General features: G+C 31.3%; 49 protein-coding genes and 1 other RNA gene (1 of these 50 running past the window's edge). 21 read left to right on the top strand and 29 right to left on the bottom strand.

The genetic code is table 11. From position 1 onward, the window contains the following. Window positions 1-155: 155 nt before the first annotated feature. Complete coding sequence (locus tag LPB87_RS08970; RefSeq protein ID WP_230727680.1) at window positions 156-1,724, bottom strand: RagB/SusD family nutrient uptake outer membrane protein; 1,569 nt, start codon at window positions 1,722-1,724, stop codon at window positions 156-158. A 10-nt stretch (window positions 1,725-1,734) separates the two neighbouring features. Then, on the bottom strand, window positions 1,735-4,767 hold the full coding sequence (locus tag LPB87_RS08975) for a SusC/RagA family TonB-linked outer membrane protein (RefSeq protein ID WP_129539093.1): 3,033 nt from the start codon (window positions 4,765-4,767) through the stop codon (window positions 1,735-1,737). A gap of 497 nt (window positions 4,768-5,264) precedes the next feature. Here LPB87_RS08975 and LPB87_RS08980 point away from each other — a divergent pair, with 497 nt between their 5' ends. The 3 genes from LPB87_RS08980 (at window position 5,265) to LPB87_RS08990 (ending at window position 8,386) form a co-directional block, all read left to right on the top strand. Next, window positions 5,265-6,077 carry a histidine kinase gene (locus LPB87_RS08980; RefSeq protein ID WP_230727681.1) on the top strand — a complete coding sequence of 271 codons (813 nt, stop codon included), beginning with the start codon at window positions 5,265-5,267 and terminating at the stop codon, window positions 6,075-6,077. Beyond that, complete coding sequence (locus LPB87_RS08985) at window positions 6,067-6,768, top strand: LytTR family DNA-binding domain-containing protein (protein WP_129539095.1); 702 nt, start codon at window positions 6,067-6,069, stop codon at window positions 6,766-6,768. The genes LPB87_RS08980 and LPB87_RS08985 overlap by 11 nt, the downstream gene beginning before the upstream one ends. Window positions 6,769-6,946: 178 nt before the next feature. After that, complete coding sequence (locus LPB87_RS08990; RefSeq protein WP_129539096.1) at window positions 6,947-8,386, top strand: MFS transporter; 1,440 nt, start codon at window positions 6,947-6,949, stop codon at window positions 8,384-8,386. 125 nt (window positions 8,387-8,511) lie between these two features. Here LPB87_RS08990 and LPB87_RS08995 read toward each other — a convergent pair whose 3' ends face one another. The 4 genes from LPB87_RS08995 to ffs form a co-directional block, all read right to left on the bottom strand. Beyond that, complete coding sequence (locus LPB87_RS08995) at window positions 8,512-9,027, bottom strand: DUF6624 domain-containing protein (protein WP_230727682.1); 516 nt, start codon at window positions 9,025-9,027, stop codon at window positions 8,512-8,514. Between the two features lie 354 nt (window positions 9,028-9,381). Then, window positions 9,382-10,038, bottom strand: coding sequence for a fructose-6-phosphate aldolase (fsa, locus tag LPB87_RS09000; RefSeq protein WP_035620438.1), 657 nt, complete (start codon window positions 10,036-10,038; stop codon window positions 9,382-9,384). A 159-nt stretch (window positions 10,039-10,197) separates the two neighbouring features. Further along, window positions 10,198-11,001, bottom strand: a complete 804-nt coding sequence (locus tag LPB87_RS09005) for an SDR family oxidoreductase (protein WP_230727683.1) — start codon at window positions 10,999-11,001, stop codon at window positions 10,198-10,200. Window positions 11,002-11,189: 188 nt separating this feature from the next. Continuing rightward, window positions 11,190-11,287: signal recognition particle sRNA small type (gene ffs / locus LPB87_RS09010), an RNA gene on the bottom strand. Window positions 11,288-11,375: 88 nt separating this feature from the next. On the opposite strand from ffs, the gene LPB87_RS09015 reads away from it, so the two are divergent. Continuing rightward, a complete protein-coding gene (locus LPB87_RS09015) occupies window positions 11,376-12,431 on the top strand; it encodes a glutaminyl-peptide cyclotransferase (RefSeq protein ID WP_230727684.1) in 1,056 nt (351 codons plus the stop codon). Between the two features lie 13 nt (window positions 12,432-12,444). Further along, complete coding sequence (gene hutI, locus LPB87_RS09020; protein ID WP_230727685.1) at window positions 12,445-13,683, top strand: imidazolonepropionase; 1,239 nt, start codon at window positions 12,445-12,447, stop codon at window positions 13,681-13,683. Window positions 13,684-14,299: 616 nt separating this feature from the next. On the opposite strand, the gene LPB87_RS09025 is transcribed toward hutI, so the two are convergent. Next, window positions 14,300-15,178 (bottom strand): hypothetical protein, encoded by an 879-nt coding sequence (locus tag LPB87_RS09025; RefSeq protein WP_230727686.1) that lies wholly within the window; start codon window positions 15,176-15,178, stop codon window positions 14,300-14,302. A gap of 96 nt (window positions 15,179-15,274) precedes the next feature. Here LPB87_RS09025 and LPB87_RS09030 point away from each other — a divergent pair, with 96 nt between their 5' ends. Together LPB87_RS09030 and LPB87_RS09035 are read left to right on the top strand one after the other, a co-directional pair. Then, window positions 15,275-16,312: a formimidoylglutamase gene (locus LPB87_RS09030; RefSeq protein WP_230727687.1), complete on the top strand. Its 1,038-nt coding sequence runs from the start codon at window positions 15,275-15,277 to the stop codon at window positions 16,310-16,312. Window positions 16,313-16,423: 111 nt separating this feature from the next. After that, entirely contained in the window at window positions 16,424-17,677 is a 1,254-nt protein-coding gene (locus LPB87_RS09035) for a DEAD/DEAH box helicase (RefSeq protein ID WP_230727688.1), read from the top strand. On the opposite strand, the gene LPB87_RS09040 is transcribed toward LPB87_RS09035, so the two are convergent. The 3 genes from LPB87_RS09040 to aroC all read right to left on the bottom strand — a co-directional run bounded on the left by LPB87_RS09040 (window position 17,674) and on the right by aroC (window position 22,435). Further along, a complete protein-coding gene (locus LPB87_RS09040) occupies window positions 17,674-19,878 on the bottom strand; it encodes a response regulator (RefSeq protein WP_230727689.1) in 2,205 nt (734 codons plus the stop codon). The two genes, LPB87_RS09035 and LPB87_RS09040, sit on opposite strands and share 4 nt — an antisense overlap. A 148-nt stretch (window positions 19,879-20,026) precedes the next feature. Then, complete coding sequence (locus tag LPB87_RS09045) at window positions 20,027-21,322, bottom strand: dicarboxylate/amino acid:cation symporter (protein ID WP_129539104.1); 1,296 nt, start codon at window positions 21,320-21,322, stop codon at window positions 20,027-20,029. A gap of 54 nt (window positions 21,323-21,376) precedes the next feature. Continuing rightward, window positions 21,377-22,435, bottom strand: coding sequence for a chorismate synthase (aroC, locus tag LPB87_RS09050; RefSeq protein ID WP_129539105.1), 1,059 nt, complete (start codon window positions 22,433-22,435; stop codon window positions 21,377-21,379). Between the two features lie 189 nt (window positions 22,436-22,624). On the opposite strand from aroC, the gene LPB87_RS09055 reads away from it, so the two are divergent. Beyond that, window positions 22,625-23,449 carry a UDP-2,3-diacylglucosamine diphosphatase gene (locus tag LPB87_RS09055; RefSeq protein WP_129539106.1) on the top strand — a complete coding sequence of 275 codons (825 nt, stop codon included), beginning with the start codon at window positions 22,625-22,627 and terminating at the stop codon, window positions 23,447-23,449. Between the two features lie 127 nt (window positions 23,450-23,576). Further along, window positions 23,577-24,062, top strand: a complete 486-nt coding sequence (locus LPB87_RS09060) for a hypothetical protein (RefSeq protein ID WP_129539107.1) — start codon at window positions 23,577-23,579, stop codon at window positions 24,060-24,062. 51 nt (window positions 24,063-24,113) lie between these two features. On the opposite strand, the gene LPB87_RS09065 is transcribed toward LPB87_RS09060, so the two are convergent. From LPB87_RS09065 to LPB87_RS09095, 7 genes are all read right to left on the bottom strand, one after another. Further along, complete coding sequence (locus tag LPB87_RS09065; protein WP_129539108.1) at window positions 24,114-24,539, bottom strand: protease complex subunit PrcB family protein; 426 nt, start codon at window positions 24,537-24,539, stop codon at window positions 24,114-24,116. Between the two features lie 22 nt (window positions 24,540-24,561). Continuing rightward, complete coding sequence (gene bshA / locus LPB87_RS09070) at window positions 24,562-25,704, bottom strand: N-acetyl-alpha-D-glucosaminyl L-malate synthase BshA (protein ID WP_129539109.1); 1,143 nt, start codon at window positions 25,702-25,704, stop codon at window positions 24,562-24,564. A 390-nt stretch (window positions 25,705-26,094) separates the two neighbouring features. Next, window positions 26,095-26,577 (bottom strand): ABC transporter ATPase, encoded by a 483-nt coding sequence (locus tag LPB87_RS09075; protein ID WP_230727690.1) that lies wholly within the window; start codon window positions 26,575-26,577, stop codon window positions 26,095-26,097. 262 nt (window positions 26,578-26,839) lie between these two features. Next, window positions 26,840-27,631, bottom strand: coding sequence for a (Fe-S)-binding protein (locus tag LPB87_RS09080; protein ID WP_230727691.1), 792 nt, complete (start codon window positions 27,629-27,631; stop codon window positions 26,840-26,842). 128 nt (window positions 27,632-27,759) lie between these two features. Beyond that, the gene (locus LPB87_RS09085; protein WP_129539112.1) at window positions 27,760-29,097 is read right to left on the bottom strand and encodes a (Fe-S)-binding protein; all 1,338 of its coding nucleotides are present in this window, start codon (window positions 29,095-29,097) and stop codon (window positions 27,760-27,762) included. A gap of 9 nt (window positions 29,098-29,106) precedes the next feature. Beyond that, a complete protein-coding gene (locus LPB87_RS09090; protein WP_129539113.1) occupies window positions 29,107-30,066 on the bottom strand; it encodes an MlaD family protein in 960 nt (319 codons plus the stop codon). Between the two features lie 50 nt (window positions 30,067-30,116). Beyond that, window positions 30,117-31,271 carry an N-acetylmuramoyl-L-alanine amidase gene (locus tag LPB87_RS09095; RefSeq protein ID WP_230727692.1) on the bottom strand — a complete coding sequence of 385 codons (1,155 nt, stop codon included), beginning with the start codon at window positions 31,269-31,271 and terminating at the stop codon, window positions 30,117-30,119. A gap of 83 nt (window positions 31,272-31,354) precedes the next feature. On the opposite strand from LPB87_RS09095, the gene LPB87_RS09100 reads away from it, so the two are divergent. Further along, the gene (locus tag LPB87_RS09100) at window positions 31,355-34,057 is read left to right on the top strand and encodes a putative LPS assembly protein LptD (protein ID WP_230727693.1); all 2,703 of its coding nucleotides are present in this window, start codon (window positions 31,355-31,357) and stop codon (window positions 34,055-34,057) included. Between the two features lie 48 nt (window positions 34,058-34,105). Further along, window positions 34,106-34,486 (top strand): RidA family protein, encoded by a 381-nt coding sequence (locus LPB87_RS09105; RefSeq protein ID WP_129539116.1) that lies wholly within the window; start codon window positions 34,106-34,108, stop codon window positions 34,484-34,486. Window positions 34,487-34,818: 332 nt separating this feature from the next. On the opposite strand, the gene LPB87_RS09110 is transcribed toward LPB87_RS09105, so the two are convergent. The 5 genes from LPB87_RS09110 to LPB87_RS09130 form a co-directional block, all read right to left on the bottom strand. Beyond that, window positions 34,819-35,193: a methylglyoxal synthase gene (locus LPB87_RS09110; RefSeq protein WP_230727829.1), complete on the bottom strand. Its 375-nt coding sequence runs from the start codon at window positions 35,191-35,193 to the stop codon at window positions 34,819-34,821. Between the two features lie 15 nt (window positions 35,194-35,208). After that, complete coding sequence (locus LPB87_RS09115; protein WP_129539117.1) at window positions 35,209-36,060, bottom strand: N-acetylglucosamine kinase; 852 nt, start codon at window positions 36,058-36,060, stop codon at window positions 35,209-35,211. Window positions 36,061-36,196: 136 nt separating this feature from the next. Next, window positions 36,197-37,201: a type I glyceraldehyde-3-phosphate dehydrogenase gene (gap, locus tag LPB87_RS09120; RefSeq protein ID WP_129539118.1), complete on the bottom strand. Its 1,005-nt coding sequence runs from the start codon at window positions 37,199-37,201 to the stop codon at window positions 36,197-36,199. Window positions 37,202-37,295: 94 nt separating this feature from the next. Next, window positions 37,296-38,282: a 6-phosphofructokinase gene (pfkA, locus tag LPB87_RS09125; RefSeq protein WP_129539119.1), complete on the bottom strand. Its 987-nt coding sequence runs from the start codon at window positions 38,280-38,282 to the stop codon at window positions 37,296-37,298. Between the two features lie 289 nt (window positions 38,283-38,571). Then, the gene (locus LPB87_RS09130) at window positions 38,572-43,032 is read right to left on the bottom strand and encodes a translocation/assembly module TamB domain-containing protein (protein ID WP_230727694.1); all 4,461 of its coding nucleotides are present in this window, start codon (window positions 43,030-43,032) and stop codon (window positions 38,572-38,574) included. A 208-nt stretch (window positions 43,033-43,240) separates the two neighbouring features. Here LPB87_RS09130 and tsaD point away from each other — a divergent pair, with 208 nt between their 5' ends. The 9 genes from tsaD to LPB87_RS09175 all read left to right on the top strand — a co-directional run bounded on the left by tsaD (window position 43,241) and on the right by LPB87_RS09175 (window position 50,729). Next, window positions 43,241-44,263 carry a tRNA (adenosine(37)-N6)-threonylcarbamoyltransferase complex transferase subunit TsaD gene (gene tsaD / locus LPB87_RS09135; protein WP_230727695.1) on the top strand — a complete coding sequence of 341 codons (1,023 nt, stop codon included), beginning with the start codon at window positions 43,241-43,243 and terminating at the stop codon, window positions 44,261-44,263. Between the two features lie 3 nt (window positions 44,264-44,266). Continuing rightward, window positions 44,267-44,977, top strand: a complete 711-nt coding sequence (locus LPB87_RS09140; protein WP_230727696.1) for a 16S rRNA (uracil(1498)-N(3))-methyltransferase — start codon at window positions 44,267-44,269, stop codon at window positions 44,975-44,977. A 33-nt stretch (window positions 44,978-45,010) separates the two neighbouring features. Continuing rightward, window positions 45,011-45,649 carry a DUF4159 domain-containing protein gene (locus LPB87_RS09145; RefSeq protein WP_230727697.1) on the top strand — a complete coding sequence of 213 codons (639 nt, stop codon included), beginning with the start codon at window positions 45,011-45,013 and terminating at the stop codon, window positions 45,647-45,649. Between the two features lie 10 nt (window positions 45,650-45,659). Continuing rightward, a complete protein-coding gene (locus tag LPB87_RS09150) occupies window positions 45,660-46,157 on the top strand; it encodes a TrmH family RNA methyltransferase (protein WP_230727698.1) in 498 nt (165 codons plus the stop codon). A 71-nt stretch (window positions 46,158-46,228) separates the two neighbouring features. Then, window positions 46,229-46,531: a hypothetical protein gene (locus tag LPB87_RS09155; protein WP_230727699.1), complete on the top strand. Its 303-nt coding sequence runs from the start codon at window positions 46,229-46,231 to the stop codon at window positions 46,529-46,531. Window positions 46,532-46,800: 269 nt separating this feature from the next. Then, window positions 46,801-47,754, top strand: a complete 954-nt coding sequence (locus LPB87_RS09160) for a zinc metalloprotease (RefSeq protein WP_230727700.1) — start codon at window positions 46,801-46,803, stop codon at window positions 47,752-47,754. A 130-nt stretch (window positions 47,755-47,884) separates the two neighbouring features. Beyond that, window positions 47,885-48,976: an AI-2E family transporter gene (locus LPB87_RS09165; RefSeq protein ID WP_230727701.1), complete on the top strand. Its 1,092-nt coding sequence runs from the start codon at window positions 47,885-47,887 to the stop codon at window positions 48,974-48,976. A 2-nt stretch (window positions 48,977-48,978) separates the two neighbouring features. Next, window positions 48,979-50,160, top strand: a complete 1,182-nt coding sequence (locus LPB87_RS09170; RefSeq protein ID WP_230727702.1) for a class I SAM-dependent methyltransferase — start codon at window positions 48,979-48,981, stop codon at window positions 50,158-50,160. A 2-nt stretch (window positions 50,161-50,162) separates the two neighbouring features. Next, complete coding sequence (locus LPB87_RS09175; protein ID WP_129539125.1) at window positions 50,163-50,729, top strand: hypothetical protein; 567 nt, start codon at window positions 50,163-50,165, stop codon at window positions 50,727-50,729. A 2-nt stretch (window positions 50,730-50,731) separates the two neighbouring features. On the opposite strand, the gene LPB87_RS09180 is transcribed toward LPB87_RS09175, so the two are convergent. Next, window positions 50,732-51,385, bottom strand: coding sequence for a M15 family metallopeptidase (locus LPB87_RS09180; protein WP_230727703.1), 654 nt, complete (start codon window positions 51,383-51,385; stop codon window positions 50,732-50,734). A 159-nt stretch (window positions 51,386-51,544) separates the two neighbouring features. On the opposite strand from LPB87_RS09180, the gene LPB87_RS09185 reads away from it, so the two are divergent. Continuing rightward, window positions 51,545-52,120: a hypothetical protein gene (locus LPB87_RS09185; protein WP_230727704.1), complete on the top strand. Its 576-nt coding sequence runs from the start codon at window positions 51,545-51,547 to the stop codon at window positions 52,118-52,120. A 154-nt stretch (window positions 52,121-52,274) separates the two neighbouring features. On the opposite strand, the gene LPB87_RS09190 is transcribed toward LPB87_RS09185, so the two are convergent. The 6 genes from LPB87_RS09190 to LPB87_RS09215 all read right to left on the bottom strand — a co-directional run. After that, window positions 52,275-52,736 carry an SRPBCC domain-containing protein gene (locus LPB87_RS09190; RefSeq protein WP_230727705.1) on the bottom strand — a complete coding sequence of 154 codons (462 nt, stop codon included), beginning with the start codon at window positions 52,734-52,736 and terminating at the stop codon, window positions 52,275-52,277. A 161-nt stretch (window positions 52,737-52,897) separates the two neighbouring features. Further along, a complete protein-coding gene (locus LPB87_RS09195) occupies window positions 52,898-54,427 on the bottom strand; it encodes an MFS transporter (RefSeq protein WP_230727706.1) in 1,530 nt (509 codons plus the stop codon). Between the two features lie 187 nt (window positions 54,428-54,614). Then, window positions 54,615-55,646, bottom strand: coding sequence for a hypothetical protein (locus LPB87_RS09200; RefSeq protein WP_230727707.1), 1,032 nt, complete (start codon window positions 55,644-55,646; stop codon window positions 54,615-54,617). Further along, window positions 55,637-56,869 (bottom strand): hypothetical protein, encoded by a 1,233-nt coding sequence (locus tag LPB87_RS09205; RefSeq protein ID WP_230727708.1) that lies wholly within the window; start codon window positions 56,867-56,869, stop codon window positions 55,637-55,639. Before LPB87_RS09205 ends, LPB87_RS09200 begins: the two co-directional genes overlap by 10 nt. A gap of 262 nt (window positions 56,870-57,131) precedes the next feature. Further along, a complete protein-coding gene (locus LPB87_RS09210; protein ID WP_230727709.1) occupies window positions 57,132-57,512 on the bottom strand; it encodes a DUF2255 family protein in 381 nt (126 codons plus the stop codon). 152 nt (window positions 57,513-57,664) lie between these two features. Continuing rightward, window positions 57,665-57,671 carry the 3' end of an META domain-containing protein gene (locus tag LPB87_RS09215; protein WP_230727710.1) on the bottom strand. The gene runs 1,022 nt beyond the window's last position, so 7 of the gene's 1,029 nt are visible here — the last part of the coding sequence; its start codon lies off the right edge, out of view; its stop codon occupies window positions 57,665-57,667.

Raw genomic sequence — 57,671 nt, forward strand, 5'->3', positions numbered from 1 at the left:
ACTTTTATAGCTAATGTCTGGTTTAATTTCTATAGCACTTCTCATTTTTTATTTATTATAATATTTATTATAAAGACATGCGCGTTTAAAAGAGGCATAAGTAATTTACATTACTTATGCCACTTACATTCTTTCTTAAAAATTTGTTTTTTTTATTAGAAATTAGGACCTGTAGTATCCCACCAAAGTCTAGTTGCTCCGTTATCTGGACCACCAAGTGCCGCAACTCCAGATGCAACACCTTTAGGATTGGTTGCAGCTTCTGCTTGAGAAAAAGGTAATCTTCGAACTCCTAACTCAGTGCTAATTAAACCACCACTTCTGTTATTTGTAATTCTGAATAATTTAGGATATCCAGTTCTTCTAAATTCAGACCAAGCTTCTTGCCCATCAGGATAAGTAGCAATCCATTTTTGAGTGATAATTTTTTCAAGATTAATTTCTTTAGAAGCTCCCCAAGCAACTGTAACTTTACTTACTGCAACTGCATTATTTGCAGGATTAAGTGGATCTACATAATCTTTAGCAACTTTAACATTGTCTGTAATGTAAGTTGCAGCACCTTCAGCTCCATTTTGCTCAAAAGAAGCTTTTATACCAGACTCATATAAATCTTTTGCATTACCATTCATATTCCATCCTCTCAAGGCACCCTCGGCTCTTAAGAAATATACTTCAGCAGTTGACATCCAAGTAACTTCACCTGTTCTGGTTCTTGGACCAGTTTGTGAAAATTTAGCATATGTAGATGGAGTTGGATAAAGAATCCCCGTTCTAACTCCTTTATATTCTCCAGGAGAAACCTTAGATGTTTCCCAATATTTAGCTATACGTGGATCTCCGTATCCTCCTAAGATAGACTCCATATCTGCACCCATAAACAAACCTCCCCAAGCATGACTCATTTGTTCTATCACATTAAGATCTAATGGAGATTTAATTTTCATTACATCCTTATTCGTCGTAAAAACACCAGTGGCATGATTAATTGCTTTTTCTGCTTCTGCCTTACCTAAGATTGGATCTACCTTAGAAATACGCATCGCTAATCTTAAACGCAATGAATTAGCATATTTAACCCATTGAGAATAACTCCCTCCACATGAAGACAAATCTGTCTGAGTAAACTTTGAAACCTCATTAGCATTAGCTCTTGTTGTCAACTCTTTTACTGCAAAATCTAAATCCTTAAACATTTGTTTATAGATATCTTGCTGAGAATCATAAATTGCTGCACCATCACCTCCAAATTTAGAATAAACAGCAGGACCATACATGTCTGTTATTCTTTGCATAGTAGCAACTTTCACAATAAGTGACCAAGCATAAAACTGATCGTATTTTCCTTTTGCTCTTTGTTCTACTTTATAAAGATTTGCAATAATGCTTACATAAGCATCATCCCATGCATATGAATTCCATGAATCTCTCAAAGAATAACTATGATTATTATTGCCATCAAAATCATTTGGAGTAGTCATATATCCAGACCATCCATCTGCTTCTAAACTTTGTTGTAACTGATATTGCCATGTAATATCAGAAATATATAGCCTAGTAAATGCAGGTTTAATTAACCCTTTTATATTATTAAAGTTTTGTTCTAAATCCACTGTAGTTGCACCTACTGGATTTTGATTTAATTCCTCAAAATTATCTGTACAACTAACAGCTGCAAGTAAAGAGAAACATATTGCTGACTTTTTTATTAAATTTAATGTCATGATTGTAAGATTAGAAAGTTAAGTTTAAATTAAGACCAATACTTCTTGTTGATGGCATTCCAAGAACATCAACACCTTGTAAACCTTCTCCTGTACTTAAAGCTACATTTGGATCAAAAGGGGCATCTTTGTAAATAAAGAACAAGTTTCTTGCTATTAATGATATACTAGCCGATTGAACAAATGGTAATGTTTTTTTGTTAAAAGTATATCCAACAGATATTTCTCTTACACTTACATTTGTAGCGTTATAAACATATTCTCCACTTACTCCATTTCTACCTGCAGTATTTGTATAATAAGCAAAAGCATCCATTGAAGTTACAGGAGTTCCATCACTAGCTCTTACACCATTAATTTGCTTTCCTCCAGCATTTCTAGCATCTCCTGAAGCTTTTGAAACACCATTAAAATCATTCATTGCTTCGGTTAAACTTAGAACATCACCTCCAAAACGTCCATCAAGTAAGATATTAGCTGTAAATGAACCAAACTTAAATGTATTTGACCAACTTAACATAAAGTCAGGATTTGCATTACCTACTTCTTCCCAACTTGTTCTTTGAATTGTTCCATCATTATTAATCAATATTCTACCTTGAGCATCTTTTTTGAAATTAACTCCTTCAATTACTCCAAAAGGTCTTCCTTGAATTAATGAGTATCTATAAGAATTTGATCCTGGATCAGTAAGTACAATTCTTCCATTATTCGTTTCAGAAGGAATATCATTCACTTTACTCTTATTTTGTGAATAATTAATTCTAGTATCCCAACCAAATTTAGCACCTCTAATAATATCAGCATATAAAACAACCTCAAAACCTTTGTTTGAAATACTACCAGCATTAATTGCATAGTTTGCAAAACCATCAGGATTAGTAGGATCTGCTGGAACTTGAAGAAATTGATTTTTAGTATCCGAATTGTAGTAAGAAAGTTCAAATCCTAATCTGTTATTAAACATTCTCCACTCTGTACCAAGCTCAAGCTCAGATTTCAATTCATTTCTTAGAGATGTTCCTCGTTTAGGCCCTACAGTAGGGTTTAAAGGAATACCTGCGATAACATTAGATGTAGGACTAGTCATAGTAGAGGCAATATCATTACCAACTTTTGCATAAGTAGCACGAACTTTAGCAAAATTAACGAAGTCAGGCATTGTTGACATTTCACTAATAATACCTGTTAAACCAACTGAAGGATAAAAATAATCAGGATTATCAGTATTTACCAAAGTAGAAGACCAGTCGTTTCTTCCTGCAAGATCTAAAAACAAATAATCTTTGTAACTAAAAGTTGTAGCAGCAAATACTGATTGAACTTCTCTTTCAGCTCCTGATTGAAAATTTCCGTTGTTATTAATAAAGTTTCCAAGAGTAAAGATATTATCATTTGCAAGTCCTCCACCAATTCCTGAATCAAGAGTAATACCACGAGATTTAGAATTATTAATACTTGCTCCAAATGTTCCATTAAAACTAAAATCGTCGTTGATTTTTGTATTAATTAAAGCAATAAAATCAGCATAATTTTGCATACCAACTGTAGTAACATCAATATATCTTCCTGTAGGATGAACTAAAGAAACAGCTGAACCAGCATGCATTCCTTTTACAAAATTACTTTCGTTTCTGTTGTAGCTATATCTTGAAGTTAAACGAAACCAATCATAAACCTTATAATCTAAAGCAATCGATCCATTAAAAAAATTGTTAGTATCTACAGACTTTTGCTTATTAATTTGCCAATACGGATTTTCGTTATTTTCATTAATTACAGCAAAACCTGGGTAATTTTGCGTCATCATATTTGTAACTGGATTAAAAACTTCATAATTCTTTAAATCATTTAAAGAAAAAGCTCTTGGATGACCATAAACTCCTGTAATTGGATTAAAATATATCCCATTTACTGGTCTGTTATCAATTTTTTGAGACACATAATTTGCTGTAACAGCAACATTCAATCTATCGTTAAAAAATTTGCTTGTTTGACGAATTCCAAAGTTGTTTTTCTTCAAACCATTACCTGGCATTATTCCTGAACCAGTAGTATTAGCATAAGTTAAAGAAGTAGAATTACCTTCGGTTGCTTTTGAAAAAGACATTGAAGTAATTTGTGTATTTCCTGTTTCAAAAAAATCTTTTATATCTCCTTCTACTTTTTGCTTTGCTCCCCAAGTTCTTGGATCTCCTACATTAGAAGTGTAATCAGATTGAAATTTAGGCAAATAAGCAACACTTTCAAAAGTACTTACTGAGTTAACATTAAAAGTTTCAGAACCTTCTTTTACCTTTTTTGAAGATAACAATATTACTCCATTTGCACCTTGACTACCATATAATACAGAAGCTGCAGCACCTTTTAAAACTGTCATTCCTTCATAATCATCAGGATTTATCAAAGACACAACATCTCCACCATCTCTGTTACCTCCTGCTAAATCTCCAAAAGTACCATTTGGTTGCACCCCACTTGAGTTAAATAATGGAATACCATCAATAACATATAAAGGTTGATTATTTACAAAAGAAGAATTTCCTCTAATTACTACCTTAGTAGTACCTCCAGTACCAGAAGAACTTTTAGTAACAGCAACACCAGCAATTTTACCAGCAACCGTATTAATAAGATTCGCATCTTTTACTCGAGTTAACTCTTCTCCTTTAAGCTCTTGAGCTGAATATGATAAAGCTTTTTTTGCTTTTTTGATACCTAGTGAAGTTACAACAACTTCATTTAATATATTCGAAGCTGCTGATTTTAATTTAACATTAATTGTAGTCGCATCTCCAACTACAATATTTTGTGTTTCTAAACCTACATAGGTAAAAACCAATGTTTGTCCTTTTTGAGCTTCAATAGAGAACACACCGTCAAAATCGGTAACAGCTCCTCTTTGCCCTCCTTGAACTGCAACAGAAGCCCCTGGCAACGGCATTCCATCAGAATCTGTAATCACACCTTTGATATTTTTTACCTGAGCAAGTGAAACTTGCGCCGTAAAAACAATCATAAAGATTAAGAAAATTTTTTTCATGTTTATTTATTTTTGTTAGTTATGGTGTAAATTTATTCTTAAGGGATTGTTAAAAAAAATAAATTATACCAACAGCAACAAACTTTAAACGAACGACACAAAATAATCAATAATACGCTATACGAAAACGTTTTCATACCGAAAATATGACGTATTTTATATTTTTTTTAAAGTTTTACTCAAAAAATAGTTGGTTTTACTAACTAATTGTTTAAAGTTGCAGAAATATTCTTAGCCATCAAAAACCTACTAAATAAGTGAATACTATTAATAAAATGAAATTTGATATTAAACTACAAAATCACCTATGGTTTTGGAGTGTTTACTTTTTGTTAAATTTTTTAAGATGGGGAGCCTACTTTAATGACTACCCTTATTCATTTAAATCAAATCTCATTGAGTTTTCATTACATATACCTTTAGTATATTTTAATCTATTTGTTTTAGTACCACGTTATGTGTTAAAATCAAAATATATAAAATATACATTTAGCTTAATGCTGAGCTTGTTCGCTATTTATTTAATAAAAACTGCTCTTACCTATTATATAATATCACAAGATATTTGGCCAGAAGCAAATCGAGAATACAAACCTTTTGAAATAAATCATATCGTTGCAGTATGCATTGGTGAATTATACGTAGTTGCGATGGCATCTTCTGTCTATCTAACACTTACTTGGTTGAGAGAAAGAGAAAGAAATCGATCATTGAGAGAAAATCAATTTAAAATAAAATTAAAATATCTAGAAAACCAGATACAACCTCATTTTTTCTTTAATACTCTAAATAACTTATACGCATTATCACTAGAATCATCAGATAAAGTGCCAGATGTAATTATCAAACTTTCAAAATTAATGGAATATGTTTTATATGACATAAAAGGAACCAAATCTGTTAAATTAATTCAAGAAATAGATTACATCCATAATTACGTTGAAATAGAAAAACTCCGATTTGAAAATGTTGAACTTAGTATCAATTTAGAATCAGATATAGACGAAGTAGAGGTTCCTCCATTGATATTCATCTCATTAATAGAAAACGCTTTTAAACATGGAGGGCTTAATAATCCTAATTTAAAAATAAAAGTAAATTGCAAAATCATTGATAACAAAACTCTGGATTTTGAAGTAATAAATAATTTTGTACATTCACAAAATCTTAAGACAAAAAAAGGGATTGGCTTAGCTAACACGCAAAAGAGACTAAAACTAATCTATAAAAACTGTTACAATTTAGAATACAAAACTAAATTCAATTATTACATAATTCGCTTGCAAATACCTATTAATAATGAAGATTAAATGCGTATTGATTGACGATGAACCATTAGCAATCAAAGTTCTACAAAACTATTTTACAAACTTTACCGATTTTGAAATTACCGGTACATTTGTTAACGCACTTGAAGCACTAGATTTTATAAACAATAATAGTGTCGATGCTGTATTCTTGGATATTAATATGCCAATGATGACCGGCTTTGAACTCATTAGTTTAATAGAAAATAAAACTAAAGTTATCATAACTACAGCTTTTAGGGAGTTTGCAGCAGAAAGTTATGACCTTGAAGTACTAGATTATTTAGTAAAACCTATTCCGTTACCTCGATTTATAAAATGCATCAATAAAATCACAACCGAATACAATTTAAAGAATAACATTAAAGTTGAAAATCATCGTGTTGAACCACATCTTTTTATCAAAGTAGATAAAAAAATGATAAAGATAAATATTGATGAAATTTTATTTGTAGAAGGAATGAAAGAATACATTAAGGTTATAACTCTTGATAAAACTTATATCACACACAAGTCATTAACCGCATTGTCGGATGAGTTACCTGCTGATAGATTCATGCGCATTCACAAATCATATCTAATTGCTGTCAATAAAGTAAAATCTATTGAAGGAAATCGCATACAAATTCAATCTTTCACTTTGCCAATAGGTAGGAATTATAGCAAAGATGTAAAGAGCAAAATATTAGAATAAACCACTCACAATCATCTGTTTTACGTATTCAAAAAATAACACTTTGTTGAATAATTCATGCCGTTGGTATAAATTTAACATTATTTGTCCCGTTTTATTTTTTTTTCATCGAGTTAACAAATATATTTACGCTCGTCAAAAAACAAATAAAAACAAATAAAATTAACCTTATCACATTATGAGTTCAGAAAATGTACAAACAAAATGGGGACAATTTATTCCTCTAGTGGTCGTATTCTTCTTCTGGGGATTCGTTGCAGCTAGTAATGATATATTAATCCCAGTATTTAAAACAGCCTTTAATTTATCACAAGGAGAGAGTCAGTTAGTATCATTGGCATTTTACATAGCTTATACTGTTGGATCTTTAATATACATGGGTATTTCTTACTTAATTAAAGAAGATTTAGTTAACAAAATTGGTTACAAAAACGGTTTATCATTAGGTTTAGTAATATCAGCTTTAGGAACTTTATTATTTTATCCAGCCGCAAATACAGGATCTTTTCCATTAATGCTATCAGGTTTATTCATTGTAGCATTAGGATTCTCATTACAACAAACAGTTGCAAACCCACTAGCAATCGCTTTAGGTCCTATTTCAACAGGTTCACAGCGTTTAACTCTAGCAGGAGGTATCAACAATCTTGGAACAACAATTGGTCCGTTAATCGTGAGCTTTGCCATCTTTGGATCAAGTGTTGACAAAACAACAACTTTAAGTATCGAAAGTGTAAAAATTCCTTATTTAATCCTAGGATTTGCTTTCTTATTGGTAGCTATATTATTAAAATTCTCATCTCTTCCAGACAGACCTGCTTTAGTACAAGAAGATGCCGCAATCGAAGGCTCAATTGCAAAAAAATCAGCTTTACAATACCCACAATTAGTAATGGGGATGGTTGCAATCTTTTTGTATGTAGGAGTTGAAGTATCTACAGCGAGTAACTTACCAGCTTATATGGAAACCAAATTAGGTTTTTTAACGCACGAAGTAGCACCATATATCTCATTATACTGGGCGAGTTTAATGATTGGTCGTTGGACAGGTGCTGTTGAAGCATTCACAAATGACCTTAGCTTACAAAAAATATTACGTTTCTTAGCTCCATATTTAGCATTTGGTGTATTCTTAGGAGTAAATGCAATCGCTAAACACGATTTAACACCATTCTATATCTACGGATTAATCATTTTAGTACTTATTGCTGCTGATATCGCAAGTAAAGGAAATCCAGCTAGAATGTTACTTATATTTTCTACACTAGGAATAATTGCTCTTGCAATTGGTATGTCTACTCACGGTATGGTCAGCGTTTACGCAATTACTAGTGTTGGTCTTTTCTGTAGTACATTATGGCCTTGTATCTTTACATTAGCTGTAAGCGGACTAGGAAAAAACACCAGCCAAGGAAGTAGCTTCCTAATCATGATGATCATGGGTGGTGGAGTTATCAGCTGGTTACAAGGTTACGTTTCTGAAAGTATCGGAATCCAAGCTAGTTACATCATTGGTGTTTTATGTTTTGCTTACCTTGCATTTTACGCTTGGAAAGTAAGCGGAATACTAAAAAAACAAGGAATAAATTTCGACAAAAAATTATCAGGTGGTCACTAATAAACACCAATAAAAATAGAGAAAGTCCCATTGCAAAATGGGACTTTTTTTTTTACTTAAACCTTTATCTAATTTGTCAATGCTTAAAATAAAACAACTCCTTTTAATAAATACTTGTTTAATTATTACTTCAGAAAAGAAGATAGATATTCTTCTATAGGCTCTAAATCCATACCTTTTCTTAATCTATTTAATTTTTCAGGTTCTTTTAATGAATATGGAACAGGAAAACCTGTATCCCAAACAACCTGAGTACCATAAAGTTGTTTCTGTTTTTTATTTTTTGCTACTCTGTCATATAAATAAGCATAATTCCTACGACTGACATCTTTACTTTTTAATTTTTTTCTCATTGATTTCAAAACCTGTTGTTGGAAAACAATATCATGATCCGAATGCTGAACGATTACCCAAAAACTAAGAGCCACTTCTTTACCGTTTTCTTTTATTCCAGGAAATTGTTTATTCTTAAAATATTCTTTTATTATTTTAGTATTCTCTTGAAAAACTATTTCCGCAACTTTATTTATTGAATCAAAATACTTTTTATCACCTAATCTTTTTAAGTCATATTGCTGAATTTCTTGATCATTTTTATATCGTTTAACCAAATCTAGTTTTTCATTTTGAGTATATGGCACTGATGTTTTACAAGAAATACATAATCCTATAAATAAAAATAAACATACGTAAATTGCTTTTTTATCATTTGTTGTTTTTTTAATGGTTCTTTATCGACATAATAAGTTTCTTTTTCTTGGAAAACTTAAGATTTAACTTAAGCCATAAATTACCAAGATATAGTTTTTAGACATATATAAGAGTTCAATTTATACTTTTATAAAATTATACTTCATTAAAAAAAGAGCTCATTTTTTTTGGTAACCCCAAAAAAAATCAAATCAATCATTTTCATCCTATATCAGATACTAAAAAGCATAAAAAAACCGCCAAGTTTTTACAAGCAAGACGGTTTAAAATAAATTAAAGGAAAACTATTTATTTCCTTTCTCAAAATCAGCAACAAACTGTGCCAATCCGATATCTGTTAATGGGTGTTTCAATAAACCATAAATTGCAGAAAGAGGTCCAGTCATAACATCAGCACCAATTTTTGCACAATTTACAATATGCATAGTGTGACGTACCGAAGCAGCTAAGATTTCTGTTTCATAACCATAGTTATCATAAATTAATCTAATTTCTTCTATAAGCGCTAAACCATCTGTAGAAACATCATCTAAACGACCAATAAAAGGAGAAACATAAGTAGCTCCAGCCTTAGCTGCCAATAAAGCCTGTCCAGCCGAGAACACCAAAGTTACGTTTGTTTTAATTCCTTTGTCAGAAAAATATTTCGCAGCCATAACTCCTTCTTTCGTCATTGGCAATTTAACCACGATTTGTTCGTGTAATTCAGCCAATTCCTCACCTTCTTTAATCATTCCGTCATAATCCAAAGCATTAACTTCGGCACTAACATCACCTTCAACAAGGTTACAAATGTCAACGTAATGTTTTAAAATATTATTTTTTCCAGTAATTCCTTCTTTAGCCATCAATGATGGGTTAGTAGTAACTCCGTCTAAAACACCTAATGCTTGTGCTTCTTTAATTTGAGCTAAATTAGCTGTGTCAATAAAAAATTTCATATGTATTATATTTAATTGTGTTCCAATATTTGGGCGTGACCCAATTTCCTAAATGCGCCATCTACAAACCGCTTATTAGGCGCCTTTCGTAAATCTGGTCGGGCTATACGCACTACTTCGGTAGTTTACTCTTATCCCTCACGCAATATCACTACAAAATTACAACTTATAATGATTCATTAACATCTTTTCATAAACTTTATCAGGAAGAATGCGCTTCAAAACAATAGAAAATTTCTGCATAAACGCTCCCACTTTATAATGTCCTTTTGGATTTTTGGCTTGCATAATTTTGTAAATCGCTTCAGCCATTTCATTAGGATTTCCACCCGCATCAACATGCTCATCCATCGTTTCAAGCGTACGCCCGTACACCGTTTCGTAAGCAGAACCTTTTATTACAGGAGCATGATAACGACCAGCAGCAATATTAGTAGCAAAATCCCCCGGAGCAACATTGGTAATATTAATACCAAAGGACTTCACTTCCATTCGTAAAGCTTCAGTAATTAGTTCAAGCGCCCCTTTAGAAGCCGAATAAACACTTCTATAAGGCAATCCCATATATCCAGCAATAGAAGTGATATTAATAATCAATCCTGATTTTTGCTCACGCATTTGTGGCAAAACAGCTTTCATAACCTCAATAGGACCAAAAAAATTAGTCTCAAAATTATTTTTGATTTCTTCAGTCGGAATTTCTTCCAAAGGGCCAGTAATCCCGACACCTGCATTATTAATAACAACATCTAAACGCCCCGTAGTTTGAATAATTTTCGCAACAGCCGTCTTAATTGACTCCACATTACGAACATCCAAAGCGACTAAAGGAAAAACAGAATTTAAAACCTTCTCAGGAGTTCTACTCGTTCCATACACCACAAATCCTTTATTATGTAAAAATTCACCAATAGATTTTCCAATTCCCGAAGATCCGCCTGTAATCAGCACTACTTTACTCATATTGTAGATTATATGTTATTGATTAAATATGAAAAGCTATATAACAATAAGTATTTAGCTAATTGAATACCCTTTCAGAGAAAATGATATAACTTAGTAAGGTCCAAAAATAAAAAAATCTCCCCGAAGGAAGACCACATTTAAATTAATTTCAAAAAAAAATCTGAATAAAATTCAGATTAAATAAAAAAAGGCAAGCGACCTACATCGCATCGCTCAACCACTTACCCTTGCTATGTTCCCATCCTGGGGGAGTCTGCAGGAGCAGATCGTGTAGGACTTGCCGGTGCAAATATACAATCTTTTTATATTTTTGCAAGAGCTTTGTGCCTATAAAAATAACATTGTATATTGCCTACTACAAATTTTAGACTATGAAAAAACATAACATCCTATCTTTCATTTTATTAGCAACAACACTAATTGGATGTAAAGAGACAAAAAAAGGTGAAAATTCTATATTTTCTTTTGACGATTCTAATTTTCCAGCACATTTTCTTACAAATCAATCCGTTTCTTTGGGAGTTTTGAACCCAGATTCGAAACAAATCGATAGCATTGCATACTTTGTAAACGATAAAAAAGTGGGATCGGTAAAAGGATTAAATAAAGTAAACTTTGAACTAAAAGATCAAAAACTAGGATATCAAAAACTAAAAGCAGTAGTTTATTTTGGTGGAGAAAACTCAGAAGCAACTTCTAGAATCGAATTAGTTTCAAGCGTACAACCAAAATTACTAAAATATAAAATTGTAAACACCTATCCACACGACGCAAAAGCATTTACTGAAGGTTTAGAATTTTTTAGAGATACCCTTTACGAAAGTACAGGACAAAAAGGAGATTCTTATTTTAGAAAATACGATTACAAAACAGGTAAAGTATACAAAGAGATAACACTAGATAGTAAATATTTTGGGGAAGGAATCACCATCATCAACAATAAACTCTACCAATTATCTTGGCAAGAAAAAACAGGTTTTATATATGACATCAATACATTAAAACTTATAAAAACATTCCCATACGATAAAGATATTGAAGGTTGGGGAATGACAAATGACGGTAAATACATCTATCAAGGAGATGGAACTGAAAAAATTTGGAAAATGGATCCAGATACTCAAAAAATGATTGATTACATCAATGTTTACTCAGGAAGCTCTAAAATTAAAGCCATAAACGAATTAGAATTAATCAACGGAAAATTCTATGTAAATGTATTCCAAAAAGACGCTATCGCTGTTGTAAACCAGACAAGCGGTGCAGTCGAAGGAATTTTAGATATGTCAGCATTACGCAAGCAATTAGCTCCAAGCATAACAATCGATGATGTTCTAAACGGAATTGCATACAACCCAAAAACAAAAACCATTTTTGTAACAGGTAAAAACTGGGATAAAATGTTTGAAATAACTGTTTCTGAATAATACAAAATAAATCATGACAACCCTTATCATCAATATAAAAGAGCTAATACAAGTTCGAGAAACTTCAATTTCTAAAGTTTCTGGTGCCGAAATGGCAATTCTTCCAACCCTAAAAAATGCTTATTTAGTTTTAAAAGACAATCTAATTGCAGACTTTGGTACAATGGAAAATATTCCAGAAATAAAAGCCGATTCTGTTATTGATGCCACAGGAAAAATGATTCTTCCTACCTGGTGTGACAGCCATACTCATATTGTATATGCTGGCAACAGAGAACAAGAATTTGTAGATAGAATAAATGGACTTTCTTATGAAGAAATCGCTAATCGTGGTGGCGGAATTTTAAATTCTGCCAAAAAACTTAACGAAACTTCAGAAGACGAAATATACAGCCAATCCAAAGCTAGACTAGAAGAAGTAATACGATTAGGAACTGGAGCTGTCGAAATAAAATCAGGCTATGGACTTACAGTTGACGGAGAATTAAAAATGTTGAGAGTCATAAAAAAACTTAACGAAAATTATCCTGCAACTATAAAAGCAACTTTTTTAGGAGCACATGCATTCCCTTTAGAATTCAAAGAAAATAAAAAAGGATATATCGATGAGATTATCCACAAAATGTTACCTGAAATAGCCAAAAACAAACTAGCTGATTACGTTGATATATTCTGCGAAACAGGTTATTTCTCTGTTGAAGAAACTGAACAAATCATGGAAGCAGGTATTCAAAATGGATTAACACCAAAAATCCATGTGAATCAATTTAATTCGATTGGTGGCATACAAGCAGGAATCAAATATAAAGCCCTTTCTGTCGATCATCTCGAAATAATGACTCCAGAGGACATTAAGGCATTAAAAGACTCCGAAACGATGCCAGTGGCACTACCATCTTGTTCTTATTTCCTAAGCATTCCATACACACCAGCAAGAGAAATGATAAAAGCTGGATTACCTGTAGCATTAGCCACAGATTACAACCCTGGCTCTACTCCATCAGGTAATATGAATTTTGTTGTTGCAACTGCTTGCATCAAGATGAAGATGACACCCGAAGAAGCCATTAATGCTGCTACAATAAATGGAGCATATGCAATGGGAGTTTCAGATACCCATGGTAGTATAACAATAGGCAAAAAAGCCAATTTAATAATAACAAAACCTATTACCTCATATTATCAACTTCCTTATGCTTTTGCTAGTAATTTAATAGAAAGTGTTTTTATTGAAGGAGAAATTTTTAAATAACAGATACAAAAACCAAGCAAAAGCTCAATTACATTAAAAAACTCTAAAAGAACAACTTAGACTTGCTTTCAAGTAAATAAGACAGTATCTTTACTTTTTAAAAAATAGCTTTTTTCTTATGAACACATTAGGTAACATAATTGATTTATGCAAATTTAGCTTGAAACAAAAAGGTTTCAATACTAGCATATTCATGGTTCCTAATACCAACGTTACAGTTACGTTTCTTAATTCATTTAAATTAAAAATCTTCCCGAATTATTAAGCACCCGCGAGTGTGCTTATTGAATCCTATAAACTTTATTTTTTACATTCCAATCATTCCCAATACTAATTGGATAATGATACTCGCTATATAAAGTTTTATTTATTCCCATAAATTTTAGGATCACGGTTCTTTTTAAACTATTTAAATAATTAAAAAAAAATTAAGATCATGGCTAAGGTAAACAATATGAAAGCATCTACTAAAGATTTAAAGGCGAAGAAACAAGAAAAAGCATTAAAAAAACTAGAAGATAGTCAGAATAAAAAAAGAAAATCTAGATAATAAATTTCAAACAAAAAGGGCAGTAAAATTAGTTTTACTGCCCTTTTTAATATTAAGTACTTTTTATTATCTTAAAGTGAAACTAGATTTAGAAACTAATTCGTCATTATCAAAAATGTTGATAAAATAAGTTCCTTTTTCAAAGTTTTTACCAGGTAAATCTTCAGACACATCAACTGTTTTATTCTCATATTGAACTTTTGTTTGAAAGCTATATACTAAAGATTTATCACCAAATGATTCCGTCTTTTTATCGCCTAAAACATTGTTTTTACTATCAATAACTTGCACATAATAAGTCTTATCTCCAGATTTAGCAATTTGATTTTCAGCAATTGTAAAACTAATTTTCAATACATCAGCTCTACTAGCCTTATCTGTTTCAATTTGTTTTCCTGAACTTCTTAATTTATAAGCAGCCGTTTTGGTATTTAGAATAGATAATTTAGATCCTTTTTCAACTGTTTTAGCTAGTTCTTCATTTTGACCAACTAATACTTCATTGAATTTTTTAGACTCTCCTAAAACTACAATTGTACTATCACGTTGAACAGTTAATACACCATTTTGTTTTTTCAACTCATCGTTTTCAGCTACTAAAACTTTCATTTTACCTTGCATAGCTTGAACCTGAGTTCTAAACTTAGATACATCACCTTTCGTTTTATTCAAATCATCCATTAAACCAACTACTTTGTCTCTTTCTTGAATTAATTCGTCAGACATAGATGTGTTTTCTGCAATTGCAGCATCATAAGTTGCTTTTAACTCTTGTAAATCTTTCATAACAGATTCTTTTTCTGTTAATGTTGTAGTAAGCTCATTTTTAACAACATCAGAATCAGATGTCATCTTAAATATATACACTAAGCTACCTACCAATAAAATTGCTAAAACTGCTATTACTGCCTTTAGACTTGAGTTGTTCTTCTTTTGATTTTCCATATTTTAAATAATTTTTATAAACAAATTTAATAATTAATATAAGCTAATAACGTAAGTTGCTACAAATATATTATTTTTGGGAAATATATTTTTTTTATGGAAAAACTAATCCCTTTTACTATTAACGACTTAGCCAAAGTTACAAATCACAGAAGTGGTGAAATAAAATTTGGCGAAAAAATGCTTATAGTTCCAAAAGGTACTGACGTAATTAATTTTCTTAAAAATTGCGAAGCAAAGTACGTTCTTTTAGGAATTCCAGAAGATATTGGTATACGCGCCAACTACGGAAGACCTGGAGCTGCATCTGCTTGGAATAGTGCCATAAAGAGTATTGCAAACATTCAACACAATCGATTTTGCAAGGGCAATCACATTGTAGTTTTAGGACAAATTGATGTACGCCAAGAAATGAAAGAAGTAGAACATCTTGATTTCAATGACATCGACGACCGATCAAAATTAAGTCAACTTGTAGAGCGAGTTGACAAAGAAGTTTCGCATGTCATATTTAACGTTATCAAAGCAGGAAAAATCCCAATTATTATTGGCGGAGGTCATAATAATGCCTACGGAAACATAAAAGGTGCTGCTCTTGCTCATGGAAAACCGATAAACGCAGTTAATTTTGATGCACATTCTGATTTTAGAATTCTAGAAGGAAGACATAGTGGCAATGGATTTTCATATGCCTACGAAGAAGGATTCCTAAAAAAATATTTCATATTTGGTCTACACGAAAATTATACCTCAAAAAGTGTATTAGATATTATCAAAAAAATAGAAGATCGTGTTCGATACAATACCTATGACAGCCTAAAAATTCGAAAGGAAAAGGACTTCAATGCCGAAATGCAATTTGCTTTAGACTTTGTAAAAACAGATATCTACGGAATCGAGATAGATTTGGATGCAATTCCTAACATTGCAAGTAGCGCCATGACCTTAAGTGGTTTTTCTATTGAAGAATTACGACAGTTTATATCTTATTTTGGACATCATCAAAACGCTGCTTATATTCATATTTGTGAGGGAGCACCTGATTTAGGCGAAGAAAAAAACAATCATTTAATAGGTAAACTAATAGGCTATTTAGTTACAGATTTCATAAAATCTAATTATCAAAAAATCTAATTAATACCCTCATTTACCAAATAAAACCATAATCAAATAAACGATTAACTGAATAAACCTATCTTTGCACAGAAATTTAGTACTTAAAACTAAATTCTTAATACCGAAAATATGTTATTCGAAGACTTATCACTTTCAAAAAGTATACAAAAAGCCGTATTTGAAGAAGGCTACACAAACCCCACTCCTATCCAAGAGCAATCTATTCCGATTGTATTATCAGGAAGAGATTTAATAGGGTGTGCCCAAACAGGTACTGGAAAAACTGCAGCATTTGCTATTCCTATCATACATCAATTACACCGAATTGTAGGTTCATCAAAAAAAGCCAAACAAATTCGTGCACTTATAGTAACACCTACCAGAGAGTTAGCAGTACAAATTGGGCAAAGTTTTGAAACTTATGCTAAATATACCAACTTAACTCAACTTACAATATTTGGTGGAGTATCTCAGAACCCACAAGTAGACACCCTTAAAAAAGGAGTTGATATTTTGGTAGCAACTCCAGGAAGATTACTTGATTTACAAAAACAAGGATTCTTAGATTTAGATCATTTACATGTTTTAGTGTTAGATGAAGCAGATCAAATGCTAGACATGGGATTTATAAATGATGTAAAAAAGATTGTAAAACTTACTCCAAAAAACAGACAAACATTATTGTTCTCGGCTACAATGCCAATTGCAATTCGTGAACTAGCCGAAATGTTCTTAAAAGATCCGGCAAAAGTCGAAGTTTCACCAGTTTCATCTACTGCCGAAAATGTAGAACAACGCGTTTATTTCGTTGAAAAAACAGAAAAAAGAAACCTGCTATATCATTTAATAAAAAATGAAGATTTATCAAATGTTTTAGTTTTCTCAAGAACAAAACATGGAGCTGATAATGTTGTAAAAGCACTTAGAAAAAACAATATCGCTGCCGAAGCAATTCACGGTGATAAATCTCAAAATGCAAGACAGCGTGTACTTGATGCTTTCAAAAATAAAGAAGTTGGCGTTCTTGTAGCTACAGATATTGCTGCACGTGGTATTGACATTGATCAACTGCCGTATGTTATCAACTTTGATTTACCTAATATTCCAGAAACCTATGTACACCGAATCGGTAGAACGGGGCGTGCTGGAAATGGAGGAATTGCAATTTCATTTTGCAGTAAAGATGAACATGGATATTGGAAAGACATACAAAAACTAATAAAAGTTGATGTAAAAACCGTAACTGATCATCCTTACCAATGGCACGCTGGAAGTCCAGAAGCAACTGCAACAGACAAGCCTAAAAACTCAAACCGAAGCGGTGGAGCACATAAATCAAGAAAATCAAATGCATCTAAACAAAACAAAAAACGTTGGTATTAACCAACGTTTTTTGTTTCTACAATGAGGCAATTTATAATCTTGAATAATTTTACAGATTCAAAAGGCTTAATTATAATATCATTTATACCCGCAGAAATTGCTTCATCAGTAATTTCATCTTTATCAAAAGCTGTCAAAGCCACAATAGGTGTTTTTATACCCTTTAAGCGTATTTTACGTGTTGTTTCAAACCCATTCATCATTGGCATATTAATATCCATTAAAACAACGTCAAAATCCTCAATATCCAATATTTCTAAAGCAGCATACCCATCATCAACAACTGTACAGCTATAATTATTCTTTTCAATAATTTTTTTAGTAACAATTTGATTAATCAAATTGTCCTCAACGACTAAGACTTTAAACATTTGATTGCAGGTTAAATCAACTTGAATTTCATTAATTATACTTTTTGTTTTCTCTAAATCATGCTCAAAAACTATTGTAAATGTAAATATCGTACCTTTCCCAATATTACTTTCTAACGAGATAGTACTTCCAAATAATCCTAACAACCGTTTTACAATTGTTAATCCCAGACCTGTTCCTTGATAATCTTCTTCGTTCCTACCAACCTGTACAAACTTCTCAAAAATTTTATCCTGATCAATAACAGCAATTCCCATCCCAGTGTCTTTTATCTGAAACTCAATAAAATTTGCTTTACCAATAACTTCAACCAAATTTGCGATAATATTAACTTCCCCATTTTTAGTAAATTTCAAAGCATTACTCACCAAATTCATCAATACTTGAGAAAATCTCAACTTATCGCCAATTAAATATTCTGGGATATCTGGATCAATAATTACAGTAATCTGATTGTTATTCTTTTGAGATAAAAAAGACAACGAATTCTTTATCATGTTAATCTCATCAGACATGTTAAAAGTCCAACTTTCAAGTACAATTTTATTTTCTTCAATTTTATTAATTTGAAGAATATCATTAACTAAAGATAATAGATACCTAGCAGAGAATTTCAAAGAACTCAAATGCTGACTTCTTGCCAATTCTTTATGTTCTTCTAGTAACATATTAGTTATTCCTACAACACCATATAAAGGTGTTCTTAATTCATGACTGATTGTAGATATAAATTGTGTTTTAAGAACTGAAGCTTCTTCTGCTTGCTCTTTGGCTTTAATAAGTTCTTCATTTGCAAATAACAACTTTGCATTGGACTTTTTTTTAAAAATAACGTTTTTATACAGCGTAACTATCAAAATCAGAAAAATACATGACGTTAAAATAAATAATAAAACTATTATTCTAGATTTCTTTAGACTCTGATCTTGAAGTCTTTTTTCAATTTCTATTTTACCAATCTGTCTTTTGTATTCATCTAATTCTAGATTAAAACCTGCTCTTTCTGCTTTTTTTAATTTTTCTTCATTGTATATTTTTTCATTTATTTCATTGTGCTTAATAATATACTTATACGCGTTTTTATGATCTCCAATTTTATCCAAAAACATAGAATACTCAATATACGAATACAATAAATCAGATTTTTCAGCACCAGTAATTCCGCGTCTAATTGCTTCAATAAAATAACTGTGAGCTTTAGCATTATCTTTAATATGGGAATAATACATTCCGTTAAGCATATTAAACACAACAATTGTTGACTCATTAGATCGCTCCTTATGATGCTCCTTTATATAATCAAAATATGGTTGGGCTAATTTAAATTCGTCAATATCAAAATACGCCCAGGTAATATTTAAATTAATTAAATAAACAAGTGCGGTATCTTTCTCTTTTTTACTGTACTCGAGAGATTTTATATAATACTCTATTCCTTTTTTGTATAGTTTTTTTTCAAAACAATACACATTACCTAAGTTATTATTAATTCTATTTTTTAAAACATTATTAGTTGTTTTATTAGCAAAGGAAAGCGCTTTTTTATAGTAGAATATTGCTTTGTCAAATTCTGAAAACTCATTGTAATTTGTAGCAATAATATTGTATGAGACAGCAATTAAGTTATTATTTTTAGCCATTAATGCTTGTTGCAATGCAACACGTGAAACAATCAATGATTTTTCAAAATCGGATTCTTTTAAATACTTAAGCGCTACATTAGTGGTTTTTAAAATTTCATCCTCAGATGGTAATTCTGTTTTTGCTAATACTGGTTGCCCTAAACAAATCATCCAAAAAAAAACAAAAAGAATACGATTTACAGGCATAAATAGATAAAATTTTATCAAATATACATTTAAAAATAAAAAAAAGGAGTTGTATTCTATAAATAAAATACAACTCCTTAAAATATAATTATAAACAGAGAAGAATATCTCCTCTTGATAAAAATGTCCTTCCTTAAATCTCTTTCAGTTAACTATCAATCTCCTCAGGAGCATCAAAATTAATTTCTTTATCACCTTCCCATTTTCCTACTACCGATGTTGCAAGAGCATTTCCTAATACATTTGTTGCACTACGAAACATATCACAAAAGTGATCAATTGGCAGGATTATAGCAATTCCTTCAATAGGAATATCAAACATTCCACATGTAGCCGCAACAACAACCAAACTAGCCCTTGGCACTCCTGCAATACCTTTACTTGTCAACATTAAAACCAAAAGCATTACCATTTGAGTTCCTATGTCTAAATGTATACCATAGAACTGAGCAATAAAAATACTTGCAAAAGTCATATACATCATACTACCATCAAGATTAAAAGAATAACCCAACGGCAACATAAACGAAACAATTTTATCTTTTACTCCAAATTCCTCTAACTCTTCAGTTAATTTAGGAAAAACAGCTTCACTACTTGTAGTCCCAAAAGCAATTGCAACAGGTCCAGTAATACGTCTTAATAATTCAGTCATTCTCCCTTTTAGAAAAATATAACCTACTAAAATTAAAACAACCCACAAAGAACTAATCCCGATTAAAAATGATCCGAAAAATTTAAAATATGTAATCGCTAATTCTCCAGCATCTCTTACTGCAAATACCCCAGCAATGGCTCCAAAAACTCCAATTGGAGCAAAGTTCATTACGTAGTTTACCATTTTAAGAACAATATGTGAGACTTTGTCTAAAGCATTTATAACAGGTTTCACACTACTTCCTAATGAAGCTGCTGCTAATCCAAAAAATATAGAAAAAACAACAATCTGCAATATTTCATTAGTTGCCATTGCCTCAAAAATACTCTTAGGAACGATATGCTCAACAAAATTTTCAAATGATAAAGTTGTTGTTTTAGCTGTTACTTCAGTCGCCGCAGTCATATCAACATGATCTAATTTTAACCCAACTCCTGGCTGAAGGATATTGATATAAAACAACCCTATTAACAATGATACAAAAGAAGCTGTAAAAAACCATGCTAAAGCTTTTCCTCCAATTCTACCTACTGTTTTTATATCTCCTAATTTAGCAATTCCAACAACTAAAGTTGTAAACACCAAGGGAGAAATTATCATTTGTACTAAACGAATGAAAATAGTAGCTAGCATCTTTATCTTATTACTAAACTCTACTGCTGCTTCATGTGAAATTGTATTATGCAATATAATACCTAATGTAGCACCAAGAAACATTGCGATAAGAATTTGCCCAGTTAGGCCTCTGAAAAAAGATGTTTTTTTGGTTTCTGTTTTATTATTCATCAAGTGTTTTTTTATTAATTAAATATAAGACGCTCTCCTGTCTTACGTATTTCTCTAATATGTTTTGTTTATCAAATGAAAATCTGCAAGAACTATTGCTGCCATAGCCTCAACAATTGGTACAGCTCTAGGAACAACACATGGATCGTGGCGCCCCTTACCGGTCATTGGTGTGATATTTCCTTTATTATCCAATGAGTCTTGAGTTTGCATAATTGTTGCAACAGGTTTAAAAGCTACTCTAAAGTAAATATCCATTCCGTTACTAATTCCTCCCTGAATACCTCCAGATAGATTGGTTTTGGTAGTTCCATCAGTATTATATAAATCATTATGTTGACTTCCTTTCATTTCTGACCCCGAAAAACCACTTCCATATTCAAAACCTTTTACAGCATTAATAGAAAGCATAGCTTTCCCCAATTCTGCATGTAGTTTATCAAAAACAGGTTCACCTAAACCCACAGGTACATTTTGAATCACACATGACACAACACCACCTACAGTATCTCCTTGTTTTCTTATATCTCTAATATATTCTTCCATCGTTGCCGCTTTTACTTCATCAGGGCAACGAACGGGATTACTTTCTATTTTAGAAAAATCCAATTCCTGATATGGCGTATCTAAATGAATTGGTCCTACTGACGAAACATAAGCATTAATCTTAATATTTGGTAACATTTGTTTCGCAATAGCTCCTGCAACTACTCTACTGGCTGTTTCACGAGCAGAGCTACGACCTCCGCCACGGTAATCACGAAAACCATATTTCTTATCATAAACATAATCTGCATGACTAGGTCTATAATTATCTTTTATATGCGAATAATCATCTGATTTCTGATTTGTATTCGGAATAATAAAACCAATTGGAGTACCAGTAGTTTTTCCTTCAAAAACCCCTGATAAAAATTGTACATCATCTGGTTCTTTTCGTTGAGTTACTATTGCCGATTGTCCTGGTTTTCTTCTAGACATTTCAAACTGAATTGCCTCAAGATCTAATGTTATTCCAGAAGGACAACCATCTATAATTCCGCCTAAAGCTTCCCCATGTGATTCTCCAAATGTTGTAATTTTAAATAGTGTTCCGTAGCTATTTCCCGCCATTGTAATTAGTTTTGAGCAAATGTAAGTTTTATGAATTAAATTAAAAAATTTAAAATTGGTATTATTATCTAAAGATTAACTTGCATAATCATCACGATTTCTTAAAGTTGAAGGAAAATTGATAACTTTTTATTAAAAACAAATCAATAGTAGATTCTTTAAATTTGTTAAACATCAAATTGAAAAAAATTGAAAAAAAGAAATGTTGAAGTTGTAGTAATATCAGATGTACACTTAGGAACCTATGGAAGCCATGCCAGAGAACTAAGCAATTATTTATCAAGCATTAAACCAAAAATACTAGTACTAAATGGAGACATAATAGATGCATGGCAATTCCGCAAATCCTACTTCCCAAAGTCTCATTTAAAAGTAATTCAAAAAATTATTGGTTTCGCTTCTAAGGGAACAAAAGTATATTATGTAACTGGAAATCACGACGAAATATTAAGAAAATTCAGCGAAATGACTATGGGTAGTTTTGCTCTAGTTGATAAATTAATTCTTGAATTGGATGATAAAAAAGCTTGGATTTTTCACGGAGATGTATTCGATGCTTCTGTACAGCACTCAAAATGGATTGCAAAACTCGGTGGAATAGGTTATGATTACCTCATTTTAACCAATCGTTTTGTAAACTGGTGCTTATCTAAAATAGACAAGGAACCTTATTCTTTTTCAAAAAAAATCAAAGCCAGTGTAAAAAAAGCTGTCAAACATATTTCTGATTTTGAAACTACTGCAACAGACTTGGCAATAGAAAAAAAATATGATTATGTAATCTGCGGACACATACATGAACCAAAAATCATAAAAAAAGAGAACAAAAATGGATCAACACTTTATCTAAATTCTGGTGACTGGATTGAAAACTTAACAGCATTAGAATACCACAAAAAAAGATGGAAGCTATTTCATTACTCCCAAATGAATTTCCAAGAAGAAGAGAACCTTTTTGAAATGGAAGACAACATAAGTAACCAACTAATTACATCACGTTTTATCCCTAAATAAATTTATCATTATTCATTAATGAAAATGTTTTGAAAACTAAAAATGTGAATTATGAAACAATTAACAAATTTTCTGTAAATTTAACTTATAATTCATATAATAACTTTGTCAAAATAAATACTTACTTATGAAAAAAATAATTTTGTCAGCTATTATGCTGCTAGGATTGGCATTTACTGCCCAGGCACAAGATATTTCTAAAAATGCACTTGGTTTGCGTTTAGGAGATAATCACGGATTTGGAGGAGAAATTTCTTACCAAAGAGCATTATCTAAAAATAATAGAATTGAAGCAGATTTGGGTTGGAGAAACAGTAGAGACGTTGATGCGTTTAAATTAGTAGGTCTTTACCAATGGGTTTGGAACATAGATCAAGGTTTTAATTGGTACGCAGGTGTCGGTGGTGGTATCGGTAGCTGGAGTCACGATTACAACCAATATAAAGACAATGGAACTTTTGTATTTGCTGCCGGAAATATAGGTATTGAATACGGATTTAAAGAAGTACCTATCTTACTTTCATTAGATGCAAGACCAGAAATTGGTTCTGGATATTATGACGATGATAATTTTGGATTTGATATCGGATTAGGAATCAAATTTCAATTTTAATAAAATGTATTTATAAAAAGATCCTGTAGCTTAAGCCACAGGATCTTTTTTTTATTTAATAATAATGTCTTTTTTAGAATTTATTTTCACAACCGCATAAGGATAAGTAATCACCTGCATTACCATGCTATCAGGAGCAGGAGCAGTTTCTTTAACAGTAATAACAATATTAGTATCTGTTTCTTCCACTTTTTCAACACCAATAAAATAGCCTCCAGTATTTTTTTCCCCCATATTCAAGATAACATAATTTGATTTATTAATATCATCTTGGTTTATTTTACCTTTTAAAGACTCATCACTTTTCAACATCATGATTTCATTGGGTTCGCTTAAGATTTCAAAAAAACGAATATTTCCACCGCCATCACTTTGTTGTGTTAATACTTCATACAAACCCGTGCTTTTGTCTACAGATTTAGTAGCCCCACAAGAAATCACAAAAACCGAAACAAACAATCCTAGTATCTTTTTCATTTTTAATTATTTAAATTAATAATTACTTAATTTCCTTATAATTGTTAATCGCTTTTTGATATAAAGCTTCGTACTTAGGTAAGATATTTTTAATATCAAATTTCTTAGCAACTTCTAAAGCATTTGCTTTAAACTCATTTAAAGTTGCATCATCTTTAAGAATTTTTAAGGCATTTACAGACATTTCTTCGACATTACCAACATCGCTTAAATACCCAGAATATCCATCAAAATTCACTTCTGGCAATCCACCCGAATTACTTGAAATTACAGGAACTCCGCAAGACATAGCTTCAAGTGCTACTAAACCAAAACTCTCTGTTTCAGAAGGCAATAAAAATAAGTCCGTAAAACATAAAATTTTATCTACCTCATTACTGTTTCCAAAAAAGATTACTTTATCGTAAATTCCCAATTCCTGACATAAAATTTCGGCTTTTTCCTTTTCAGGACCATCACCAACCATCATCAGTTTAGCAGGTATTTCTTTCTGAATATTATAAAAAATCTTAATAATATCCGGAATACGTTTTACTTTTCTAAAATTACTAATATGAGTAATAATACGCTCATTTTCCTTAGCCATAACATAACGATGACAAGGAGCATCTGGGTCTTTCTTTACTTTATCCAGTTCAATAAAATTAGGAATCACCTTAATTTTATTCTTAATATTAAATAATTTCAAAGTATCATCTTTTAAACTCTGTGAAACCGAAGTCACATAATCTGATTTATTGATACTAAAAGTCACTGCAGGTTTATAAAAAGGATGATTCCCTACAAGAGTAATATCAGTCCCGTGAAGCGTTGTAATCATCGGGATATGAATTCCTTCGTTTTTAAGCATTTGCTTCGCCATATAACCAGCATATGCGTGCGGTATAGCATAATGTACGTGGAGCAATTCAATCTTATACAACTTCACCATATCAACTAATTTGCTGGACAAAGCCAATTCATATGGTTGATAATGAAACAAAGGATATTCTGGAACATTTACTTCGTGATAATGTACATTAGGATTCAAGAGTGCTAACCTAACAGGCTGGCTATAAGTTATAAAATGAATTTCGTGACCACGTCTTGCTAATTCAAGGCCGAGCTCAGTTGCCACGACTCCGCTCCCTCCAAAAGTAGGATAACAAACTATTGCTATTTTCATGTATTAATTTTAGTACTACGAAAGTACTCAAAAATAGCGTTTGATAGAAGTGAAATTTAAGTTAAAAAGTAATTCCATCGATCCAAACAAGCATCTAAAGGCATTTCAAAACCACTAAACTATTTTTTATTCTTTTTTAGAAGCAGAATCATTTTTATTCAACAGAACCACCGAACCCGCTGTACACTAAATCCGTACAGAAAAAACGCGGGATATCGTTTCCATCGGGGCTAGGTGATAAATTATGTTTTTTCATAAGAAACTCATAATAAATTTTAAAGATAACGAATCACATAAAACTCCTTAATACAACATATTAATTTCATTCTGAGACACAAAAAAAAGGCATGAAATATAATCTCATGCCTTCAATATTATTTGGGTATCTTCTTAGAAAAAACGACTGTGCCAGCTATCAGCTGCAGGAACTTCCCATGACTCGTTGTATTCTTCTATATTATTTACAAGATTATTAAAAACAATCGTATTCTCAGATACTGATTTATCTTTAACCATTTTCTTAAAATCAATCAAAGGTTTATGCGCAATGTGCTCACCAAGTTTAAATGTAACGTTCATTTTATCAAGTAAATCAACATTATACTTCTTCTCTAAACTCTGAATAAATTCAACTGAGCTATCAATAGAACAACCAGTCGCAGCTTGCACATCTTGATTTACAGCCAATATAATAAATCGATTGTATTTCATTTCATATGAAGCTTCTAAACTTGTTCCGTGTGCTGCCCAACCTTCAACAAAGGATTTTAAGTCAGACTCTATTTCAGAAAATTCCTCATCAGAAAATTTTCTGTTTGATTGATAAATCCAAATTCTGGATTCACCAGGTAAATTTTCAAAAGGGATATACATTTTAATTATTTTATTTTATGTTATTGTTTTTTGTTTCAGGTTTCAGGTTTCAGGTTTCAGGTTTCAGGTTTCAGGTTTCAGGTTTCAGGTTTCAGGTTTCAGGTTTCAGGTTTCAGGTTTCAGGTTAAAAAAACTTTTCAAGTTTTTTTAAAACCTCATAACAAAACTTTTATCACTCTAAACCTCTGTCCCTTTGAACCTCTGTTCCTTTGAACCTTTGCTACTTTGAACCTTTGCTACTTTCAACCTTTACTCCTAAAAACTAAAGATCCTGTGCATTTGCAATCAATTCTGCAATGTCTAAAACTTTTACAGAATCTTCTTTTTCCTGGTGCTTAATACCATCAGTTAACATTGTATTACAAAACGGACAACCTGCAGCAATAATATCTGGTTTAGTTTCAAGTGCGTCTTCTGTACGCTCTACATTAATCTCTTTTGTTCCTGGTTCAGCATCTTTAAACATTTGAGCTCCACCAGCTCCACAACACAATCCGTTTGCTTTAGAGCGTTTCATTTCGACCAACTCAATATCAAGCTTCTCAATTAATGCTCTTGGCGCTTCATATATCTTATTAGCTCTACCTAAATAACACGGATCATGAAAAGTAATACGCTTTCCTTTAAACTGGCCACCTTCAATTGTCAATCGCCCATCATCTAGTAAAGACTTAAGAAATTCAGTATGATGTACTACTTCATATTGACCACCCAATTCAGGATATTCATTTTTTAATGTATTAAAACAATGTGGACAAGCTGTAACTATTTTTTTTGCTTCATAAGCATTCAGAACTTCAATATTCATCATAGCTTGCATTTGAAACAAAAATTCATTTCCAGCACGTTTTGCAGGATCGCCAGTACAACTTTCCTCTGTACCAAGAACCGCAAAAGAAACACTTGCACGATTTAATATTCGAACAAATGCTTTTGTGATTTTCTTAGCTCTATCATCAAAACTTCCTGCACAACCTACCCAAAATAAAACTTCTGGTTGTTTTCCTTGGGCTAGCATTTCTGCCATTGTTGGCACAACTAAACTTTCTGACATCTTCTTTTTTTGTTAAATCGGTTAATCGCTAATCTGATTATATAGCTGTAAAAATTAATTTAATTGCTAATTCACTAAAACCGAAATTTATTTTATTTAAACGATTAAAAATAATCAATTAAATTATCCTAATTTTCATTCTTCCAATTCAATCTATCTTGCTGATTGTATTGCCAAGGCGCCCCATTATTTTCAATATTTGTCATCATTGCATTTAAAGGCATTGGCGCAGCACTTTGCTCCATAACCAAATAACGACGCATATCCATAATAATTGATAATGGACTAATATTTACTGGACATTCTTCAACACATGCATTACAAGATGTACATGCCCACAATTCTTCAGGAGTTATATAATCATTTAATAATGACTTATTATCTGGAACAAAAACTCCTTTATTAGCATCTATATTATTACCTACTTCTTGCAAACGATCTCTTGTATCCATCATAATTTTACGAGGAGACAATTTTTTTCCTGTTTGGTTTGCAGGACAAGCTGAAGTACAACGACCACATTCTGTACACGTATATGCATTTAATAACTGTACCCAATTCAAGTCCTGAACATCGCTCGCACCAAACTTGCTAGGAGTAGCATTTTCATCTACTGGAGCAGCTGCAAATGGATCAGCATTAGGATCCATCATCAATTTAACCTCTTTTGTAACCGACTCTAAATTATCGAACTGACCTTCTGGATTCAAATTAGCAAAATACGTATTTGGGAAAGCCAATAAAATATGTAAATGTTTTGAGAAATATAAGTAATTCATAAAAATAAGAATACCTATAATATGCAACCACCAAAATGCTTCACATAACAACATCACCAACTCATTAGACATCCCGTTAAAAATTGGCGCTATAAACTGACTTACAGGAAAACTACCTGCTTTATGAAAGTGCGAAAATCCTCCTGGAACATTTTGCAAATGCAAATCAGAAGCATTCATCAACAAGAATAATGTCATTAATATTACCTCAAAATACAAGATATAATTTGCATCATTTTTTGGGAACCCATTTAAATCTGGATTAATAAAACGCTTCAATCGAATAACGTTTCTTCGTATCCAGAAAACTATTACTGCTACCAAAACCAATAAAGCTAATATTTCAAAAGAACCTATTAGTACATCATATACTGGACCTAAATAGGGTGCAAAAACTCTATGCGTACCAAATAAACCATCGATGATAATTTCGAGTAATTCGATATTTATGATAATAAAACCAACATAAACAACAATATGCAATACTCCTGCAATTGGTCTTTTTACCATTTTAGACTGACCTAGAGCAATCATAGCCATGTTTCTCCAACGTGCTTTTGGATTGTCTTTACGATTTACATCTACTCCTAAGTTTATGTTTCGAATAATTTTTTTCACACTTGACGCAAAAAAACCAAAACCAATAATAAGAAGAATGGCAAATAAAATATTATCTAAATAACTCATATTTTAAGTTTATTTTTTAGAAATCGAATCGTTAACTGGTGCAACGTATGGCTTGTTTTTCTTTCCAAAAAGCGAAACATTTACATAACGTGTTGGCGATAAACGTACATCTTGTAACAATAATTCTAATTCTTTAGAAGTTGCTTGCAGGTTATTATAAAGCGCTTCGTCTTTTAATAATTTACCCATTGTACCTTTACCTGAGTTTAATCCATTCATTAAACCATCAACTTTAGCTAATGCTTGGTTTAAACTTCTAACCGTTTTACCTAGATCTGCTTTATTTAATGAATCAGACATTTTAGCAAAATTTCCAGACATTTTATTAAAGTTAGTAACAACTCCATTAATCTGTCCTTTATTAGTATCTAAAATTGAATTGATGCTTCCAGAAGCTTTATGAAATTGCTCCATTGTTTTACTTAATTCAGCTAAACTCTTTTTTAGGTCTTCCTGTCCTTTTTGATCAAGAACATTATTTAAACCCGAAACAAGTTTATCAATATTAACTAGCATCTTCTCTACTTTGTCCTGAACTGGCGCTAATTTATCAGCCAAACCTGCTGTTAAACCAAGTTTAGTTGTTCCTTTGAATAATTGCCCCTCTACAGCAGGCTCTTTATCATTAAAGTTTGGATAAATTGCAATTTGCTTTCCTCCTATTAATCCAGGCTCATATATAGAAGCCGTACTTGATTTAGAAATAGGGAAATCAGTTTTTAATTGTAATTCAACCAACAATTTCCCAGTAGCTTCATTAATTTTAATACCATTAATTTTACCAATTGCTAATCCGTTTAAGGTAACTGGTGCAGATGTAGCTAATCCTTCTACATTATCATATTCAACATAAAATGTCTTGTAATCAGTAAAGAGGTCCTTGCCTTTTAAAAAGCTGTACCCCCAAATAAATAATAAAATTGATGCAATGACTAAAATAGCCGTTTTAATTTCTCTTGTTAGTTTCAAAATGTAAGTGTTTGTACAAATTTAATATAAAAATATTGAACTTGTAATTATTATTTAAGCGAGTCTTGGATACTAATTTTTTCTCCATTTTTAAATGCAATCAAAAAAGCTGAGTCATAGCCCTTCTCTTTTGCTTCTTGCAAATATTTTTTTGCTTGATTATAATCGGCTGTTTGTTGATAGGTATATTTATAAACATTATTCTCGTATACTACAGAAACTCCAGTTAAGCCTTTAAAGTTTGCTGGTGCTAATGGCGTCTTTTTTATACTAGCCAAAAGTTGTACCTTATATATAGAACCATCTGAATTAGGTTTTATAGTGTTTTTTTGAGGAGGAGCAGTAGTTGTAGTTTTTACTGGAGTAGAATCTTTTACTGGTTTCTCAACATTTTTTGTAACTGGTCTTTCATCAACAGGATCAGCAGAACCACTGCCAAAATATTCTTTCTTATAACTTATGATAGCTCCTGCAATTGCTTTTGCATATTCATCTTGTCCGTCTTCTGAATTTAAGATATCTCCCTCAGCTGGATTTGAAATAAAACCAGTTTCTACTAAAACTCTTGGCATATACGCCTTGTGTAGCACCATAAAAGGAGCTTGTTTTACACCACCACCACGCAATTTTTTACCCATTAAACCAAATGCATCTTCGATTTTACTAGCTAATGCAATACTATAGTCTAAATATTCTTCTTGCATCAAGGTCATTCCAATCATAGATTCTGGTGAACCTGGATCAAATCCTTCGTATTTTTGCTTGTAATCTTTCTCTAATGTAATAACAGAGTTCTCATTTTTTGCCACCTCAAGATTAGAAGCTGCTTTATTCATACCCATTACATAAGTTTCAGTTCCGAATGCAGCGGTATTTTTATTTGCATTACAGTGTATAGACACAAAAATACTCGAATTGGCTCTATTAGCAATGTTAGCTCTTTCAATCAAACCTATAAATACATCTGTTTTACGAGTATATATTACATTAATATTAGGATAAGACTCTAATATTTTCCCAACCTTTAAAACTATTGACAAAGCAATATTTTTCTCAATACGCCCACTGTAAACCGCCCCAAAATCATGATCTCCGTGTCCTGCATCTAAAGTTACTTTAAAAACATTAGATTGACTATAGGCACAAAATGAAATTATAGTTAGAAAAAAACTAAATATTACCCTATTTTTGTTAAATATATCCATATAATCTAAAAGTTAATTTTAATAAAATACAACTACTATAATTTTTTCAATTGATTATTTTTGACAAAAAATTATATGTAAGTTTGACATGTCAAAAAACAAGCCATATTTTTACAAAAATAGTATTTAAACCTTTGCATACAAACTTATTTAATATCGTTTTATTATCATTTTTCCTAACATTAGGATGTGCTAATATATATTCACAAGACACGAACAAAAAAAAGAAAGCTATAAACGCTAGTATACAGCCAGATAGCACAAAAACTACAACTATAGACTCCGTAAAGGTCGATAGCATAAAACCCAAAAAAGCTTTTTTGGATGGCAAAGTAAGATACAAAGCCAAGGATTATGCTAAGATTGACCAAAAAAGAAAGCTTATTACCTTATATAATGAAGCGGAGTTATATTACCAAGATGTTGAACTAAAATCGGGCATCATTGTTTTAGATTACGAAAAAAGCGAAGTTTATGCAGGTCGTCTCAAAGATTCGGCAGGTGTTTATACTCAGTATCCCAATTTTAAACAAGGGGCAAGCGCCGTTGAACCAGATTCAATTCGATTTAATTTTAAAACAAAAAAAGCTTTAATCTGGAACTCTAGATCTGAACAAGGCGAATTTAGAATCAAAGCCAGCATCACTAAAAAAGAAAATGACTCAGTTTATTTCCTAAAAGGTGCTCGCTTTACAACTGCAAAAGATGTAGACAACCCTGAATACTACTTTCAAACGAATAAAGTTAAATTTATTCCTGGAAAAAAAGTAATCACTGGATTAACCAATATGGTAATTGCCGATGTGCCTACTCCTATTGCGTTACCATTTGCCTATTTTCCTATGTCGTCTGAAAAAAGTATCTCTGGTTTAATTCTACCAAGTTATAATGACTCCAACACCCGAGGGTTCTCATTACAAAATGGTGGTTATTATTTTGCTTTAAGCGATAATTATGATTTAACAGTTTTAGGTGATTATTATACAAACGGAAGTTATGCCATGCGTTTCGAATCGGCCTATGCAAAAAGATATAAATATAGAGGTAATATAAATATTCGTTTTGAGAACTTAATATCTAGTGAAAGAGGATATCCAGACTACTCTAGACAAAATATTTACAACATTCAGTGGTCACATTCTAAGGATACAAAATCAAGTCCGAATTCGAGTTTTTCTGCTTCGGTAAATATGGGTAGTAGTAAATACTTTAAACAATCTATTAACCAAGCTAATATTGGATCTAACTTAAACAACACTTTAAGTTCATCTGTTTCTTATAGTAAAACTTTTAATACGCTACCACAAATACGTACATCATTAACTGCGACACACTCTCAAAACACACAAACCGAAGTCATTAATATGACTTTACCAACATTAGAAGCGAGTGTTGACAGGATATACCCGTTCGCAGGGAAAAACGGAGTTAAAAAAGGATTTATTAAAAATATTAACTTCCAATACAACTTAAGTGGTAAAAACAGTATCGTAACAACCGATTCTCTATTTTTCAAACCTCAAATGTTTGATGATGCAAAAATCGGAGCTAAACACAGTATTCCGATAAGTACTAACTTTAAATTATTCAAATATTTTAGTGCAAGTACAACTGCAAATTACCAAGAAGTATGGCAAACAAAAACCATCCAAAAATTATACGACGCAGATCAAAACAAAGTAATCGACAAAACTGTCAATGGTTTTGACGCATATAGAACCTACTCGTTTAGCTCAAGCCTTGGTACAACTATATACGGTACTTTTAATTTTGGTGAAGACAAAAAAATAAAATCGATTCGCCACGTAATGCGTCCGTCCATTTCTTATGGATATACTCCTAGTTTCGATAAATATTACGATACCTACTCTGCTGATGCAACAGGAGCTACGATGAAAGAATACAGCCGTTTTGAAGGAGGTATTTTTGGAGCACCAGGTAACAACAACTCCAATATTATAGGATTTGATTTAAGTAATACTTTTGAGGCAAAAGTTACTGATAAAGACAGTACAAAAACAGAACCTAAAAAAATAATGTTGCTTAACAATTTAAACTTCTCTACAAGTTATAATTTCAATGCTGACGGAATTACATCATTTGCATGGCAACCATTAAGAGTTAGTGGAGGAACACAGCTCCTTGAAAACAAAATGAATATTAATTTTGGAGCTACATTAAATCCATATGCAATTGATAATGCAGGAAAACAAATGAATGTTTTCAACATCGATAATGGAGGAAGCTTATTCAGAATGACTAGTGCAAATATGACATTAAACTATTCTATTTCGAATAAAGAAAAAAGTAAAAAAGACGATTCAAATAGCCAAAACACAAGAAACGGTGGTCGTGAAGATGATTTATTTGGAAGAAGCACTGATTTAAATGATCAACGTAAAAGCCAATTTGACGGCTCAGAAGAAGAGGATAATGAAATAACTCAATTTTTCAACGCAAAACTTCCATGGGATATGACACTTGCTTACTCTCTAACATACGGAAATGCCATGAGAGAAAACAAAATCATTGGAAACTCTATAATGATTTCTGCTAATATGGATATTACCCCAAAATGGAAAGGTGGTATCTCTACAGGATATGATTTTGTACAAAAGGGAGTTACTTTTACCCAACTTCGTTTTGAAAGAGATTTATTAAGCTGGAGAATGGATTTTAACTGGACTCCAATAGGTCCATATTCAAACTGGAATTTCTTTATCGGAATAAAATCTGGAGTTCTTAGCGACATCAAATGGAACAAAAGAAGCACTATTAACAGATAAGCTGATTCTGCTACAAATAAAACACATTTAATATAAATTGATACAATCATGAAAAAAATCATATTTACCGAAAATGCTCCAGCTCCAATTGGCCCATACAACCAAGCTGTCTTAAAGAACGACACTCTTTATGCATCTGGTCAAATTGCTATTAATCCTCAAACAGGAGAATTAATTACAGATAATATTCTTGATGAGACCAAACAAGTAATGGAAAATATAGCTGCTATTCTTAAAGCTGCAGACATGACTTTTGAGCACATTGTAAAAGCAACTATTTTTATAATGGACATGAATAATTTTGCCGCTATCAACAGTGTATACGGTTCTTATTTTGACGAAAAAACTGCTCCTGCACGCGAAACAGTTCAAGTTGCTTGCTTACCTAAAAACGTAAATGTAGAAATTTCTATAATTGCAATACGATAAAATTCAGGATTAATGTGCCGAAGCCACAATGATAACTACGGCACATTATCACATCTCTACAAAAGCATATCTCTTACCTACTACTTTCCCTATCTTTTCTCTAAAGAAACACTTTAAGCCCTTTATAAAGCTGAATCCCTATATTCATTCTATTTTTTAACCGATTCTTTTTTTTACCTAAAAACAGAACGATATCTTATATATTTTTATCATGAATAACAAATCAGATTCATGATTCCTTTATATATAAAAACAGATTGAAGTGTAATTAGAAATAAAAAAAACCGCCTCAAATAATTGAAACGGTTCGTTATAAAATTTAATATGGATTTTTACAATTCTAACGCAATAGCATTTAGTAATAATTGTGCTGAAGCTTCGTTAGTCGCCAATGGCACATTATGTACATCACAAACACGGATTAACATATTAATATCGACTTCATGAGCATGACTTGCTAACGGATCCTTAAAAAAGAAAACCATATGTGTTTTCCCTTCTGCTACTCTTGCAGCTATTTGGGCATCTCCTCCCATAGGACCTGAAAGCATTTTTCGAACTTTAAAACCAGCATTTATAGCTTTACTTCCTGTAGTTCCGGTTGCGATAAGTTTAATATTTTCCTTAAGTAGGAGTGTTTTATTTTTATTTAAAAACTGAACCATGTCTGCTTTTTTACCATCGTGGGCTATAATAGCAATCTCCATACTTTTCATTTACTTTTATTTATTAGAAATATGATATGCGATAAGTCCATCGATTGGACGTCTTAAAACATTACCTAATTGCAATTCGTATTTATCAAAAGTCTCTTGTAATTCATCTTTTAAATAGTAAGCAATTGAACCTACAAAATGAACTGGAACTTCTTTACAATTATCAAATTGTCTGATGTAATTCTTAACAAATGATTTCATCCCTTTAAAGATGATTTTTCTGCAAAACTCAGAATCTTTGTGCTTGATTAAAAACTTAGCAAAAGTAGCCAAATATGCATTTGGATTTGGTTCTTTATATAATTTGTTTTTAATAAAATCTGGATCCATGTTGTATTCTTTTGCAAATTCAACTGCTAAATCCTGAGGCATTTTATTAAAATAATATTTTCTGATTAATTCTTTTCCAAAAACATTACCACTACAATCATCCATTGCGATATAGCCTAATGATTGTACTTTTTGATATAATTGTTTACCATCAAAGTAACTACAATTTGACCCAGTTCCTAAGATACTAACAATAGCTTTCTCTCCTTTTGGAGTAGTTGCATATACTGCTGCATAAGTATCTTCATGAACATCAACAATTGCGTTAACGAAATATTCTTGAAAAATTTGTGATAGAGCAATTTTCATTCTATCTGTGCCACAACCTGCTCCGTAAAAGAATAAATGTGTAGCTGTATTTTTATTTTGTAATATATCAAAACGGTCATTTAATCGACTTACGATTTCATCCCCATTAAGAATTTCAGGATTTAATCCTAAGGTTTGTGTTGTGAATAATATCTTGCCATTATCATCAATTGCTATCCAATCTGCTTTAGTAGAGCCACTATCAACTATTAATTTCATTTTATTTTATTTAGTTTTCGGTTTAGTTTTTCATCTTACAATATTAAGTGTAATTATTCACATTATTGAGAGTCAAACAAAATAATAAAAAATCCCGCTATCTATTCAATAACGGGATTTTGAAATGTATATAAAATTATTTAAGACCTGCGATATGCACAGATAAATCAATTAATTTACTAGAGTATCCATACTCATTATCATACCAAGATACTAGTTTAAAGAAAGTAGAATTTAATCCAATTCCTGCATGAGCATCTACAATAGAAGTTCTAGGATCAGAAATAAAATCTTGAGAAACAACTAAATCTTCAGTATACCCTAAGATACCTTTCATTGTAGTTTCTGAAGCTTTTTTCAAAACTGCCATAATCTCTTCATATGAAGTTTCTTTAGCAACTTTTACAGTTAAATCTACAACAGAAACGTCAGCAGTAGGAACACGCATTGACATACCTGTTAATTTTCCGTTCAATGATGGAATAACTTTTCCAACAGCTTTAGCTGCACCAGTTGATGAAGGAATAATATTTAAGTTTGCTGCACGACCACCTCTCCAGTCTTTTCTAGAAGGACCGTCAGTTGTCATTTGAGTTGAAGTTGTCGCGTGAACAGTTGTCATTAAAGCTTCTACGATTTCAAAGTTATCATGAATAACTTTAGCTAAAGGAGCTAAACAGTTTGTAGTACATGATGCATTAGAAACTACTGTATCTGTAGCTTTTGCAGTTTCATGGTTTACTCCCATTACAAACATTGGAGCATCTGCTGATGGAGCAGAAATGATTACTTTTTTAGCACCTCCTGTAATGTGAGCATTTGCAGTTTCGATAGTTGTGAAAAAACCAGTACATTCAGCAACAACATCTACATTTACTTCATTCCATTTAAGGTTAGCTGGTTCTCTTTCTGCAGTTACACGAATATGATTTCCGTTTACAAAAAGTTTTCCTTCTTTTACTTCTACAGTACCGTTAAAACGACCGTGAACTGAATCATATTTTAATAAATAGGCTAAATGATCTACATCAAGCAAATCATTGATTGCTACTACCTCTACATTATCTCTATTGAAAGACTCTCTGAAAACGATTCTTCCAATTCTTCCAAATCCGTTTATTCCTAATTTTACTTTTGACATTTTTCTAAATTTTTATTTATTTTTTGTTTATTCTACTTATTTTCAAAGTCTAATTTCCTCACAATAAACTTCAATTTTATTTTTATTCTAATTTTTATGTTGACATGATCTCAGAAACGCGTAGCAATTCTCTATCTATTTCTGATTTACCTTTAATAGCTTGCTCCAAAGGTGTTAATGATACTTTATCATTTTGCAATCCAACCATATAATTTGATTTTCCTTCAAGCAAAGATTCTACAGCTTTTACACCTAGTCTACTTGCTAGAACACGGTCAAAACATGAAGGTGAGCCTCCTCTTTGCATATGTCCTAATACAGAAACCCTAACATCATATTCTGGTAAATTAGCTTCAACGTAATCTTTTAATTCAAATACGTTTTTACCAATTTTATCTCCTTCAGCAATTACAACAATACTTGATGATTTTCCTGAAGCCTTACTTTTTTGAAGTGATTCTAGTAATCTATCTAACCCTAAATCTTCTTCAGGAATAAGAATCTCTTCTGCTCCTGCTCCAATTCCAGCATTAAGAGCTATATGACCAGCATCTCTTCCCATAACCTCTACAAAAAACAGACGATTATGTGAACTTGCCGTATCACGTATTTTATCTATACAATCTACAACTGTATTTAAAGCCGTATCATACCCTAAAGTGTGACTCGTACCAAAAATATCATTATCTATAGTTCCTGGGATTCCCATTATTGGGAAATTATATTCTGAGTTGAATAGCAAACCTCCGGTAAAACTTCCGTCACCTCCTATTACAACAAAAGCATCGATTCCTGCTTTTACAAGATTCTCATGTGCTTTTTTTCTTCCTTCTGGAGTTTTAAATTCCAATGAGCGAGCCGATTTTAAAATCGTTCCTCCTTTATTTACAATATTATTTACACTTCGAGGTCCCATCTCTTTGAAGTCTCCTTCAATCATTCCTTGGTAGCCTCTATAAATTCCGATACATTCGATGTTATGATATGCACAAGTTCGAACTACTGATCGAATAGCTGCATTCATTCCTGGTGAATCTCCTCCTGATGTAAGAACACCAACTTTTTTTATTGTTTTTGGCATTATTTAAGTATTAAAGTGTAAAATTAACAAACATTCACCACTATTCGGGCTATATTTATAATAAGTTAATAGAATATGTTAAATTCAAACGTTTTCGTTAATAAGTTTTCGGATACTAAAAAAAATCAATAAAATAAAAAAAGTCATTTATTTTAATTAATAATTTAAAAATAACAATACTTGATTGAAGTGTTAAAAATTTGAATACAATCAAATTTAAAGATAAGAAAATTAAGAGGGGTAAAAAAAAGATTAACAAAACTAAAACACATTAACACATGTAAGTTTACTAATCTTCTTCAGGAATTAATCCTTGGGTATTTGGTTTTACCTTTTCTTTTTCTTTTTTATTAGTTTTCTTTGACTTTGAGAAATCAAGATAAGCTGGATCTATAGACGAATCCTGAAAATCATCATTTGAATTCGATCCTTTAATGGCACGTTCTAATTTATGATTCTTAAATATCTTGTTTACCAATTCTTTAAAAGTATCAAAATCGACTTCGTATGAGACTCCCATACCTTGGGTGTAACCAATTCCTTGTCCTATATAATTAATATCGTTTTCTCTATTAAACAAACGCAAATTCATACTTCCGTCTTCATTAACTCTATACTGCACTTCAACATCACCTACAATCGCAGATTCATTAATTCCACCTACTGGTACTCCAACTTTTCCGTTTATAGTAATTCTTTCATTGATTTGTGACGAAATCGTCGCCGCAAATTGACCATCTGCTTCCTGACCAAGTCTTCTATCTGCAGAAGTATATGTAAAACCGATATCAATCTTATCGCTATCAGAATGGATTATTCCTCCTAATAAATTACTAGCAGTTTCAAACAAACTACTAGAAAAATCAGATTGACTCACTCCTTCAGGACTCAAGAATCCTCCAGAAGACAATAGATAAAGTGCTTGTGTTTGTCGAACGTCTTTATCTACTAACTTATATTGAATTTCCGATTTTAATACATTACTAACTGTTGGGAAATCGATATTAAAATCGGGCTCAGGACTTGTTAAATCCCCACGAATACCTATCACCACCTCTACGGGTACTTTTTTACTAAAAGAAGAATTCTCAAGTAATACCGCAGGGTTTGCAGATGTTTTATAAACTGCTTCAAGATTTAACTGTGCCTTCATCGGATTACCTTCCCATGAAATCGAGCCTCCTTTTTTTACAATAAACTTCTTATCGATTAATCCTCCGTATTTAAAATTATACGTCCCTTCATATGCCTGGAAATCCCCCCACATATTGAACTTACCTAACGTATTTATTTTAAATAATAACGATCCAAATCCCTTACCTTTCATTCCGTGTCCAGAATTTCTATCTAAGATTACTTCAACTTCAGCATCTGGTGTAATATCAAAATCAAACTCTAACTCAAGACCATTATAATTTCTTGTAGTTTCAACAATTCCATTTGCTAAATTGTATTTTTCTTTGGCAGTAACAAAATGGATGAAATTATTATCACTCATTGTTTGCGCATCATTGATCGGAATTTTTACTGATGTTCCTTTCTCTGATTTTGCATCAACTTTAATAAACAAAGACGAAGTTGGCCCTTTAATCGTAGCTTTACCATTAATGAATGCGGTACCAAAATAAGCAGCATCTTCACTATCTTTTGTATCTAAAGCAAGTAATCTTTTCGAACTAATATCCAAATCGAGTTTCCAATCGGTAAAATTATCGTGCTCTACAACTCCATTTAAAATCCCTTTAGTACCGTATTTAGTATCCGTAATTGTATTATTTCTTAATAAAAACTTTTCATCAGTTACATCAACAATAGTTTTATCATTTAATTGATAATCAATATTCAAATAAGGAATTGTCATTCCTGCTTTATCCAAATACAAACGTCCGTTTACATCTGGCCTTTTTAAATTACCAATTATCGCAGCATTTCCAGAAACATAACCTCTAATATTAGACAGCACATCGCCTCCCAAAGTATTAATTGCAGCTAAATTGAATGAATCAAATTTTAATTGTAAATCAAGTATTGTTTCTTTATTAATAATCTCGAAGGTTCCAAATAACTTGAATAACTCCGATTTATCATTTTCTACCGATGAATTTATTGTAAACTTCCTTAGGTTTTCATCTCCGGCAATATTAAAATTCAAAGCACCTAAATCAGTCTTATTCACATTCAATTTATTTATTTGAATTGAAGCAGTTGGTTGATAAGCATTCTTTTTTTGCTTAAAATTAATCTCTCCATTAATATCACCATTCAAAACAAATTTTTCATTAGTTGGCGTGATTTTATTAAGATCAACATCTTTAAAACTTAATTTCAAGTCTTTATAATCTCCATCTTTTATTTGTCCAACCAGCTCTATTTGCTGATTTTGGTGAGATAAAATAATATTATCGATATCAAAGTTTTTAAATTTCTTATCGAAAATTATTTGATTGTCTGGTTCGTCTTTTTCATTCAAATACCACATAGAGTTCTTGAATCTCAACTCAGATTTATTTATTCCGACAATGTTATTTTTGTTCTTATCAATAGTATGATATAAATTAAAGTTGAAAAAATCTTCTCCTTTTGAACCTCCTTTAAACTCTGATCTTACAAACAAAGTATCGTTCATAGTGACATTAATCAAACTAAAATCACGCACTTTATAGTACTTAGTTTTAATACTATCAAGTTCTACATAAGCATTATATAAAGGATTTTTATTATCAACTGAAACTCTTATGTTATCAAAAGTATTCTGTGCCGCTTTTATCTGAGGTGAATTAAACTTAAGCTTAAACTCTTGCTTATCGGCATCAATTTTACCCCTAACAATCGTATTAGTAGCAAGTTCTATGTTTGGATAGAATATTTCGATTATTTTATTATAAACAATAAAATCAAAGCGTAAAAACTGCCCTTTACTCACCTTCAATGGTTTATAATTAGCATATAAACTACCCACAGAGTTTGTTACTAAACTTTCTAATTGATTAAATTTAAATTTACCTACAATTTGGCCATTAACAACATCAGTCGAATTTATAGTAATGGTGCGTATTTTATCGGCATCAAAATTTGAACTAATATTGACTTGATCAAAAATATAAGTTGATTTTGGATTTTGATAAACCGCATCGTTAATACTAATATTTCCTTGAAGATTTTCGATTGTATTTCCAGCAACCTGAACTACAACATCTCCTTTAAAAACAGATACAGAATCTTTGACAAATTTCAGCTTATGTAAATCGGCATTTTCAACATTAATATGAAAATCATATTTACTATCTCTTCTGCTTAAATCAACCAAACCATCAAAAGTCATATTCAAGTTTGGATCATTTACAGAAAGTTTCCCTTTATAATGTGGTAATTTAAAATTACCATTTAATACAATATTACTATATGTATAATTATTATAATTAAACTTCTGAACATCTCCTTTAATTACAGTATTTAAGTGCTTATCGGTAAATCCTTTTCCATCAACATCAATATTAAGTGTTGTTTTTCCTATATCTTTTCTACCAAGTAAAGCGCCTACATTAAAATTTTCTAAAACAATATTTCCTGCATATGATGCTTTATCAATAAAGTTGATTTCATTCATATTTAAATCAACAAGACCGTTTCCTAAATCGGTTGTCATATAAAAATCAACATCTAATGCTGTTTTAGATACTTTTGCTTTACCATCAATTGTAAATTTACCAATTCGTTGCAACTCTTTAGGTAATTTTTTCCCTAACACATTTGGTAATAAAACAACCAGATTATCATAACTAGAAGAGAGTCTGTCGAATTTTCCGTTCATTAGAAACTCTTGGTCATTTTTTCCAAAAAGGTTTTTAAAATTAATATTTCCAACAATATTAGATTTATGCAGATCCGATAATGTAAGTCGTTTCAGATTCAAATCATTTAAAGTTCCATCTATTTTTGATTTGACACGGAAATACTGATCTTTACCTAACTCTTTATAAAAGTAACGAATGTCATTTGAACCTATATTAGCTGAATCTAAGGCAACATCAAATTGAACTTTATCAGTAAATTTAGCAAAATCCTCTATGCGATAGTTTAGCGTAGCTGCACCATATATTTTAGAATATTTAGTTAAAATAGAAAGCTTTTCAAGCTTCATTTGTTTCTTAGTATAACTAAATCGTGATGTTAAATTAGCAACATACAAACCTCTATGATCTAAAAATGATAGTTTATGAATCCTTGTACTCACATCAGGACCATGAAGTTTAAAATCACTTATATGTGCATTTAACTTTGTAAAATCGACATCTTTTGGAACTAGACGATTTTCATCTGTTAAAATAAAATGCCCATTAGTAATGTAGGCATCTTTTGCGGTAAGCAAGAATTTTTTTGCGTTAGGAGGTGTTGGTTTTCCCGTTTCAAACGAATGAATGAAGACATCAAGGTTGGTTTTCTTTTCGTTTTTATAGGTTTTCAAATTAAATAGCAAACCGGTCAAACGAATTTCGCCGAAAATTAAATCGCCATCAAGAACTCTTTTAACTCCTAAAATATTTGTTTTGATTAAATCAGAATAGATTAAAGTATCTTTATGGTGATCCATTATTAAAACTTTCCTGAGTTTTACTCCACCAAAAACACTTACAGAAACTTTATCAACAGATATGTGTGTACCAAAATCTGAGTTTAATGTGTCTGTAATATAATTTGCAATTTTGGTCTGAACCACAGGCAAAGACAATGCGATACCCAATACTAACAAAAGTAGAATTAGTCCGATTAGGGAACGAGATACTATTTTTTTAATTTTTCTGATACCGATTGTATTTTTTAGTTTTTCTTTAAATTTAATTTAGAGCAAACAAAGGAAGGTTCCTTTGATAAAAATTCTTTAATTTTGGCTTCTACATTTAAATAAAAAAAAATCAAAATTTGATTCGTCAAATATAATTCAAAATTCGTGCCTTTACATGCAAAATCCTGAGGTTTTTATTCTTGCTATCGAAAGTTCTTGCGATGATACAGCAGCAGCTGTCTTACTTAACGACAAAGTACTATCAAATGTTGTTGCCAACCAGCTGATTCATACACAATATGGAGGTGTAGTTCCTGAACTTGCGTCCAGAGCACACCAACAAAACATTGTACCTGTTATTGATGCTGCACTTCGTAAAGCAAATATAAAAAAAGATCAATTATCTGCCATAGCATTTACACAGGGTCCTGGACTTATGGGTTCTCTCCTAGTTGGAAGTTCATTTAGTAAATCATTAGCACTCGCTTTAAACATTCCCTTAGTAGCTGTTAACCATATGCATGCCCATATTTTGGCTCATTTTATTGATGAAGAAGGTTACGACAAACCAACTTTTCCTTTCTTAGCATTGACAATAAGTGGTGGCCATACTCAGGTTATTAAAGTAGATGGCTTTTTTGACATGCAAATTATCGGGGAAACAACTGATGATGCCGTTGGTGAAGCATTTGATAAAAGTGCTAAAATATTAGGTCTTCCCTATCCTGGAGGACCACTTATTGATAAATACGCTCAATTAGGCAATCCAAAAGCATTTCCGTTTACTAAACCAAAAGTCCCTGGACTTGACTTTAGCTTCTCTGGTTTAAAAACAGCTATTTTATATTTTATCCAAAAGAAAAAATTAGAAAACCCAAATTTCATAGAGGAAAACCTAAACGATATTTGCGCTTCTATTCAATATACGATTATCGAAATTTTAATGGACAAATTAAAATTGGCTGTTAAAGAAACTGGGATTACTCAAATAGCAATTGGCGGTGGTGTCTCGGCTAATTCTGGCATAAGAAACAGACTGAAAGAAAGCGAAAAAAAATACGGTTGGAAAACTTACATCCCTAAATTTGAATACACTACCGATAATGCTGCAATGATTGGAATTGTAGGTTATCAAAAATATTTATCAAAACAATTTGAAACAGCCGCTGTTGTTTCTAAAGCACGAATACAATTTTAAACTATGCAATTATTCTACAATCCAAATATTGACGAAACAACTCAAGAATTTTCTTTTGACAAAGAAGAAAGTAAACACATTATAAAAGTATTACGAAAAAAAGATTCTGATATATTACATGTAACAAATGGATTGGGGTATTTATTTGAAACCGAAATTACTTTGGCTTCTGATAATAAATGTACTGTAAAAATAATTTCGTTTGAAAAAGCTTCTGAACCTAAATATCGTCTGCATCTTGCCGTTGCTCCAACCAAAATGAATGATCGCTACGAATGGTTTCTGGAAAAAGCTACTGAAATAGGAATTCATGAAATCACTCCAATAATTTGCGATAGATCTGAACGTAAAGTAATTAACATCGACCGTTTTGAAAAAATTATTTTATCTGCAATGAAACAATCCAATGAATTGTATCTTCCTAAACTTAATGAAGCTATTTCGTTTAAAGAATTTATAAAACGTAAAAATGAAGGACTGCAGTTAATTGCACATTGTGAAGAAACCGATAAAAAATCACTAAAATCAATTTTAAAACCAAATGAGAATATCACATTACTTATTGGTCCTGAAGGAGATTTTTCAGAAAAAGAAATCGCTTTAGCACTCGAAAACAACTTTCAGCCTGTTTCATTAGGCAATACAAGATTACGCACTGAAACTGCAGCAATAGTTGCTTGCCATAGTGTTGCTTTTTTTAATGAAACCATTTAAATATAAAAAATACTAATTTTTGACTTTGTCATTATGAAGAAACTTTTTTTGCTTTTTTTATTTATCTCCATCTCTTCTTTTTCACAAGAAATTGCGTTACTAAAATATAGTGGTGGTGGTGATTGGTATGCAAATCCTACTTCATTACCTAATTTGATAAAGTTTTGTAATGCAAATATTAATACCCGAATTAAAGCAAAACCAGGAACTGTAGAGCCGAGTAATCCAGATTTACTATCCTACCCTTTTGTTCATATGACTGGTCACGGAAATGTTGTTTTTAGCGATGCCGATGTCACAAATCTTCGCAATTATTTATATGGCGGAGGATTTCTTCATATTGATGACAACTATGGAATGGATCAGTACATTCGAAAAGAAATTAAAAAAATATTTCCAAATAATGATCTGATTGAACTTCCTGCCAATCATGCTATTTTTCAGAAGCCATTTCTTTTCCCTGCGGGCTTACCAAAAATTCATGAGCACGACGGAAAAAGACCTCAGGCATTTGGTGTTTTCATCGAAAACAAACTTGTATTGCTTTATACCTTCCAATGTGATCTTGGTGATGGCTGGGAAGATGCAGAAGTACATAACGACCCACTCGAAGTACGCCAAAAAGCATTAAAAATGGGTGCAAACATTATCAATTATATCTTTACCAATTAAAATAAATCAAGTGCAATTAACACACGAAGAAATACAATTCGAAAGAAAAAATTTTCCAATAACTTTAGTTTGCGATCATATTTATTTTCAGCAAAACATTGGCTCTCTTTTTAGAATAAGTGAAGCTTTTGGAGTTGAAAACATTATTTTTTTAGGAAAAGATATTCCTCTAAATCCAAGAAAAATCAATAAAACTTCAAGAAGCACTCATCTTCATGTTCCTCACATTGTAATTGAAGATACTAATGAGCTTATCGATCATTTACTTCAAAATAATTTTGAAATTATTGCTTTAGAAATTGCAAGCAATAGCAAACCCTTAAACGAAGTAAAAATACCTCAAAATCAAAAAATAGCTCTTTTAATTGGAAGTGAAATTGATGGAATTTCGACTGATCTTTTAAAAATTTCAAACCAAATTGTTCATATTAATATGTTTGGAAAAAACAGTAGCATGAATGTTGTTCAAGCTGCCAGTATAGCTTTATATGAATTAACTTCTTTGTAAAGTTAAACTTCTTAAGAGTAATGGCATTTTCGATAAAAAAAGAAGACGTAATTAAATATTAACCTGATGAATTGAGATCTTTCAATTTATATACTCATGAATGGATTGATAATTTAAACTTCACATTCAAACCTCAAGACTTTTTGCCAGATTCAGGTTCATACATACAAGTAGCAAAAAAATTATTCAAAAATGCTGGTTGGAATGGAGATGGTGAAATACAACTCATTTGGGTACCTCCTTTTATGCTTTCGTCTGGATTTACTCTAAATGAAGAAGCATTAGGGATGATAATATGGCATGTTAAACAGGAAGGAGATGGAATTTCATGGTTGTTTTCACCTAAAAAAAAATTTCCTCCAATTAGACATTAAAATGCTTTATAAATTCTCTAAACTGATTTTCTAAAAAAAACTTCACAAATAATGCAAAAATTAACATTATAATTCTCACTAAAAACAACAAAGAAGGAATTTTCCTTATAATTTACAATGTTGTTTATTTGTAAGAACTACGCCATACAAGGGATTGCAAAATTCTGACAAACAAAATAATAATAAAATTTTGCCTGTCAAAATATTTGTTATAAAATTGTGTTAATTATTAACTAAGCTAAAATTTTATAACAAAACCCCAAACTATTATGAAAAAAATTGCTTTATCCACATTTGCAGTACTACTGCTATTCTCGTGTCAAAACAACGACCAAGCTGAATCTACAACTCCAGAAGCTTCAGCAGTTACTTTACGTACTTGTGCAACTCAAGATGTACTAGAAGCTCAATTAAAAGCCGACCCTACTTTGGCTATTCGAATGAATGAAATTGAAGCATTTACGCAAAGTAAAATGCTAAGTGGTAAATTGGTAAATGGAAAAATTCAAATTCCTGTTGTAGTAAATGTGCTATACAGAACTGCTGCAGAAAATATTTCTGATGCACAAATCCAAACACAAATTGATGTCTTAAATAATGATTTCAATGCCGCTAACTCTGATTATGGGAGCGTTCCTGCATTATTTGCTAATGTAAAAGCTAATGTTGGTATTAGTTTTGTTTTAGATCAAATCATCAGAAAATCAACAACAAAAACTTCATGGGGAACTAATGATGCCATGAAAAAATCTGCTTCCGGCGGTCTTAACCCAACATCTCCAACTACAAAGCTTAACTTATGGGCTTGTAAAATTGGTGGTGGAATATTAGGTTATGCTCAATTTCCTGGCGGATCTACTGCTACAGATGGAGTTGTAATCGATTCTAAATATTTCGGATTATCAGGATCTGCTGCGGCTCCTTATAATTTAGGAAGAACTGGAACTCATGAAGTAGGTCACTGGATGAGCTTACGTCACATTTGGGGAGATGCTAATTGTGGAACTGATGGAGTATTGGATACACCAGTGCATAACGCAGCTAATTATGGAGTACCTGCATATCCTCACTATAGCACATGTACAGGAACTCCTGTAGAAATGACTATGAACTACATGGATTATACTGACGATGCTGGAATGTATATGTTTACTGTAGATCAAAAAACTAAAATGGCTACCATATTCTTAACTGGTGGACCTAGAGCTTCTTTCGGCATCTAAAAATAAAACCCTATAACTTAACATGTTAATAATTATTAAAAGCGAGATTTAATTATCTCGCTTTTTTTAGTTTATAAATGTAATCTTTCCCTCATTTTTTCTATATTTATGCTCTAAAGAAAGATAAACTATGATTACATCTAAAGTAATTTCAAACGGGATTTTAAGAGCTATTGCAACTATTTTGGGAGTATCGCTTATTTTGTATTTTTTATATCAAATACAAACTGTCATTGTGTACTTATGTGTTTCATTAATATTGTGTTTAATTGCAAACCCGTTTGTAAAATTCTTAAAAGAGAAATTAAAATTCAGTAGTTCATTTGCTGCTATAACAACTGTTGTTTTCTTTATCTTATTAATGATTGGATTCATACTATTGTTTGTTCCCTTAATTATATCACAGGCTAATAATTTATCTCTTCTTGACACTAAAAGCCTACAAGAACAACTTATATTAATTGAACGTGATTTTGAAAATTATTTCAACTTACAACATCTTGATTTTCAATCTCTATTAAAAAACCCAGATATAACTTCTAAACTAGACTTTAGTTATTTTACGTCCTTCATAAATTCTATCCTAAATATGCTTGCTGGTTTTGGTATGGGATTAGTATCTGTATTCTTTATTACATTTTTCTTTATTAAAGACCAAAACATTTTTAAAGAAAACGCAAAAAGAATACTTCCTGATAATAATGAAGATAAAATCATTAATTCAATTACCAAGATAAACCATTTACTAACACGTTATTTCATAGGCTTGTTACTACAATTAACAGTCGTATTTATTCTATATTTTATTGTACTTGTAATTTTTGGAAGTGAAAATGCATTTGTAATTGCTTTTTTATGTGCAGTGCTAAATATCATTCCTTATGTGGGCCCGATAATAGGAACTATTTTAGCTGCAATATTAACTATGTTGAGTTTAATTGGTGGAGATTTTCAAACAGAGATTTTACCAAAAACAATATATATTGTAATTGGGTTCTTATTGGTTCAAGCAATAGACAATAACATTAGTCAACCAATTATTTCATCAAAAAGCGTAAATTCGCACCCGCTGGAAATATTTTTGATTACTTTAATTAGCGGAATAACTTTTGGAATCGTAGGAATGATTATTGCGATCCCTTTTTATACTTGTCTTAAAGTGATAGCCAAAGAATTTTTTCCTAACAATAAAATTGTTATTGTACTAACTGAAAAAATATAACCTTGAATTTAGCACTTTTACATCCTTCTGTTCAGGATTTTATAAATAAAAAAGTAAATGAATCTATTTCTAAATTAGCACTTCAAAAAAATCCTTTTCCAGAGATTGAATGGATTGCTATTTTAAATCAGATTGAGGCTAAAACTAAAGCGAAAGATAAATTACCAACTTGGTTTACTACCGAAAATATACTTTATCCAAGTAAAATTTCTGTAGAGCAAACTTCTTCTGAGAAAACAGCACAATATAAGGCCAATTTAGTATCTGGTGATAGTTTAATCGACTTAACAGGAGGTTTTGGTGTTGATGATTATTATTTTTCCCAAAAAATAAAAAACATAGTTCATTGCGAGATAAACCCAGCTTTATCAGCAATCGTGCAACATAATTTCAAACAGTTGAAGATTGACAATTGTACGTGTTATCCTGAAGATAGTTTTGAGGTGTTGAGAAAACTAAATAAAAAATGGGACTGGATTTATATTGATCCCTCTAGACGAAACGATGCTAAAGGTAAAGTATTCATGCTAAAGGACTGCTTACCGAATGTTCCTGATTTATTAGATTTTTATTTTGAAAGCTCAAATTGTATTTTAATAAAAACGGCCCCTTTATTAGATATAACTGCGGGACTTTCTGAACTAAAAAATGTAAAAAACATTCATATAATAGCTGTAGAAAATGAAGTTAAAGAATTACTTTGGGAAATTCACAAAGACTATTTAGGAAATATAACCCTTTGTACTGCTAACATCTTAAAAGACAAAACGGAGTCTTTTGATTTCACATTAAACACAGATCTGGAATTTGTTAGCTATGCTTTACCTCAAAAATACTTATACGAGCCGAATAGTGCTATCATGAAATCAGGTGGATTTGACGAAGTCAGCTCATTTTATAAAATAGACAAACTACATAAACACTCTCATTTATACACTTCAGACGAGTTAATTGCATTTCCTGGAAGAACTTTTGAAATTCAAGAAGCTATTTCGTACACCAAAAATGAAATGAAACTCCACCTTTCCAATCAACAGGCTAATATCACTACCCGTAATTTTCCTGATAGCGTAGAAACCATCCGAAAAAAATGGAAAATAAAAGATGGAGGAAATTTGTATTGTTTTTTTACAACTGATAGAAATGACAATAAAATAGTTTTAATTTGTAAAAAAACACAATAACAATGAAACAACTAATTACTTTAACTTTTTTCTTACTAACATTTAATTTATTTGCACAAAAAGATTGTGAATACTCTGTAAACGTTACTGATTCTTTAGGAACATACAAATCAACAAAAGAAAAGATGATTTCTGAAAAAAACTTTGCAGGAACATCAAGTTATATCTTTTTCTCTTTGGCATTAACGGATGGTTTACCAACACTAAATATGCAAATGATAAAAAAAAGCAAAGACTTTACAAAGGCTAACTGCTTTGACAAAAACTCAAGATTATATTTACAATTAAGCAATGGAAAAATTGTTACTTTGATTCATCTCGATCAAGAAAGTTGTGGAACATTAATTCGTGATGAAAAAGGATTTGACAATCGTGTAAACACAGGGATTTTTATGTTTATGAAAGATAATTTTGAAGATTTAAAAAATTCTCCAATCTCAATGATTCGTATTAAATACTTAACTGATGTGGAAGATTATGTTCTAAAAAAAGAATTCACATCTGAACTAGATAATAAAGTATATCATCCAGAAAGTTACTTTATTAATAATATAAAATGTGTAGAGTAAACTTAATTACAATTCCATTTTGTATTTGAGACTTTATCATTTAGCCCAGCTTTTAAATTATAATGCCACCACTCCGAATCAAAGGAATTGAAATGATGTTTTATCATTATTTTTTTCAATAATTGTCGATTAGCTTTAATGGTATCTGATAAATTCAAATAGTTGTGACTGGCTTCTTTTCCAAAAAAATCAAAAGAAGTTCCCATATCCAATTCCTTACCATTACTATCAACAAGCGTAATATCTACGGCTCCTCCTCTATTATGGATGGAGCCTTTTTTTGGATCAGCAACATATTTAGGATTAGAAACTATTTCCCACATTCTTTTTTGGATAAATAAAGGCCTGTAACAATCAAATAATTTGATTTTATACCCTTTCTTCATAAAACTTTTATTAGCCTCTACTAATGCTTTTATCGTTTTTAAACGCAAAAAACATTCCGCACAATCATACACTTTTGCTTTAAGAAAATTATCTTCTGTCGCATACTTCATATCATACACAAAATCGCTGCTATAATCTTTTAAATTAACAAAGGTTGTATCCGCAATTACCTGATCGATATTATTTGCATATGTCTTACTCTGAGCATTTGTAGAAATTATTCCTAAGATATAGAGTAAAAGAAATAAAGTTCTGTTGAATTTTGGCATGAAATTGGCATTTTAGATTTTACATTTTTCTCAAAAGTAAATATAGGTAATAAATAAATCGAAACTAGAAATTGAAGCTTTAGTCTTCATTTGATAAAATTTATATCTAAACCGCATTTGAGTCCAACGTATAAATCATAAATCAAAAAAAAGTGCATTATGAAAAAAATTACTTTGTTGTTATTTATCCTCCCTTTTTTAGGAATCGCTCAAGAAATAAGCTATTCTGAACCTTCTCAATTTATCGAAAAAGCAGGTGCTGTTCAAATTAATTTGGTCGAAAGTCAAAAGACTATTTTTAAATCTGGACTTGGTGAAACAGTATCGTTTTATCCAGCTGAGATTATTGATTTGAATCAAAATCAAAAAAAAATAAACGGAATGGAGGTTGAAAGTACTTTTATCACAAAGCAATATCAGAATAAACAAGACCAATTTACCAAGGAAACCGCATGGATAGGCGTTGATGAAATTCCTGGTTTAATTGAATGGCTTGAAAGTTATGTAATTCCAAATTTATCTAATCCTGCTGGTACAAAAAAAACAGTCAAATACATCTACAACACTAAAGAGATTCAATTTAAGTTTGACGTTTACAATACGACTCAAACTTTTACTATTACAGTAAAAAATACAAATTATAAGGATAAGTATTTTTGGACAGAATCACGTACAAAAGACATCCCAAACATTTTAAAAACACTTAGATATATGCAAACTAGAACTATAAACTAGTATTATTACATTAAAAAAATACTAACAACTGTAGGGGGTTAGCTAACTAAAAAATTAACCCTATAAGTGATGTGAGTTCATTTAAGTCTTGTATTGATTAGTCACTCTTATATTTTCTTACATCACTTATATCGGTTACAATAATTCTTTAGAATTATTCATGATCTACTTCTTCTTTCAGGTTTGGTTGTCCTTTACCTGTAACAATTAAATTGTATAAACTATTTTGTACATAATTAGTCCATGAATTAAAGCATATTTTGTAACATTCATAATCAGGAACTAATCCCTGATGCGTTAAGCGAACTTCTGTTTTATTTCCTTTTTCATTAATTTCAAAAATAACTTTTGTATCTATCCATTCGCTTTTATCTTTAGTAAAATTAAAATCATTTTCTAAAACATGCCAAACTACTTTTTTATTGGGAATAACTTCTACTAATTTCATTTTACAGATATGGATGTCTTTATAATGATACTTAAATACATCACCCTGTTTTGCTGTACCTCCTTCTATTTCTTCTGACCACCATCCCCTAACATTTGTTATAGCATCAAATGCTTCTTTAGCACTTTGGCCTACCAAAATACTTGTGGTAAAATCTTGATTATCCATAATTTTGACTGTTTAAAAATTAAAAACTCATTAGAACAAAACAAATTTAACGATCTCATTTACAACTAACAGGGTGCAAAAAAGACTTTTACAGGGTTAAATAAGACAGTCTTTTATCTCAGAGATAAAACCTAGTAAATGCAACACAAATCACTCTTCTTTTATTTTACCTTCTTTTCTTTTGGTAAAATAAATACTAAAATCAAGGCTAAAATAGCCAAAACAGTTCCTGCCAGAATTAAAACTACATCATGTGCATCTTTAAAAGCTGTCATTGCCGCTTTCTTAATTACCTCACCTTTTTCTCCTCCCAGCTCATTGGCAACAATCATTGCGTCTCCAATTGAATTATTTACCTGCTTTGGAAGCTCTTTTAACAATTCTTCATTAATAATAAACTTTTTAATAAAAATCTGAGAGAGTATAATTCCAAAAAAAGTAATTCCTAATCCAGTACCTAATTCATAAGAAATAGATTCCATTGAACCAGCCATTCCCGCTTTATCAAGTGGTGCCGCAGACATTATAGCAGTTGTTCCAGCTATTAGTACAACTCCTAAGCTAAATCCTAAAACTATCGACCAAAACAACAAACTAGCTGTAAACGAACTAAAATCTAATTGACTCAACATAAAGAACGATAATGACGATAATGACAATACTGTAATTATAAGATTCTTAAAACCAATCCTACCCAGTATTGAACCAGTTAGTGGCCCTGCTACTGCAGAAGAAGTTACAAACGGTAACATGAATAATCCTGCATCTATTGGGCTCAGCTTATGTACAAATTGTAGTTCTTGTGCTAATAAGAACTCAAAACCTACTATAACTGCCATAGGTACAAAGCAAAGTAACATTCCTAACAAAATTCTTTTGTTTTGCAATAATTGCATATCTATCATTGGAAAAGGTGAAATCTTCTGCTTTATAAAAAACAACCTCAAAAAAATGAATCCAATTATTCCAACAGCAATACTAATCCACAAAGGATGATCTTCTTTAAAAATAGTCTTAATACCATAAATAAATAGAATCACGCCAACCAACACTAAAGCAGCATCTTTTAGCACCCAAGGTTTCTCGGGGCTCGAAATTCCTTTGGGAACACCAATCCATATTAAGGGAATAACGATCAAAATTAATGGCAGATTTATTAAAAAAACAGCTCCCCACCAATAATGCTCTACGATAACTCCACCAATTACAGGCCCAACTGCTGCTCCAGCTGTTCCTATAGCCGCCCAGATACCTAATGCTGTACCACGTTGCGCTTCATTGGTAAAAGTTTGACTTATTATAGCAAGAGTAACTGGCATAATCATTGAACCTCCTAAAGCCAAAAGTGCTCGAGAAAGTATTAAATAAATAGGTGCAGAAGAAAATCCAGCCAAAAATGAGGCTATTCCAAATATAGTTAAACCAAATAACAGCACTTTTTTATGTCCAATTTTATCTCCTAAAATCCCCATAGGCAATAACAGACCTGCCATAATAAGCGGATAAATATCTATAATCCATAATACTTCATTACCCGATGCTCCCAATGATAATGTAAGCGTAGGAATAGCAACATGTAGTATTGTAGCATCTATTGTTACGGGAATAAGTGAGGCAATAATAATAGCAAGTACAAGCCATTGATTTTTCACATTTATACCTCCTTCTGACATATTATTTAACTCCTTCATTCTAATTAATTATATTATCTCTGTACAAAACAACTCTAAAACTTACCTCCTTTAAAGGTGAAAGGTGTTATTTAGAATAAAATTACGCTATAAATAGTTATATCAATCATAAATCATCCCTTAATAAACAAAAAGCCCACTCTACAGAGTGGGCTTAAAAGAAAATTTATGCAATAAAATTACAACACTATCTCTGTTCTGTAATTTCAGATTTATTAAGTTTAATGACTCTTATTTTTTTATTCGTATTATCCGATAAAAAAAGATGGTCGTTAAGTTGTGCTACGCTTACTATACTTCCAAAATTATTTTGTCCCATAATATCAAAAGAATTAACTCTTGGTTTATAAATTTTATCCATAAACTCTTTTTTAGGATAAAGGCGTAGAAAATTTGAATTACCTTCGTTCTCTGACGTTACAGCCCAATCAGCATTAATTGTCACTGATAATGGTTTTGCTTCATTAAAAGCCACTACTACAGGCTGAATTGGAGCCTTTAATGATGCGGTGGCATTAGCACGAATACCTGCAATATTGTAATACAAATATCCCTTTGCATTTCTTCCTGCTACAACTAAATTACCGTCGGCAACATCCATCGAATAAACTTCATCAAATCCTTTTAAGGTATTTAATTTGGCAAAAGGAGCTAAATTCCATTCACTTTTATCTGTAATTTGAGATGCTAAAAAAACTTTAATACTAGTTTCTTTTTCTTTAACGAATACCAATCCGTCTTTTGCAACAACTCCAAAAACGTGAACAAAAGTATTCCACCATTGACCGTTTCCTAACATGCTAATTCCTGCATTTGTCACTTCATCAATAACAAAAAGTCTTGATTCGGCACTTCCAATGTAAATTCTACCATTATCAATAGACACTGAAGTAAGTTTAGCAAATGCTACTGTAGAAGCTCCTTTAGTATAATTTGAAATTGTTTTTAAGTGAACCAAGGTGTTAGCATTAAAAACTTCTAGTACATCTCCATTACAAACGTATAATTTATTATTTGCTATAGCGATACCTTTAGGGTCTAGCGTACCTTTTCCATCTCCAATCTGAGTAGCTGAAATAGATGCTTCATCAGTAGGATAATAATAAGTATGATTTGGAGAAGTTCCATCGTAAGAATCCTTGCTACAATTTGTAAAGACACAAAGTAACAATATAAAAAAAGCTATTTTATTCATTTTAATTTTATTATTTAATTCCATTTTCCTTCTCCTTTATATTTTATTAAGAATGGATTTTTTGGATTAATCGTAAAAACAGGTTTTTTATAATTCCCTGCCAAGTAATCTTTTTTAGTCCATCCTTTTAACACCTCTGGATCAGTAAAAGGAAGATCTTTCAAGTGGATTAAGTATTTGTAAAAATGAGTCAACATTTCCTGTTGTCCTCCACCTTCGCCACTATTAGCTAGATTACTACTATGGCTAAACCCTATATGATGTGAATATTCATGCGACCAAACTGACATTTCACCAACCCAATGACCAGTTACATAACCTGACTCCCATTGAGAAGCAAGATTTCCGCCACCTAAAGCTGCATCACCCCCAACCATTGCCATGTGTAAGGTTCTGCTATCAAGATAATTCCAATAAATTTTCTCAATATCGGCTTTAGAAAAATAATCATACTTACCATCAGCATCAGCTGCATTCCCATGCCAATACGTTGCGCCGTTTACAGCAGTACCAGCTTGAGTTGCTTGTTCTTTTTTATATCTGTCAAAATTAATAAAAGTGTCATAATACATTGGATGACTTAAGGCATACGAATAATTAATAATCATTGTTATTGCCTCTTTTGCCAAAACTGGATTCATTGGCAGAAATTTACCCAATTCACCATTATGGTACCCATCATTAAACTGGACTAAATGATTAGATTTAATTTTTTTAAATTTTGCGAATAAAGGATCACTTGATTCAACCGAAAATTCAATTGCACCAGAAGAGAAACCGTCGATTTTATCAATCGTAACTGCATTTCCAGTTTCTAACAAATAATCATTTTTTCCTGCTACCAAAGGGATTTGGTGAAACGAGCGATGAAAAGCCGGAACTTTAGTGAAATTATAAATTAAAAATCGCTTGTTATAATTGGCTAACTTAGCGTAGATTCTTACATCTGTAAGTCCAACAGGAGAATAAAGAGAAATTTGAACTGAATCTTTCCCTTTTTGGATTACTTGTAATGGTTGATTTACTTGAAACCATCGATCTTGTTTATCATACATTTTCGATGAACTTTCATCATCTTCAAACATAGTCATGGCACGATTTCCTATTGGTAAATTCGTTGCATCAATACTTGGTAAATAACTAGCATTGTATGTAGTAGATTGGTCTTCGTGATCACAACTTGTGAAAACTAGAAAACCAAAAATTAGTAAGCTGGCAAAGTACCAACTCTTAACATTTGTAATCATTGTAGGTTAATTTAAATTTGTTTTGAGTTCTGGGGTATTAGATTTTGGATCTAAAGAGCACAAATATCTTCTATTCTTTTTTAAACAAAAATTTGTTTTTCTTAATATATAGAAAACAATAATTATCAAATACTCCTTAAAAACAAAGGGAAATCTCACAAGGTAAAATTATAATAGATATAATTATTATGTTCCATAAAACACAGTCCATTATCTTTAATTTGTGTGTTTTTTTACAAACCTTTAGTTGCATAACTAACTTTCATTCATTAGTATTCAAATAAAAAAATTCCATTGTATAATTATGATATTTAGGCTCAGTAATGCCGTTTACATAAATAATATTTTCTTGCTGAGTATATTTTTGCTTATAAGCTTGATCAACTAATCTATTAAGTTCATCGTCAAACAATTGCTTACCTGAAACTGTAATCACATTTTCTCCGAATTTTAACTGTCCTATTTCCTGCTTCACAAACTCTGTAAACCAGCTTTTAGAACTCATCGTCCAACTTCTGGCAAAAATTCTATTATCAACTGAAACCATCCAAATTTTTAAAAATGTCTCTCTATCTACTCCACCTTTTATTTCAATTAATGTATGTGAATCTAGGTATTCAATTAATTCAACTGGAAACATCATTTCATTCATATTTTTTAATTTTATAGATTTATAATTAACAAATTTCTTTTAGTGCGAAATGGAACAACAGTTTTATTAGTCAAAAAAACTAATCCTATATAAACAACAAAGCCTGAACATTGTCAGGCTTTGTTGTTATCTAAACTAAAAACTTACTTT

It is taken from the genome of Flavobacterium sp. EDS, from assembly GCF_020991525.1.
In the GTDB taxonomy this organism is placed as follows: domain Bacteria; phylum Bacteroidota; class Bacteroidia; order Flavobacteriales; family Flavobacteriaceae; genus Flavobacterium.

Bases quoted from the DNA above. Each gene is read 5' to 3' on its own strand.
- fsa (WP_035620438.1), bottom strand. From the start codon at position 10,038: ATGAAATTTTTTATTGACACAGCTAATTTAGCTCAAATTAAAGAAGCA.
- LPB87_RS09080 (WP_230727691.1), bottom strand. From the start codon at position 27,631: ATGTCAGAAAGTTTAGTTGTGCCAACAATGGCAGAAATGCTAGCCCAA.
- LPB87_RS08990 (WP_129539096.1), top strand. From the start codon at position 6,947: ATGAGTTCAGAAAATGTACAAACAAAATGGGGACAATTTATTCCTCTA.
- LPB87_RS09175 (WP_129539125.1), top strand. From the start codon at position 50,163: ATGAAACAACTAATTACTTTAACTTTTTTCTTACTAACATTTAATTTA.
- LPB87_RS08970 (WP_230727680.1), bottom strand. From the start codon at position 1,724: ATGACATTAAATTTAATAAAAAAGTCAGCAATATGTTTCTCTTTACTT.
- LPB87_RS09060 (WP_129539107.1), top strand. From the start codon at position 23,577: ATGAAAAAAATAATTTTGTCAGCTATTATGCTGCTAGGATTGGCATTT.
- LPB87_RS09190 (WP_230727705.1), bottom strand. From the start codon at position 52,736: ATGGATAATCAAGATTTTACCACAAGTATTTTGGTAGGCCAAAGTGCT.
- LPB87_RS09105 (WP_129539116.1), top strand. From the start codon at position 34,106: ATGAAAAAAATCATATTTACCGAAAATGCTCCAGCTCCAATTGGCCCA.
- LPB87_RS09005 (WP_230727683.1), bottom strand. From the start codon at position 11,001: ATGAGTAAAGTAGTGCTGATTACAGGCGGATCTTCGGGAATTGGAAAA.
- LPB87_RS09085 (WP_129539112.1), bottom strand. From the start codon at position 29,097: ATGAGTTATTTAGATAATATTTTATTTGCCATTCTTCTTATTATTGGT.
- LPB87_RS09195 (WP_230727706.1), bottom strand. From the start codon at position 54,427: ATGAAGGAGTTAAATAATATGTCAGAAGGAGGTATAAATGTGAAAAAT.
- LPB87_RS09095 (WP_230727692.1), bottom strand. From the start codon at position 31,271: ATGGATATATTTAACAAAAATAGGGTAATATTTAGTTTTTTTCTAACT.
- hutI (WP_230727685.1), top strand. From the start codon at position 12,445: ATGACAACCCTTATCATCAATATAAAAGAGCTAATACAAGTTCGAGAA.
- LPB87_RS09160 (WP_230727700.1), top strand. From the start codon at position 46,801: ATGAAAAAAATTGCTTTATCCACATTTGCAGTACTACTGCTATTCTCG.
- LPB87_RS09115 (WP_129539117.1), bottom strand. From the start codon at position 36,060: ATGAAATTAATAGTTGATAGTGGCTCTACTAAAGCAGATTGGATAGCA.
- pfkA (WP_129539119.1), bottom strand. From the start codon at position 38,282: ATGCCAAAAACAATAAAAAAAGTTGGTGTTCTTACATCAGGAGGAGAT.
- LPB87_RS09140 (WP_230727696.1), top strand. From the start codon at position 44,267: ATGCAATTATTCTACAATCCAAATATTGACGAAACAACTCAAGAATTT.
- LPB87_RS09025 (WP_230727686.1), bottom strand. From the start codon at position 15,178: ATGGAAAATCAAAAGAAGAACAACTCAAGTCTAAAGGCAGTAATAGCA.
- LPB87_RS08985 (WP_129539095.1), top strand. From the start codon at position 6,067: ATGAAGATTAAATGCGTATTGATTGACGATGAACCATTAGCAATCAAA.
- LPB87_RS09040 (WP_230727689.1), bottom strand. From the start codon at position 19,878: ATGCCTGTAAATCGTATTCTTTTTGTTTTTTTTTGGATGATTTGTTTA.
- LPB87_RS09110 (WP_230727829.1), bottom strand. From the start codon at position 35,193: ATGGAGATTGCTATTATAGCCCACGATGGTAAAAAAGCAGACATGGTT.
- LPB87_RS09210 (WP_230727709.1), bottom strand. From the start codon at position 57,512: ATGATGTTTCCAGTTGAATTAATTGAATACCTAGATTCACATACATTA.
- LPB87_RS09065 (WP_129539108.1), bottom strand. From the start codon at position 24,539: ATGAAAAAGATACTAGGATTGTTTGTTTCGGTTTTTGTGATTTCTTGT.
- LPB87_RS09165 (WP_230727701.1), top strand. From the start codon at position 47,885: ATGATTACATCTAAAGTAATTTCAAACGGGATTTTAAGAGCTATTGCA.
- tsaD (WP_230727695.1), top strand. From the start codon at position 43,241: ATGCAAAATCCTGAGGTTTTTATTCTTGCTATCGAAAGTTCTTGCGAT.
- LPB87_RS09075 (WP_230727690.1), bottom strand. From the start codon at position 26,577: ATGTATATCCCTTTTGAAAATTTACCTGGTGAATCCAGAATTTGGATT.
- bshA (WP_129539109.1), bottom strand. From the start codon at position 25,704: ATGAAAATAGCAATAGTTTGTTATCCTACTTTTGGAGGGAGCGGAGTC.
- LPB87_RS09015 (WP_230727684.1), top strand. From the start codon at position 11,376: ATGAAAAAACATAACATCCTATCTTTCATTTTATTAGCAACAACACTA.
- LPB87_RS09030 (WP_230727687.1), top strand. From the start codon at position 15,275: ATGGAAAAACTAATCCCTTTTACTATTAACGACTTAGCCAAAGTTACA.
- LPB87_RS09045 (WP_129539104.1), bottom strand. From the start codon at position 21,322: ATGAATAATAAAACAGAAACCAAAAAAACATCTTTTTTCAGAGGCCTA.
- LPB87_RS08980 (WP_230727681.1), top strand. From the start codon at position 5,265: ATGCTGAGCTTGTTCGCTATTTATTTAATAAAAACTGCTCTTACCTAT.
- LPB87_RS09185 (WP_230727704.1), top strand. From the start codon at position 51,545: ATGAAAAAAATTACTTTGTTGTTATTTATCCTCCCTTTTTTAGGAATC.
- LPB87_RS09180 (WP_230727703.1), bottom strand. From the start codon at position 51,385: ATGCCAAAATTCAACAGAACTTTATTTCTTTTACTCTATATCTTAGGA.
- LPB87_RS09035 (WP_230727688.1), top strand. From the start codon at position 16,424: ATGTTATTCGAAGACTTATCACTTTCAAAAAGTATACAAAAAGCCGTA.
- LPB87_RS09200 (WP_230727707.1), bottom strand. From the start codon at position 55,646: ATGGAATTAAATAATAAAATTAAAATGAATAAAATAGCTTTTTTTATA.
- LPB87_RS09205 (WP_230727708.1), bottom strand. From the start codon at position 56,869: ATGATTACAAATGTTAAGAGTTGGTACTTTGCCAGCTTACTAATTTTT.
- LPB87_RS09145 (WP_230727697.1), top strand. From the start codon at position 45,011: ATGAAGAAACTTTTTTTGCTTTTTTTATTTATCTCCATCTCTTCTTTT.
- LPB87_RS08975 (WP_129539093.1), bottom strand. From the start codon at position 4,767: ATGAAAAAAATTTTCTTAATCTTTATGATTGTTTTTACGGCGCAAGTT.
- gap (WP_129539118.1), bottom strand. From the start codon at position 37,201: ATGTCAAAAGTAAAATTAGGAATAAACGGATTTGGAAGAATTGGAAGA.
- aroC (WP_129539105.1), bottom strand. From the start codon at position 22,435: ATGGCGGGAAATAGCTACGGAACACTATTTAAAATTACAACATTTGGA.